Genomic DNA, 56272 nt, shown 5'->3' with positions numbered 1-56272 from the left:
CCGGCTGCCTCTCTTTCTTCAAGATCTACGATTTCGTATTCCATATGTTTCATTTGATTACCCCCTTTTCTTTTTAAGGCAATCATATCACATATAACATGACATCAGTTTGTCATCTTTCATACCTGTCCATCATAGATTTGATCACCTGCCTCAGTTCTTCCCTGAGGTCTTCCGGTTCCATCAGTTCGGCACGGCCGCCAAAACCCAGAATCCATCCGAAAAGGCTCTCTTTATCCGTAAATCCTCCGTTTAGAAGCAGCCTCCCGTCTTCCAGTTCCGTAAAGCTTCCGTTTCCGCATCCATCAATCAGGCACCATTTTAAATCGCTGTCCAGTATAACAGAAACCTGAATATTCGGCGGATAGATCTCCCCGCCATCAATCTGAAAGGGCGGAATCTCCCTTGGGCAGAAGCTCTCGCCTGTTCCGCTTAAGTCCACCATTCGGTTCAGCTTGAACATACGATAATCGGTCCGTTCGGTGCAATAGCCCCATACATACCAGGAGGACCATTTAAAAATCAGGAAATAAGGTTCGATTTCCCTTTTGCTCTCACCCTTTGGAGAATAGTAGAGAAAACGGATCTTTTCCTTATTTTTAATGGCTGCCTGTATTTGTTCAATTGCCGCAGAAAGCTTGTTTTTGTGCCAGGACGACAGATCGATCAGAATATGGCCGCCGGCCGCCAGCATAGACGAACTGCCTGCAGATAGCTTGTCCATCAGCTGCTGGTATCTTCGCGTCCCGGACACGCTGTCCAGACTTTTTAAGCCAGCCAGGATATCCTTCATATCGGCAGATGTCAGCAGGGTCCGGTCCATCCGGTATCCATCCATAATGGATATGCCGCCGTTTCTTCCCTGTTCTGTGACAAGAGGGATTCCAGCCTTGCAGATATCCTCTATATCTCTGTTGATCGTCCGTCTGGACACTTCGAATTTTTCTGCCAGAACAGGGGCCGTAACCTTGTCATTCTGCAGGAGAATGGAAAGAATTCCAATCAATCGGTCTATTTTCATCTCAGCACCTCATCGAGTACCCGCCGCAGGCGGAGAATCTCGCCAACGAGATTCTTTTTAATAGTTTTCTTTTCTCACTTCAAAATAGCTCTGCGCATATTTGCATACCGGGCAAACTTCCGGAGCCTTCTTTCCCATAACGAGATGGCCGCAGATTCTGCATTCCCACATGGCTTCTTCGCTCTTTTCAAAGACCTTCTGCACTTTCACATTCTTTAAAAGTGCGCGGTAACGCTCTTCATGGGCTTTTTCAATCTCTCCCACTTTACGGAACAGCTCCGCCAGATCCGAATACCCTTCTTCGTCGGCATCCTTTGCAAAACGGTCATACATATCGGTCCATTCGTAATTCTCTCCTTCAGCAGCTGCCAGAAGGTTCTGTGCCGTGCTTCCCAGGTGGCCGAGCGCATCATACCACAGCCTTGCATGTTCCTGTTCATTCCTGGCTGTCTTCAAGAAGAGCTCCGCAATCTGATCATATCCCTCTCTCTGGGCAATTGCAGAAAAATATGTATATTTATTTCTTGCCTGACTCTCTCCTGCAAACGCTTCCATCAGGTTCTTTTCTGTCTTCGTTCCCACAAAACGGCTGTTCCCGTTCTCTGACTTCTCTTCGATCCTTTCAAACACACTGGCCGGCTGACGGCACACCGGACATTTAAATCCTTCCGGAAGTTCTCCTTCATGAATGTATCCACACACGGTACAACGGTATTTTACTGTATTTGCCATTTCTTTTCCTCCTAAATCTTCGCTTCTGTCTGTATATGATGTATGCAGCATTTTTTCTGCCAGTTCGCTTAACGGTTTCTTATAAAACTCCTGGTACAGCGTCTTAATCTCCTCATTGTCATGGCTTGTACGAAGGCTCATGGACTGATCCCTGTCATAGAGGCCTGCGATTCTCTTTTTTCTGAGTTCATCGCCCTTTTCCAAGGTTCCCTTCGGCTGTCCGCCGCCTCCGATGCAGCCTCCCGGACATGTCATTACTTCGATAAAATGATATCCGCCTTCCTTGGCTTTTACCTTTTTCACCATTTCTCCCGCTGCTTTTGTACCGTAAATAACGGCTGCCTTCACTTCCAGATCACCAATTTTGACCACGGCCTCTTTCACCGCTTCCATTCCGCGGACCGGTTCCAGTTTAAAGAAGTCGGCCGGCGCTTTCTCCCCTGTCACGTATTCATACGCCGTACGAAGGGCTGCTTCCATCACGCCGCCTGTATTGCCGAATATGACGCCTGCACCGGATGCTTCTCCCATCAGCCTGTCAAAAGGAGAATCTTCAAGCACAGCAAAATCCGCTTCTTCTTCCTTCGCCCATGCAGCCAGCTCTCTCGTGGTGATCACGTAATCCATATCACGCATTCCCTCGATTCCGAGGTACTCTCCGGCCGCCTTCATCTCCTCCCTGCGGATCTCGAATTTCTTGGCCGTACATGGCGTGACCGCTACATTCACGATCTTTGTCGGATCGATCCCCATCTTCTTTGCAAAATACGTCTTGATCGTAGGGCCCTGCATTCCGATCGGACTCTTGGCTGTGGAAATATGCTCCGTAATCTCCGGATAATACGTTTCCACATACTTTACCCAGGACGGACAGCAGCTGGTAAATTGTGGAAGTGGCCTCGTCCCCTTCGTCACCCGTTCCAAAAGCTCACTCGCTTCCTCAACGATCGTCAGATCAGCCGCAAAATTTGTATCCAGCACGTAATCGGCTCCTAGCATTCTCAGCAAAGCAACCATTTTCCCTTCCACGAAACTCCCGTCTTCCATGCCGAATTCTTCTCCCAAAGCGATTCTGACGGATGGTGACGTACTGAAAATCACGATCTTATCCGGGTCGTCCACTGCCTTTTTCACGTCCGGATACTCATACTTCTCCGTAATGCTGGAAACGGGACAGACGTTAGCACACTGGCCGCAGTTGATACAGACAGCCCGTCCTCCCGTTGCCTCCAGCGTATACGTTCCGTGAACGCCAATATAGTTTGTGCAGATTTCCTTACACTGGCCGCATTTGATACATAGATCCTCATGTCTCATAATAGACGGATTATCACCGTCAATCGGTACACGGACACCCATAGGTAAATGGTTCATGAATTCCCCTCCTGTATTATATTAATAATAATTACTGTTATTGATATAATACCATATTATGTCAATATCTGTCAAGCTGAAACAGAAATCTGCAAACAGATAAAAAAACTGCCTTTCCAGCCAGCGAGCCGCAAAGAAAACTGCTGCAATAGAAAAGCATGCCGTCGACACCAGCTGCAGCGGCTTAGCCGCCTTGGAACGGAATCTGGTATCGAGGGCATGCCTGCTTTTATAACTGCAATCCTCTCTTTTTATTCATTTCTGATCGCCGCCAGGGGACTTAGTTTCATGGCTCTCATAGCCGGGAAGAATCCTGCAATCATGCCGACGCCCACTGCAAAACCAACGGCTGACATGGAAAGCCACAGCGGAATCCTGGATATGTCTCCTTCAATACCCGTCATCATCTCGCTGATTCCTGCAAAACGGTTTACGAGAAAGGAAATCAGGTAGCTGAGCACCAGGCCCGCAGCTCCTCCCATAAAACCGATGAAGCCGGATTCCAGCAGGAACATGTTGCGGATATCTCCCATATCACAGCCAAGCACCTTCATAACGCCGATCTCTCTGGTCCTCTCATAAATGGACATCATCATCGTATTGGCAATACCGATTGCCGCGACAAAAAGGGATACCGCTCCGATGCCTCCTAAGACCATCTGGATCATGTTGGACTGCTGTTTTGTCTGTTCCATCCAGTCTGTGTTGCTCGTGGCCTGAAAGCCATATCCGTGATTGCCTGCTGGACTTCTTTTACATTATCTGATTCATCTACAAACACCTTTGCATTTTCATAGATAAAATAGCTGTAAGGCTTCCCCTTTTTTGTCGTAGGCTGTCCCGGAATCGGCTTTTTCTTAAATGTCCTCTTTAAAAATGCCTTCAGCTGGTCCACATCGGTATACACATTGTAGCAGTACTCATTCCAGGAATTATCCTCGCCGCCGTCCACAATCCCTGATACAGGTATCAGATATTTTTTCGGAGGCTTTACCTGGTTATCTTCTGACGGATTCTGAGACTGATAATAGGAATCCGTATCGAATATAACGAAAACTGGTTTTCCTACCAGATCCACATCCGGAGAGTTCTCCTCCATGCCTCTGTAAAATCCCCGGTCTCTGCCGTCCGTAAAATTCTGCGGAATCCAGTTGCCCGCCACCAGTTCCATCTCGCGGCTGTTTTCATCAGGAAGCTTTCCTTCTCCAATGGGAATGTCCTCCAGGTATTCACGGCTGACGCCGGTCAGGCTGACGCTGGCCGTATATTTTCCCTGTATCATCAGGATGTACGTATTCAGCATCGGCGTCACTGATTTCACATGAGGCAGCCGTTTTATGAGCTCTATTGTATCATCCTTCATATAATTCGGCTCCTTGGAACTGTTCTCCTGAGAATAGATATCGCAGAAAACATCGATTGCCGTCATATTGCCGTATGAGGAAACAAGCTCCATCTGCAGTTCCTTCAAACCAATTCCAAGAGATACCATAACAACGATGGACGCCGTACCGATGATAACTCCCAGAACGGTAAGAGCTGTTCTCAGCTTCCGCCGCCTCAGACTGTTTATGCTCATAGCCAGAAGGTCAAGAATTCTCATCCTCTGTCTCCCCTTCCTCTTCTTCCAGCAGCCTCTTTTTCTTTTTCTTTCTCATATGGATGACCAGCGCCGCCACTCCGGCAACGGCTACCGCTGCCGTTGCAAGAATAACCATCTTATTCTTCTGGAAAAATGTCGGTTCTCCCTCCATTCCATCCATATCACCCATGTCAAAATCCCCCATATCCATCGGTTCTTCCTCCATCACGGTCAAGAGCAGCGTCTTCTCCACAACGGTGGGCACACCGTTTACATCTTCATATGTGATTTCAATATGGACCGTTCCGTCGTCTGAAGTCGGAGCAACAGCGGTCAGCATGGCATCGACATTTCCTGTCTCACCGGACTTGATATTACCCACATAGCTTTCTGCCGGGTTAATGGAATCTGCTTCAAAGCGGACCATCACATTATAAAGCGTCACCTTGCCTGTATTGTTGATTGGAAACATTACATTACTTTCGCTTCCCACCGTAATGCTGTCCGGCATGATTTCAAAAGTGCCTACGTTCATCCTCGGCTCCTGTTTTACAGGAATATCCACAGAAACCTTCTCTTCCGCATTTTTAAATTCCGGACTGTCGTATGTTTCGTTAATCGCCAGGGAATAGGATCTCTGATCCACGCCTGCTCCCGGAATCATCTTCATCCTCAGCTCTTTGATCTCTCCCGGATTCATCCGGCTCACCGTCATGGATGATGAACCGGATTCCATGGTAAATACTGCGCTCTCCGATACCTTCTCTGATTCCATGGTAAAGAGAATATTAGTCGCCGGAATTTCTGAAGACGCATTCTTCATTCTCAAAATCAGCTCAAATTCCTGGCCCGCATATACTTCAGACGGAATTGTCTCGTAGCTGTCCACGACGAGCCTGGCCATCTTTCTGTCGTTCTTGTCGAATTCCCCCAGGTCATCCTCCTTTTCCTTATTATGAACTCTTACAAAAAAGCTCCTTTCCAGTTTTTCCAGATCTCCCATTCCGTTGGAACTGTCCCGATAGTAAATCGTCGTCTTTATGGGATAGTATCCCGTATAGACGTCGTCCCGGATCGCCATGCTGTAAGTCAGCTGAACCGTTTCCCCTGCTGCCAGCTTGTCAAAACGCCTGTCGTAATTGGCATCATTGATCTCAAATGGATACTTTTCCTTATCTTCACTTAGCTCCAGAATCGCGGTCACGTCGTAGAGATCCGTCTTGCAGGCATTTCTCATATTGATGGAAAAGTTCATAACGTTTGGATAGGTGCCGTCCGGAGTACTCTGGTTTTCGCCCAGTACAATATCGATCGTTCCGTTTTCATCCTCATCGTCGTCCGACGTGTCGGAGCTCTTTTTAATCCAGATGTTAACCTGCTCTTCCCGGAACCCGCTCACTTCCCCTTCCACGCGGATGGTAACTGCATAATAACCATCGGACAAATCGCGGCGCACTCTGGCTGAAAGGGAAACGGTTTTAGACCTGTTTTCTTTCAGCTTTCCTACCTTCTTCTTTGTATTGAACATGTTCTGATCCATTTCGAACGGAAATTCTTTGGACCTGTCGTCATTCATGATCTCGTCCGGATCGTCATGAAAGTAATTGTTCGGTGAAAAGGATACATAGATATTCTCATCCTCATCGAACTCGCCCCCATCATTTGTAATCGTCAGAGGAATATTGATCGTCTTCCCCGTTTTTCCGGAAGGTGCCTTATCCGTATGTACAAACCGGTTATCCGACATATCGACATATTCCGCCTGCGACGGAAAAGCCGTTCCCGCCAGAAGACCTGACACCGTCAGGCAGGCCGCCAGACAGAAGGCCAATATTTTCTTTCCACTCTTCATTCTGTCCATCTCTCCTTATTCCTCCTCGTGCTGCTGCTCTTCGATTCCTGTAATCTTCCCGTCTACAATATGAATCTGCTTATCCGCAAAGGAAGCCAGATGATTGTCATGGGTGACCATGATCAACGTCTGCTGCTGCTCCCTCACAATCCGCCTCATCAGCTTCAACACTTCCATCGTCGTTTTGGAATCCAGATTGCCAGTCGGCTCGTCGGCAAAAATAATCTGCGGATTTACCACGAGTGCCCGCGCGATCCCCACTCGCTGCTGCTGCCCTCCCGACATCTCATTTGCCATATGGTTCATCTGTTTTTCCAGTCCTACAAGCTTCAGAAATTTCTTCGCCTTTCCTTCTCTCTCCTTTTTCGGCACGCCGCGGAAGGAGAGGGGCAGTGCCACGTTTTCCACCGCATTCATGGTCTGAAGGAGATTATAGGACTGAAAAATAAAGCCCACATGCTCCCTTCGAAATGTAACCAGCTGCCGCTCCGTCATCTTTTCAATATGCGTCCCTGCGATAATGATCTCTCCCTTGCTGGGCTTTTCCAGACCGGCCAGCATGTTGAGAAGCGTGGACTTACCAGAGCCTGAAGGCCCGACAATCGCACAGAATTCCCCCTTATTCAGCGTAAAATCCACTCCATTTAAAGCGTAGACCTTCGTCGTACCGACTCTGTATATTTTGTAAAGGTTATTCACCTGTATCATCTTCTTTATTTCTGCCAACTCATATTCCTCCATAGCAAAGAGTCCGGCGGACCTGACTCGCACGCCGGAATGCGGCCCATACAGCGGACATACTTCCTCAGCGCGAAGTGTGCCTCTACAGCTGAAGGCTTTTCACGTCTCTTCTGATGGCTTTATCATAACACAGTTCCCTTTTTCTTTGTTTTATAAAATACTTAAACTTCCTTACATCTTCCTTACAGAGAATAACTGGAAGTTGATGTTCGCTAAAACGAACCTTCGCGCCGAGCACGGTATCCGATAAAGCGGGGCACGCAGTCCACAGCGGAGCTCTTTTTACTTTCCAGGAGTCAAACATTTTAACACTTTATAAGAACAAGGTCTATCCTGGAAAGTAAATAAGCAGCCGTTTTCAGGCTGCCAGAACCGCTTTTCTGCTCGAGGCTGTTTTCTGCGTATTTTTCCCTCTATTCTAACAGGGCAGGCCCGTTCCCTTTTTCATCCCGTCATGCCCCTCTTTACGTCCAGTATTCTCTGTACCGACCGGTTCAGCCGCTCTTCCTTAATTGTCCCATCCTTTACAGCCTGAATTACAGCCCCATACGCTTCTTCAAAGTCATCGGGCATAAGCAGAATATCCGCTCCGGCCTGCACTGCTTTGACAGCCGCTTCTCCGGACGAACAGGAATTTTTGATCGCACCCATGTTCAGCGCATCCGTAATGACAAGCCCCTTAAATTCCAGCTCGTCCCTCAGAACCCCTGTAATCATTTTTTCTGAAAGCGAGGACGGTGTTTCATCCCCTGTGACGGATGGAGCCGCAATATGGGCTGCCATTATACATTCCGCATTCTGAGATGCTGCGTCCTGAAAAGGAACCAGTTCCGCCGATTTCAGTTCGTCAAGAGTTTTGTCCGTATATGCAAATCCATCATGAGTATCTCCCTGTGTGGCCCCGTGGCCCGGAAAATGTTTATAGACGGGAATCACTCCCTGTTCTCTCAGTCCCTGAGCCACCTTTTTAGCCATGGCTGTAACGACAGCAGGATCCGCCCCGAAGGAACGGCTTCCGATCACCTGGTTGTTCGGATTTGTCAAAACATCCGCATTCGGTGCGAAGTCCATGTTAAATCCGTAATCCGACAGGTAGCCCCCTATCGTCCTTCCAACCTCCAGAGCGGCATTTTCATCGCCTGATTCCCCGATCCTGGCCATGCTGTCAAATACCCTGACCGAAAATCCTTCATGATTGGCAATCCTGGCCACCTTTCCGCCCTCTTCATCGATTGCGAGAAAAAGCGGCAGTCCTGTGATTTCCCTTGAATACTCCTGTATTTTTCCCGTCATCTCCTTCAGCTGTTCAGGACTTTCCAGGTTGCTGGAAAAGTAGATCAGGCCGCCCACCGGATATTTTTCCAGGGCCGTTCTCGAAGCTTCTCCTGCCTGGGTAACCTGTGTATACCCTGTGAGCGCTTCCGGAGTAATCATAAAAATCTGGGCCGCTTTTTCTTCCAGGCTCATCGAATCCAGATCTGCATTTTTTCCATCGTTCGCACTGCCTGCGGCTGCTTCTCCCGAAAGCCCGGATTCCGCCGCTTTCTCCTGTTCCCCTTCATCCTGCTGTTTCGCGTCGCCCGGAAACGTCTCCTTTACAACTTCCGAGGGCAGAGGATAGCTTTCTGCACTGTCCGCCCTGTTTTCCCCCAAAGCCCATACTGCCGCTCCCGTCAGAAGGATCAGCGCCGCAGCTGCAGCGACAGCCGCCCATCCCTTTTTCTGCCTCTTCTTCCTCTTTCTCCGTGAACGCCCTCTTGCTTCCTGCATAATCTCTTTTTCCTGTTTCAATTTTCCCTCCAAACCAATGATGTTATAATCAACGCTAACTTAAATTATATAGGAAATCGACGCCCACTGCAAACAAAAAATAGTGACGCGCAGGAAAAGCGCGGCACTATTTGCTGCGGCTTGACCACAAGGTCAAGCCGATTCCCGTACATTTTATGGAGCGAGCGTAATAAATATTAGTGACGCGCAGGAAAAGCGCTCTTGATTTCTTTCTTCGTTTATGGTAATAGTTGTATCATCATATTTCACCATGAAAGGAAGGTATACTATGAGCTTTAAAGAAGTCCAAGCAGAAGAACTACAGTTTAATCCATTCACCAGGATCGGTTCCGACTGGATGTTAATCACCGCCGGAGATAAGGAAAATTTCAATACGATGACTGCCAGCTGGGGCGGTGCCGGCGTGCTCTGGGGCAAGAATACCGCCACATGCTACATACGCCCTCAGCGGTATACAAAGGAATTTATAGATTCCAACGACACCTTTACTCTCTCATTTTTCGGCCCTGATTACAGGAATGCTCTTAATATCTGCGGCACATGTTCCGGAAGAGACTGCAGCAAAGTGGAAAAAGCCGGGCTTACTCCCTGTTATCTGGAAGGCACAGTCGCTTTCGAGGAAGCCAATCTGATATTCGTATGCAGAAAGCTCTATAAGGATGACATGCCTCCGGAGAATTTCATCGCCATGGAAAATGACGCAAAATGGTACCCGAACAAAGATTATCACGTCATGTATATTGCAGAAATCCTGAAGGTATTCGCTGCCGATTAATTCCGCCGCTTTCTCTCTCGGGCATAAAAAGAACCTTTTCCGTCTCATTTCATGCGGATAAAGGTTCTTTTTTATTGATATACAGGAAACCGCTTTTCCAGCTTCCTGATCAGGCTTTTGCGATGTCCTTTTTTGTTCCGGTCATTTCCAGAAAATCTTTTGCCGGCATAGGACGCGCAAAATAATATCCCTGGCCGTACTCACAGGATATGTTCTTCAGGAATCCTGCCTGTTCTCCTGTCTCGATTCCCTCAGCAACCGTCTCCAGGCCGATGTCCTTCGCCATATGAATGATGGATTCCAGAATCCGTTTTTCCCTTCCGTAGCAGTCTCCGCCTCTTAAAAAAGTCATATCCAGTTTCATAATATCAACCGGCGCTTCTTTGAGCATATTCAGCGACGAATAACCGCTTCCAAAGTCATCCATCAGAATCTTGAATCCATATTTTCTCAGGACTTCAATTTCTTCAAGAAGCTGCTGCGGGTTGTCCGTATAGGCGCTTTCCGTTATTTCCAGCCTTAAAAGACCGGGATCCACCTGGTATTTCTCCACCAGCGCGATTAAATTGGACACAAAGTCAGGGTCGTAGAACTCCAGTCTGGAAATATTGACAGAAATGGGGATCCGGTCCAGTATTTTGACAACCGCTTCTCTTATGTACGCATCCAGCTTTACAATAAATCCGTTCTTTTCAAAAAACGGAATAAAATCACCGGGCGATATCATTCCCTTGTGCGGATGAATCCAGCGGACCAGAGCCTCCCCGCTTACAATCTGTCCCGTCTCAATACTGAATATCGGCTGAATATACACATTAAACTGTCCCGTCTTCAGCGCCCAATCCATTTCGTTCGTCAGCTCCTGTTCCAGAAGGACCTTTTCGTGAAGTTTTTCATCAAAAACAGCATAATTCTGATTGTATTTTCCCTTCACGCTCTCCAGAGACAGATTTGCCCTGTCACACATCAGATCTACGGACATGGACGCGTCGGTAATCGGATAAATCCCGAAATAAAGGCTGATCTGATGACGGATACTTAACTTTTCCATCTTTTTCTGCAGAAAACTGCGGACATATGCCAGATATTCCTGGTCATTCTTAAGGCAGATCACAAAGTGGTCCGCCTCCAGGCGTCCGTAAACTGCCTGGTCTTCCAGACACTCTTTCAGGCTTTCCGCAAGGAGGCACAGAATCCTGTCCCCCATCTTTGTTCCGTACAGTTCATTGATGATTTTAAACCGTTCGATATCCACCTGCATCAGCACATAGGAGCCTCCCTGATGTTCGTTCAGGAACTGGGCCGTGCGGCTGCAGAATCCATACCGGTTATAAATATCCGTAAGCGAATCGTGTTCCAGCGTATGGCGCAGTTCAATATTCTTCTGTTCCACCAGAAGCTCATTCTCCCTACTTTCCGTAACATCGATATCCACAGCGCGGTAAATCGGCGCTTCCTCTTCCATCTTGTACAGAACTGCCGTCAGCTTTACCCACCTGATATCACCGTTTTGGCAGACAATCCGATGCATCATGTTCACTCTGTGCCCCAGTTCCGCCTTTCCCTGAAGAGCCTCCATGACCATCTCATAATCGTCATGGTACACGATCCGGGACAGGTCTTCGGCATACAGACGTGTGAACTCATCTCTCGTACAGCCGATGAGTTCACATAATCCGTCGTTGAAATAATGGACCATTACCTTATCCGTGACTTTCCATACGCTGATTCCTCCGGGAACGGAATCAGCCAGCGACTGGAAGTCTTCCTTAGACTCGATCAGGGCGTCGCGCAGCTTCTGCTGCTCCAGTACATGCTTTACAATAATATTTTCCACCCTTTTGTATACGACTACAGGGTTGTATGGCTTCATAATAAAATCGTCCGCTCCGAGAGAAAGGGCCCTTGCTTCATTCTCTCCGGCTTCCGAAGTGGACATCACAACAGGGATATCAGATAGAGCCTCATCTTCCTTAATCCGCTCCAGCGTTTCAAATCCGTCCATGACGGGCATGATTACATCCAGAACGACGATGTCAATTGCATTCTCCTTCAGGAGCTTAAGCGCTTCTTTTCCATTCCGCGCCTTCAGAATCTTAAAATTCTCCTCAAAGATGCCTTCCAGTATGGCAAGATTCAGTTCTGTATCATCGACCAGAAGCATTGTCTGCTGTGTCATATCTCTTTCTCCCCGTTTCCCATACCGCAGTTCTGCTGTATGAGTAGTTATTCTATCACAATATCATGTGAAATGATTCTAATTGTTTCGTTGTATGTTACTGTCTACGACATTAAGTATATCGTATTCGTCACAATAAAACAATCTTAACTTTTTCAACACGCCTCTCTTTCATTTTTAATACCTCTGCTTCCAGGTCCTGATATCGGAAACTGTCTCCCTCCTTCGGAATTCTTCCTGCCAGCTCCATTATCCATCCGCTGACCGTCGTTGAATCAAATTCTTCTTCCTTGTTCAGTATTCCAAATAGTTTTTCAATGTTCGTACTGCCAAGAACGATAAATTCTTTCTCTGACACCTGTTCGATCTCATGAATCACCTCATCGTGTTCATCCCATATTTCGCCCACCAGCTCTTCCAGTATATCCTCCAGAGTGACAATTCCGGCCATGCCGCCGAATTCGTCGATAATGACGGCAATATGCATCTTATTCAGCTGCAGCTCTTTTAAAAGCGGCCCAATTTTTTTATTTTTCGTTACAAATAATGCCGGCCTGATAATTGATTCGATTTCCTCGTTTCTGTGGTAGATTTTATTATAAAAATCCTTCTGATAGATAATGCCTGCAATATCGTCCAGGCTTTCTCTGTAGACCGGAAGCCTGGAGTATCCGGTATCTGAAAAAACGGCTGCTATCTCTGTTTTTGGCATATCGATGGGAACCCCAGTCACATCGATACGCGGGGTGGCAATGTCCATCGCTTCCATCTCCGTAAACTCGATGGCATTCTTAATCAGCGCGCCTTCCTGTTCATCGATTTCTCCGTCCTGTTTGGCTTCTTCGATGATGGTAAGCAGTTCTTCCTCTGTAATCCCTGATTTTTCGGATGTTTTAATGACCGTAGACAGAAGTTTTTTCCACTGCCGGAAAAGAAAGTTGGCCGGGGTGAGAAGAAAAATCAGCACATTGAGAATCGGAGCCGAAAACATGGCAAACCGTTCCGGCATCTCTTTCGCTATACTCTTCGGTGATACCTCTCCGAAAATCAGGACGACGATAGTGGTGACAACGGTGGAAACGCTGGCCCCGGCCTCGTCTCCCAGAAGCCTTACAAAGATCAGGGTAGCCAGGGATGCGCTGGCAATGTTTACAATATTATTTCCTATGAGGATAGTGGACAGCAGCCCGTCGTAATTCTCAGACAGGGAGAGGACGAGGGCCGCCCTCCTGTCTCCTTTTTCCGCCATATTCTTGATCCTGATCCGGTTCAAAGAAGAAAATGCCGTCTCTGTTGCAGAGAAATAGGCGGACATGATGATACATACTACAATAATAATCAGTGAAATACTTTCGCTCTCCATATAGTTCCTTTCTAAAATGAAATATAATATATTCTAAGCCGCTGAATGTTCCTCCCGGAACGTTTTTCATTTCATCTGGCGCGCGTTCCAAAGAAATGAAAAAGACATAACCCGCCTTCTGTAAAAGAACGCAGGTCATGCCTATGTATTGCGGAGCTTATTCAAATCAGATAAACGAATCTGTTTTGTCTGTAATGGTGTTGTCTGTGATGTTTGGTCAGCGTCACTTTCGGCGTCGTCCACGTGTTATCTTTCCCTTTCCCGGCTGTCTGATGTGGCTGCTGCAGGCAGCCGCTGCCTTATGGTACATAATATATGCGAAGGCTGCCGTTCTGTCAACTATGCTGCTGAAAGCTTAACGTATTTTTAAGACGTCCTCCGTCTAAACACTTAAGATCTTCCGTATCAGGGAGAGTACAGCGCCGGACAGGCTGCAGGTGAGGAGCAGATTTCTGCAGGAATTTACCGCTTCCAGGGCCGCTCTTCCCCCTGCCTCGATCCCGTTCAGCCCCTCCAGTCCTTCCGGAATGAAATGCAGCGCAGGTCCTGCCAGGAATACTGCCGCTCCCCAGATCAGGAATGGAATCAATCCCCGGCCCGTGTCATATCGCTTCAATCGGACGTCTCCTCCGGCAGCCTTCCTCGTGAGCGTCCACAAAAACCAGACAGCCCCCATAAAAAGCGAGACGCCGGCTATGGCCAGATAGAGGGCCAGCGCATAATTATGTTCTTCTGCAATTGTGGTAATGCTTCCAAGCCCTTTCCTGTTACTCCAGTATGCATCTGCCAGAGCGCATACCATAAAAGCCATCAACAGTCCGGAAATCAGCTGCATCGTACGGGAACTTACGACCGCCAGCCGCGCGGCTCCTCGATATACCGCATCGGCGGCCGTACGGCGCCCTGCGGCGTATTCAGCTCCATTCTCTCTGTCCATGCTCCGGCGGCGGCCGACTGCCCTGCGGCTTGTTGCTTCAGCTTCTCCCTTTTCCCTTCTCCTATCTTTTTTCCTCTCCGCAGGCTTTTTCTCCCTTTTATCCGCTTTCTTTTTCACGGTCTTTTTCTTAACCGTCTTTTTCGCCCTGGACCTTTTTACGGGACGTTCTTTTGCGTCGTCCCTTCTTTGACGCAGGCGGGAATAGGGCTCATCCATCCGCTCACTGATCTCATATTCCATCCGGCCGTTTTCTTCCGGCACGGCGGCATCGCAAATGATTTCTTCCTCCGGCTGATCCTCTCTCTCATCCGTGACTTGCCGTATCTTCTCTGTCGTAACACTTCTGTTCTGCTGTAAACGGAATCCACAGTTGCTACAGAAATTGCCTGACGTCTCATAACCACACTTCGGACAGATCATGACTTCATCCCTTTCTCTTTTCCATATTGGTTCCTCTTTCAGAATATCGGTGCCGTCCACCGATTATTTTGTCCCATCATAGCATATCCTGTCAAAAAAGTCACGCCCGGCGGTTCTGCCAGATTCAGGAACTGTCTGGGCGCCGCCTGTGCAGTTGTTATTTTTCCTGTTTATTTCCGAATCCATTTCTGCTGCCGTTGACATTATAGCAAAAGAAACATATACTTGCCTTATGCACATTGATACACATATGGAAAAAGGGGGATTATTATGATTCATAAAATAACAGCCATCTATTTCAGCCCGACCGGCACCAGCAGAAGAGAAGCCGTTACACTGGCTGCCGCTTTAGGAGAAGAGATCGCAGAAATCGATCTATCGTGCCCATGCAGACAGGAAATTTCATTTACAGAAGGGGACCTTGTCGTCGTTTCAGGCCCCGTCTATGGAGGGCGCCTGCCTTCTTATATGACCGATAAATTAAAAGATATCCACGGGAACGGCGCCGCTGCAGTCACTTTAGCCGTATATGGCAACAGAGCGTATGAAGATGCACTTCTGGAACTGAATGACTGCATGGCCGAACAGGGATTCTCTGTAATCGCTTCTGCCGCCCTGATCGCACAGCATTCCATTATCAACGAGGTGGCTGCAGGCAGACCAGATGCAGCTGATGAAAAGGAAGTCACCGATTTTGCCGCAAAGGTGCTGAATAAATATGCTTCTTCTTCATCTTCCAGGCTGAAGGTCCCTGGGGACAGGCCCTATAAGACATGGACTCCTATGCCTGTAACGCCGGTCGTTTCCGATCATTGTCTGAAATGCGGCCTTTGCGCGCAGAAATGCCCTACAGGCGCAATCGATATGGATCATCCGCAGCAAACGGATGCTTTAAAATGTATTCTCTGCATGCGCTGTATATCGGTCTGTCCTGAACATGCCCGGGCGATTCCCTCGTCGGTCAGAGAGAACCTGGCCCAAAAGCTGGGACCGCTGAAGGAGATCCGCAGGCCGAATGAATTTTACATATAAACGCCAAAACTCATCCTTCCACGATGCAGAAGAGGGGCAGAGAGGGGGTTGCAAAAGGGAATAAAGCATTGCCACTGATACCAGATGTAGTGACTTGACCACTGCCTGGAACGGAATCTGGTATCAGTGGCACAGCTAATTCAACGTTTTGCAGCATCCTCTCTCTGCCCCTCTTTTTTTGTCTCATAATCACTTTTCAGCCGGCCGCATTATGGCTTTTGCGGATACTCCATTCCCTTTTGATACAGAATATACCGCTCTCTTCCCTCCGCCTTCGCATGATACAGCGCAATATCCGCTTTCCGGTAGAGACTGGAAAAGGTATCCCTCTTCTTTTTGGCAGTAACAATCCCCGCGCTGAAAGTCAGCGGAACGGAAATTCTTTTCTCTGCCCCGTATTTTTTCATTTCACATAAGAGCCAGTCCAGCTTTTCCTTTACAATATCGAGATCAAAGATATCCTTCATAAAAATAACAAATTCATCCCCGCCGATTCTGGATATGATATCCGTACAGCGGCACGTCGCATACATCATGCCCACCAGATCCATAAGCACCTGGTCTCCTGTCAGATGGCCATGATAATCATTGATTATTTTAAAATAATCGATATCCACCAGAATACAGACGCCGACTACGCCGTCCATTTTCCTCTTCAGGTATTCCCGGATTGACAGCTCCAGATACATCCTGTTGTATGCTCCGGTCAGTACGTCTCTCTGAGACTGAAACAGAATTCTCTTTTCCTCATTGATATCCTTGACCTTTCCGACGATTTTTGCGATCTTTCCTTCCGTATCGTGAACGCCTCTGAATACTGCCCGCTTCCAGATGAACCCTCCCTGTTCCAGCAGAATCCTGTATTCCACCGTATCGAATTTCTCTGCGCCTGACTGCTGCAGTGCTGCCATTCCTCTGTTTCGGACCTCTTCCGCATCGTCCGGGTGAATCCTGAATAGGATTTCCCAGGTTTTCCCAAATTGGTCAAACCGGTCGGTATGGCGTTTTCCCGGCGTACTGGATGGGTAAAACATCTGAAGGGAATCTTCACGGATATCATATTCAAAGATCGTTTCATCCGACAGCTCGGCTACGATCTCATACCGCTCCTGCTCGATTTTCAGCTGGTTATACGCTTCTTTCATATCGGAAATATCCGTAATAATACTGTTGATGATCGTCTGTCCCCTGGCGTTCGTCACCTTCCGCCCCGTATCCAGCACCCATAAAAGGCTGCCGTCCTTTTTTCTGATCCTGTACTCCGCTCTGTATTCCGGCCCCTTTTCAAAGCAGATTCTGCACTCATTCAGCGCTTTCGGCAGATCCGGAGGATAAACGGCGCCTACTGCAGTTCCTCCGCTCATCTCCATAAATTCTTCGTAGGTGTATCCCAGCATCTGGCACAGCTCATGATTCACGTAGAAATACGTATAATATGGATCGTCCAGGCTGCCTTTCAATCCTCCGGCTGCCGTTCTGGCGATCATCTCGATCTGCGCCGTCTTTTCCTCCAAGTCATCCTTCATCTGCTCATATTCGATCCGGCCCTTCCTCTCCTCTTCCCCGAGAGGATCGCTTGGTACGGATACATGCTGGTGGAAAATTTTTAAATTCCCCTCCGAGTCCAGAACAAAGAATAGTGTTATGCGGAGAATGCACTGGAAAAACCGGGTTCCCGGTTCATCCATTACCACGCAGCAGCTGCCCGTTACAAGGCAGCTGTCCTCCCATTCGCGGGTAAGACGGAGATCCATATCAGTAATGGAACAGGGAGGCATATCCTCTATTCCGATACGAAAGATCTCTTTCATGCTTTTTTGATCATAAAAAGATACATTTCCGCTCATCCTGATCATATCTGTGCGGCTGCAGAAATAACCTGCAGCTCCTTCCCAGTCACGTGTACAGAAATAAGCTCTCAGCATATCTTCTGCTATGTCTGGTGCTTTATCAAAACGCCCCATGATGCTACTCCTTTGCCGGACAAACCGCTTTTATAATAGGTTCATTATATCAATTCTGTACGGCTTTGTACACCAATAACTGAGGCAAATATACACCTTTTACTGGAAATGATACACCCCCCTGTACTTTCTTATATAATGCAGACACATGATCATTCCAAAGAGCTCTGCCGCCGGCACAGCCATCCAGACGCCATTGATTCCAAAGAGCGACGGCAGGATCAGAAGGCTGGTAACGATCATTCCAAAGGTTCTCATAAAAGAGATAATCGCTGAAATCTTCCCATCGGACAGGGCCGTAAAGAGGGCTGATGAAAACGTATTAATTCCGGAGAAGAGAAAGCAGACGGAAAAAATGGCGAGTCCTCGGCTGGCCAGCTCATAGACGGACGTCTCCGGCCGTGCAAAAACCGTAACCACCAGGTCGCCTGCCAGCTGGGCAAAGGCGAAAATGCATACCGACGTGATGCATGTAAAAATGACAGATGTCTTAAATATCTGTTTCAGCTGCCCATGGTTTCCGCTTCCGTGATTATAGCTGATCACAGGGGATACCCCCTGGGAAAATCCCATAAAAAGAGCATTCAGAAGGAACTGGGCGTACTGGATAATCGTAATCGCCGCCACGCCGTCCTCTCCTGCATATCGGATCAGAAGCTGGTTAAATAAAAACGTGATGATGCCCGATGAAAGATTCGTAACCATTTCTGACGAACCGTTGATACAGGAATCAGCCAGTTCTGCCGCCGGCAGCTTGGGCTTGACAAACCACAGGCTTTTCCTGGACACCGCAAAATAAATCAGACCGGCAGTAGCCGGTATCATATAGCCTACGACCGTCGCAATCGCAGCCCCAGCAATTCCCATCTGCAGCGGAATGATAAAAACATAATCCAGTACGGCATTGGCGACGCCTGCCAGGATCGTAAGAAACAGCCCTGTACCCGGCCGGCCTTCCGTAATAAAATATGACTGAAACAACAGCTGAAGCATAAGAGCCGGCGAAAAGCCGATCTGCCATCTCAGATATGTTACGCAGTCTGCCAGGATGAGATCACTGGCTCCAAGCATGCGGGCCAGAGGAACTGCAAAAATATTACCCACGATCCCAATGGCCGCTCCGATTAAAAGATTTAGCAGCACAATGGCCGTAAACGTTTTTCTGGCACTCTCGGGCCGGCCTTCTCCCATCTTTCTTGCTACGATGGCGTTGCTTCCCGTAGCCAGCATAACGGAAATCCCCAGCACGATATTTATGGCCGGATAGACGATATTTATGGCAGAAAGTGCATTTGTACTGACAAAGCGCGATACGAACACGCCGTCTATAATCGTATAGAGGGACATGACCATCATCATGATGGTCGTTGGAAGTGCAAACACCAGCAGAGAGCCGAATGTAAATTTTTTTGATAGTGAATAACTCATACTAATTCTCCTGTTTTTCTTGCAAATTTCAGCCGCAGGCACTATTATATGGTATAGGGTAACACGATAGTCAAGAGGAGATTTTATAAATGGAAAAGCAGTCGGAACTATACTTTACAACAGGAGAATTCGCCAAGATACTGGGTGTCAGTAAGCACACGCTTTTTCACTATGACGACATCAAACTCTTTTGTCCCGCGCACACGGAAGACAACGGATATCGCTACTATTTCTTATGGCAGATGGATACGTTCGAGGTGATCCGGGCTCTTCAGAAGCTCTCCATGCCTTTAAGCGAAATCAGAAATTATATGGCCTCCCGCTCCCCAGATAAGTTTCTGGCTCTGACAAGAGATAAGGAAGGCGAGATCGACCGGGAAATCGAGCGGCTGAAAAGTCTGAAAAAATTTATCCAGATGGAACAGAAAAATATCGAAGAAGCCATGAATGCCACATTGGATTCCCCTTTTATCGTCCGCATTCCCGATGAATACCTGATGATTTCCAATGTCAGGGATACGGCAGAAAAGACAATTGCAGAAGAAATAGCGGCTCATGTAAAGCTGATGGAACGCCATCATGTCACTCTGAATACGGTCGGAGCCTGCTGCCATCTTTCCGATCTGGAAGAAGGCAGATACGATCATTATTTTCAAATCTACAGCAGGATGGACAGAAAGGTGTCTGCCTTAAAGCCGTCTAAAAAAGCAGGCGGATCTTACGTCCAGGTGTATTATCAGGGATATGACGGCAGCCTAAAGAGGCCTTATGAAATGATTAGCCGGTTCGCCCGTGAAAACAGTCTTGTGCTGGATGATATCTGGTATGAAGATCTCCTCCAGGACGAACTGACCGCCAAGTGTTATGACGACTATATCGTCAAAGCATCCGTAAGAATAAAATAGGAACAGCCTCTGATACCAGAATTGGTCCCACGGCAGCAGCCGGAGAACTGCATCTGATATCAGAGGCTGTTCGTTTTCTTTTTGTGTCCTATTTACAAATTCATCAAATGGATCAATGATATTTCTTTTATTTATACTGTGACTCCAAATACTTTACCCTGTCGTAAAGCTCCCGGTTTACAGGCGCTTCCAGTCCGTATTGCTCCGCTTTTTTCAGCACCGTGCCTGCAAACAGCTCCACTTCGGTCAACCGGCCGGCCATTCCGTCCTGGCGCATGGAAGGCATTCCATCAGGGGAAAGGCTGTCTACAAGAGCCGTGTATTCATCCAGATCTTTTTCCGTCACGGATACGCCCTCTTTCTCTGCAATCATAATCACTTCCCGCATAGCCGCCTTCATCAGATCTCTGGCTTTCCCAGGCTCCTGAACCGTTCTGTAAGTTCCTTCCTCTACCATTACCGTCTGGTTCACTCCCACGTTCAGCATCCACTTGCTCCACATCCGGTGTATGATATCTTCTTCCAGCGTATAGGGAAGCTCAATCCGGTCAAACAGTTCTCTGACCCGTTCAAGCTGCGGCCTCTTTTCCTCCTCTGATTTCGAAATGCCGATACACAGTTTTCCCATGTGGGAATAGGTCAGCCTTCCTCCGTTCTTCACCGCATCCATTCCCTGTGCGACACAGGAAAGAACCGTACCCTTTCCCAGTTCTTTTTCTATGTATTCTTCACTGGAAATCCCGTTCAGAAGAGACAGGATTACGGTATCCCCGCCAACACATTTCTCAGCCATATGCACTGCAGCTGGCAGCGCGGTCGCCTTCACAGCAAAAACCAGGAGCTCCGCCTGTGCCGCCGCATCCGGAGTCTTCAGCTGGAACCGGCATTCCTTTCCGTTACAGCTTATCATTTCCTTTCCGTACCTGGCAATCCGCTCCTCATCTGCCAGAAATGTAACTGCTTCGCTGCCCATGGTTCTTGCAAAATATTCTCCGAACAAAATCCCCAGCGCTCCCATTCCGACTATTGTAACATGATTCAGTTTCTTCACTGCACAATCCCTCCTGTTTTATCCTGCAGCAGGCTCATCCGCCTATTCTGGCTTACTCACTTGCTGCCGTCTCTGCCATTCTCTTTTTATCCTACTCCCCCGTCTTCCTTCCGTCAACAATATTTCGTCCTCCTGTGATAAACAAATCGATTGCCGCCGTTCCCAATTTCCTGTTTTGTGGTATAATGACCGCAGGGCGATCATATCTGCAGCGCAGATATGGTATAACAAGACCACTTGGTAAGGTAACTACGAACATGATGTAAGTCATATAACCCGGTGCGGTTTTGCCTAATTTATGCTATATGTGAGGAAATACAGATGAAAATAGGAATTTTTGATTCAGGAATCGGCGGGCTGTCCGTTCTTCATCATGCACAGAAGGTCATTCCTGATGGTCAGTTCATATATTATTCGGATGAAATGCACGTCCCCTACGGGGAAAAAAGTGCGGATCAGATCAGAGGATACGTAAAGGAAATCATTCATTTTCTGATCCGCAAGGATGTGGATGCCATTGTCATCGCTTGCAACACGGCCACCAGCGTTTCGACCAGGGAATTTCGCAGTTCGTTCCCGGTTCCCATCATAGGTATGGAACCGGCCGTAAAAAAGGCCGTGGAAACCTGCAGCATTCCAGAGAAACGGATTATAGCGGCCGCAACTCCTGTCACGATTGCCGGAAATAAATTGCACACCCTTTTAGATCAGGTGGACCAGGAGCACCATGTGGATCTGATTCCCCTTCCGGGACTCGTCCGTTTTGCCGAGCGCGGAGACTTTACTTCATCTGCAGTTGATGATTATCTGAAAGAAGCATTTCGTGGATACCGCCTGGAAGAGTACTCTTCCTTTGTATTAGGCTGCACCCATTTTAATTATTTTAAAGAACGGCTCCTCCGCCTTTTCCCCAATCCCGTTCATTTTATCGACGGAAATGAAGGAACTGTCCGCCAGCTGGTCCGGAGTCTGCCCTCAGCCTCCGGACCAGCTCTTAGTCTGCCGGCTCCGCCATCGGCAGAGTATTATTTTTCCGGCGTCCCTGCCGGAGAAAACCAGCTGGAAAGAATCCGTTTTTATATGGAACAGCTGGAGAAGGTATATCGGCTTTAAGAACAAACGAGGGTGTTGCAAAAGTCGAATCCGCATTGCTGCCGATACCAGATTTCGTTCCAGGCAGTGGCCAAGTCACTGCATCTGATATCAGCGGCAATGCTCTATTCCTTTTTGCAACATCCTCGCCTTCCATTCTTTTCTTTATCTGATAGTTTCTTTATCTAATGGTTATCGTACCGGACACACCCCGCCTGTACATTCAGAATCCCCGATATCCAGTTCTGTTTCTTCATGCTCGTATTTGGACAGAAGAGACGGGTTAAACGGCCTCATCCAGGACTTGCGCTGTTCATATTCTTCCTCTGTTATGGCTTCATAAGGCAGCAGTTCGTAAAAACTGTCATCATAGCTCAGGAAAGAAAGCGCAACCACGTCATCCCAGTTATCCCATACCCATTGTTCTACTTCCTCCCACTCATGATCGCGGACATGGACGGTTATGGAGCAGTTGTGGTCTACATAATGCTGCATAAACATCTTGTAATTCTCCAACTGTTCAATCGCGGAAACGTCCGCTTTCACACGGCCGGCCGGAGCCTTCACAGGAAACTCAACTACTTTTGTAGTCGGGTCATCCGGATTCTGTCCCACCTCCGGAAGCACCGGATATCCCAGGTCTTCACATACCCTGCAGAGTGGATCTGTCGCCGTAATGCGCACGCGTCTGATATAGAACGGCGCATGGGAATAATGCACACCGCTGGATACAGTCGGAAGCAGGGAAAGACTTCCCTCCGGTTTAACCGTTGTTATGAGAAGCGGTTTCTTTCCACCCAAACGGTCCGCTGTGGATTCAGCCGCTTCATGAGCAGCCGCACGCAGTTTTTCCAGAAGGTCTGCCTGCTCGCCGCGGCTCATCCCCGTAGCGTTTACCATATCCTGCCATCCGGTAAGTGAACATCCCAGCAGTCTGTCCCTCTTCTGCACTTCATTCCATCTGTGCATTTCCAGTTCCTGACATGTCATCCTGTAGCCTGCCTTGGCTGACAGTTTCTGAGCCTTCAGAAGTTCCTTTACATCCAGCTTTCCATCCTGAACAAATCCCATCACATTTACCGTGGTCAGATTGCACAGGCCATGGCTGTCCAGCAGAATCTCTCCGCACGGATTGCAGCCGTTAAAATTCGGCCGTCTTTTCCTCCCTGCCTCTTCATTGACCCAGCCTGGTTCTCCTGAATAGCGCATCTGCTGAAGGTGCCAGTGAAGCTTCTCGCGTGTAGGTCTGCTTCTGTAATATATGGAATTATTGCTCATCTGGCGATGGGATATCGATTGATCCAGTTCCCACCGTCCGTTTATCTGACGGTACAGGCTGCTCTTTGCCCCGACGCACAGTTCGTCATCTGCATCGATCAGACCGATTTCCGAAGTCCGGCGCACTCCCCCTGATACGACATTTTCGCCGATAATATTGGCGATATCCAAAAGGTCAATCGGTTTCAGCTGTGTGCGGACTGCTTTGTCACGCGCCCCTGCAGCCCTGACGACTTTATGAATTTTAGCCAGCATTGCCATCATGGATTCATAGCCGCTGGCTGTTCCTCCGAAGTTCTTCAGACGCTCTCCCCTTGGCCGGATAGAATCATAAATGACAATAATCTTCTGAATCTTGGAATACTCTCTGTTTGTAAGAATATCAAAGTAATGGTCCAGTGCCTGAGCCCATCCTTCTTTCGAATCCCCGATGGATACCGTAGCCGTATCGTGGGTAAATGTAATGTCGGTATACTCCAGGCGCTCTGACATCGGCCGCGCCTCATACGCTTTATGAAGTATTTCCATATCCGTTCGGATCTGGGGCAGACGTGCCGCGTCCTCTCCCAGCACGCGCACTCCCACTCCGCTTCCCACCATCAGCAGATAGAACAGATCATGAAATGCCTTAAAGTCATCAATGACTTCAAACGCACAGTTGTAATTGGCAATCGGATAAGCTGTCGCTACAGGCGTATTGCCTACCCACAGCGTACGGCCTGATAAAAACTGCCTCAGATGATAGATATTGTCATACAGTTTTTCTGCCTCCTCCCGGCTCGTAGGCGCCAGCGAACAGTTGTATTCTACCGCACGCCGTACCGTTTCCCACCAGAATTCCCGCCGTCCGAATTTGCGCAGGTATCGGGAATATGTTCTCGTATAGACAAAGGACCCCAGCTGTTCCATAGGATTCGGCGAGTGTTTGTAAGGGCTTAAAAACTCTCTGGACAAAAGCCCTTCCTCCCATGTGCCGTTCGTTCTCTCCTTTTCCTTCTCAATACGGTACATAATATAGGACCTGGCCGTCTGATACAGCTTCTGGTCAAACAGCGTCTCTTCTACCGTATCCTGGATCTTTTCGATATCCACAATATCTTTTCCTGCTGCTTCCAGCTTTGCGGTTACGATATCAGCTGTCTTCTGTACAATCTCGGAATCCGGCTGCCCGGCTGCGGCTGAAGCCAGCATGATGGCACGGAAAATAAATTTCGCCTCAAAGGGCACGATCTTTCCACTGCGTTTACGTACATTCATAAAGTATTCCTCCTGAAATCATAGTTTCCCGCCCGGCCTGCAGGCCGGGACTATGCCTGCCTGACTTTTCCGACCGCCTGCGGGGCCAGCCCCCGCAGTCTTATGCCGGGAACTCGGCTTATGTATATTTAGCATATTTTGTTATATCAGTAATGCCAGAACACAATATATAGTACAACAAACGAAAGTTTAAATCAATAGTCTCTTATGCTGTTCTCAACATTTTTTTCTTTCCGCACCGTATCGTCTTGCAGGCAGAACATAGCGTATTCCGATCCGTCTGGCTCTCTCGATCATATCAGTATGCCCATCGGCCGGCGGCCCAAACGCAGCCCCGGCATCCCATACGGCTTCAAAAGTTTTTTTATACCGGTCAACAGGGCGTCTTCCAGATATTTTATACAAATGCAGAGGGTGCTGCATGAATCAGTCCATAACCTGCAGAACTAACTTTTTAAATTCATCTTTGTAATCATCCATGCCCTTTTGAGATACTCCTGATACAAGATCAATTACATTCTCATATGAAGAATTTCCTTTATAAGAACTGTCTTTCAACAGCATGCCGAATTCCGCCACTGCTCCGGCGAACTTCAGATTATCCGTCATCTCCTTTTGATAGGTCTCGTCTTTTACCGGTACGGATATCAGCCTGCTTTCCTTTCCATTGGGCGCTTTGTACCTGATGTTCACCGTCATCAGTTCATTTTCAAAAGCGCCGCCTGTCTGTTCTTCTGTTTCTTTCTGCTCCTTTTCCCCGCTCTGGTATTTCAGAACTTCTCCAGGCACTTTTGTTCCGGCTCTTATGATCTCATACAGCGCCGTTACGCGGTGACCTGCGCCGATTTCTCCGGCATCTACCGAATCATCGTCAAAATCCTCATCCGCAAGGGCTCTGTTTTCATATCCGATCAGCCGGTATCCTGCAATCTGGGACGGATTGAATTCCGTCTGAATCTTCACATCCTTAGCTACGGTGAGCAGCGTGCCTCCCATCTCCTCTACGAGTACCTTTTTTGCTTCCATAAGATTGTCTATATATGCATAATTGCCGTCGCCGTTGTCAGCCAGCGCTTCCATCTTGTTATCTTTTATGTTTCCCGTACCGAATCCGAGTACGGACAGGTGGACTCCGCCTTTCCTTTTTTCCTCGATCAGCTTCGTAAGTCCCTCTTCACTGCTGACGCCTACGTTCAGATCGCCGTCCGTAGCCAGAATCATACGGTTGTTTCCCCCTGGGATAAAATATTTTTCCGCCATCTCATACGCCATGTTAATACCGGCTTCTCCTGCCGTGGAACCGCCTGCATTCAGCCCCTCAAGAGCTTCTCTGATCTTAACCTTTTCGTCTCCTCTTGCGCCTTCCAGAACCACCTGTTCATAGCCTGCATATGTAACGATCGACACCCTGTCGTTTTCCGTCAGTTCATCGGTCAACATGGAAAATGACTTCTGTACCAGAGGAAGTTTGTCTTCATCGTACATGGAACCGGACACGTCGAGCAGAAATACGAGATTGGACATCGGCCTGTTGTCAAAATCAATTTCTTTCGCCTGCATTCCGATCAGCATTAGCTGATGTTCCGGATTCCATGGACAGTCCGACAGCTCGGACGTCACCGCAAATGGTATATCTCCTTCCGGCTTTTTGTAGTCGTATTTAAAATAGTTAATCATTTCTTCTATACGAACCGCATCCTGAGGAATTTCTTCCCCCCTGGTAATCATTCTCCTGATATTGCTGTAGGAAGCCGTATCCACATCTACAGAAAAAGTGGAAAGGGGATGTTCCTCCACCTTCTTGAATCCGCTTTCTGCCACGCCGTGATACTCTTCCGAATTCATGTATTCCCCGCCGTAGGCATTCTGGTACCTGTCTGCCATGCGGTCATAAGCCATACCGCCGTCAGCTTCCATACCGGTATAGGCAGACTCTCCGTTTACCGCACCCGCTTCCGTCATATAAGTTTCCTGCGGACTGTACGCTTGTGTTGCCGCCGCCTGTGGTCTGTCCGCCGCCCCGGCGGTAGCAGATGATTTTGATCCTGAACCGCACCCCGTCATGGATGAAGCCGCTATTATTCCTGATAATCCAATTGCTATAACCTGTTTCTTTTTCATAATCTCTTTTCTCCTTCCTTCCGCTTCGCCTCCGTAAGCTCAGCCAGATTGGAAAGAAATTCAGAATCGTCTCTCAGTACCATGCGGTCATAATAACAGTCTCCCTGTTTTTTTGCCGTCATCACGACGACAGAAGTCCTGTCATCAACCAGGCTCTTCCAGCCATTGTGGAACAGGTATCTGGTGTCCTCCGTCACCTCGATCTGAGGTGCGTACGGGAACGCCAGCCACCACTCTGTGCCTTCTGCTTTCAGCGGAAGTATATATGTTCCGCCCTCCTTCAGTTCATAAAGCATACTGTTCTCCGCTGTGCTTCCTACCAAAGGGCTTTTCACCCGGATGCTCTGTCCCTCGCTCACATAGTCTTCTGAATACAATACCCTGTCAACGTTCATTTCATAAACCACGTTTTGAATCCGTCCTGCCGAATCCTTCTCATAGGAAATCTCAGTCACCTCCGCCTGGCTCAGCAGGCTGGCTTCTCTGAGGCTGTCTTCCGTAAAGTAATAGCTGTCAGCCGGTTCGTATACTGCTTCAGAATCCGGAACAGGAACAACCGTCCCTGCCAGCGCCAGACTCTCATACCGGATAATCCCCGGAAGTCCCGTCAAATCACTGATTTCTGCGTGATCCTCATATTCCGGCATTGCAGCTGTTTCATATGGCACGCCGGCTTCTTTCGGCATTTTCTCTGCTGTATCGGCCGGAACAGCTTCTTTATGTGCCTCTGCTGCTGTCTCCGCCGCAGCTTCCGTACCTGCTTCCGCTGCAGACCAGGCCGTCGTCCCGGCTGCGGCCATATCGGCTGCCCCTTCTCTTCCTGTAAAAAGACTGCCTGCTACAAACAAAAGACAGCATGCTGCGGCCAGACCAGCTCCAATCTGATACATCCGCTGCCGTTTCCTTCCATTGGCAAAAACGGCGGCCCGCTGATTCTCATGCCTGGTTTCTTCCGTCTTAAGGCCGCCCTCAATCCGTTCCCATAGATCAGGCGCTTCCTGCAGCTGTAAATCCCTGTATGCTTTTTTAAGTTTATCGTTCTTACTCATATCGGCACCTCTTTAACTTATTTAAAGCAACCCGGTATTTCCATGCGACGGTTCCAAGTGGTTTTTTCATGATCTGGGAGATTTCCTTTAAAGTCAGTTCTCCCATAATTTTCAAGTTGACGATCTGCCTCTCTTCCTCCTCCAGCGTCTCTAATGCCTGTTTTAAGGTCAATTCGCTGCAGACACGGTCTTCTTCCGATATGGCGGCAGTTCTGCTCTCAGGCAGGTCTGAAACCTGCTCCACCAGCTCTTCATGCCGGTATTTTCTGAGGTGGTCCACCGCCATATTATGAGCTACCGTCATCATCCAGGCTTTATGCTTTCCTCCCTGCCTGTACTGACCAGCTATTTCCCACAGCCTGATAAAGAAGTCCGCCGTCACGTCCTGAGCGCTCTGCTCATTGTGAAGCACGGCCAGAACGGAAGAATAGACCGCCGGCAGATATGCTTCATAAATAGCCTTCAGGCCTTCCTGGTTCCCCTGCCGGATCAGTCCGATATTCTTATCAAACTCATTGTCAGTCATACTCAACGGCTGCAACCTCCCTGCGTAGAATTTCCCTTCTGTTATATATACGTTTTGAAAGGAGTAAATTTATGGCAATATTACAAAGTTTTTATAAAAGAAAAAGGCACTGCGAAAGCGAATTTCTTCTTTTTCAGCACCCTTTCAACCTGTTTCTTTCGCATGCTTATTCGCACACCACTAAATTTTTCAGTGTCTCTTCTACGTTTACAATTTCTACGATACGTTCCGACGGCATGCGGTACTGTTCCTTCAGTACGAGTCCGCCTTCTGTGACCGAGGCCGCCGTGCATTCCAGTTTATCACATTCTGCTGCGCGAATGAGAAACGGAGATTCCCCCACCAGGATTCCACATTCATATTCTGAACTGTGAACAACCAGAATCGCCTGTTTCTCCGGCCTCTCCGCCTCCCTTTTCCCCTGCAGGCTGTCTAATGCTGCAACAGGAAGGACTGCTCCTGATAAGATGCATACCCCCTCATAATGTTCCGGAAGCCAGGGCAGCGGTGATATTGCAGGAGACCGCATCACTCTGGTAACCGCAGAAAGTTCAAAACCATAGCAGGAATCCCCTGTCTGCACACAAAGAACCGTCTTTTCCTGTGGGTTCTCTTTGATCATAACCTTCCCCCTCTCTCTGCACTCCTGATCAGGTCCTCGATATCCAGCATCATGCAGATACTTCCGTCACCCGGCGTACTGCAGCCGGAGATACCTGTATAATATTTAAAATGCGGGCCGAAGATTTTAGGAAGCGCTTTTTCCACCAGGCTCTTTTGTTCCAGGACCTGTTCCGCTACCAGACACGCTTCCTTCGTTGCGCTTCTGACATGAATCATGATCCCGCCTTCCTCCTTCTGCTGATTCGATGGCTGATAAAACCTGGTTAAGGACAGAACCTGTACGGCCCGCCCTTCATTAAGCCAGTATTCTCTGTCCCCCTGACGGTAAAACTTCTGTGTTATCCTGCTGTAAGGGGCGAACTGGAGAACCTGATAAGACGGCACTGCAAACCGGAAGCCTCCGGACTGCAGCAGAATACAGTTAATAATGGTAAGCGTAAGCGGCAGATGCAGATGCACCGCAGTGCCGTTTCCCTGTTCACTCTTTAAATCCACATGGCCGCCGAACCGTTCCACCATCTGACAGACTACATCCAGCCCTACGCCGCGCCCTGAGTATTCGCTGGCCGTATCCCTTGTAGAAAATCCCGGAAGCATGCAGAGCTCCAGGAGTTCTTCTCTCGTATACTCTTCTTCCGGCTTTATAAACAGATTCCTGCTCCTGGCCTTGTCGCGTATTTTATCGATATCCATACCGCTTCCGTCGTCAACGAGATGTATGAGAATTTCCCCTCCAGTATTTTCAATCTTCAGTTCGATCTTACCCGCCCTGGGCTTTCCGGCCCGCTCTCTTTCCTCGGGGAGTTCGATTCCGTGATCGACCGCATTCCGGATCAGATGGGACAGAGGTTCCAGAATTCCGTCCATAATCTTTTTATCCACTTCCACATCCTGGCCCATAACGGAAAACGTGACTTCCTTCTTTTCCTTTTTGCACATGTCCCGGACGAGCCTGTTGATCTGGGAAATGACTCCCTTTAGCGGCACCATACGCATGGAAATTGTCAGTTCGCCCAGTTCTTTCAGAATCCGGCCCGCCCGATGCGTTACATCGTCCTCCAGAGTATTTTTCTGCCTGCTCTCTCCGTCCATCAGGTCCGATACGGCAACCAGCAGCTCTCCTGTCAGGTTCTGGAGCTGATCCAGCTTTTCCACCCGCACATTGATGTATGATTCTTCCAGAAGCTGCACAGGCCGTTCTGTTTCTTCCGCTTTTTCCTGAGACGTCCCCAATTCCGGCAGACCATCCACCATGTCACACTGTTCCACAAAGATCGCTCCGCGAAGCCTCTCCAGAACGCGTTCCGGTTCGGCGGACACAAAACTGATGAAAAATCCGTTCTTCCTGATATATTCGATCGTATCTGAATTTTTCTCTACATCATCCGGATACATGGACAATTCAGAGCACATGTTTTTCACCTGTCTTGCAGCCATAAATGCCCTGATATTTTCCATTTTGCAGTTCTGTTCAAATTTCAGCCTGACCGTGCAGCTTTTCTGCCCTTTTATCATGGAAAGCAGGGCATCGATCTTATACCTCTGCCTTTCCGTCGTTCTGGGAATATAATGGTCTTCTCCCATCAGACGCAGCTCACTGCGGATCAAATCTGTCACCTCAAACAATAGTTCGAAGGCCTCCTGTACACAGCATTTGATTCTGCCCGGATCTTCCCTGAATTCGGAAAATAAATCTTCTACTTTGTGCGTCAGGCTGGACAGTTCTGACAGCCCCATCATGGCCGAGGAGCTTTTCGTCGTATGCATAATTCGGAAAATTTCATTAATATCTTCCGGGGAAAACTGGCCTGATTTTTCCGCATGGATCAGGATTCCTTCTGCCTGTTCCATCAGCTGGCCTGTTTCCAGAAGATAGATATCCAGCATATCCTCCATATCCTTATCAAAGTATCCCATCGCCTATTCACACTCCGATCCCGGTTCGTAACGTACAGTCCTGTTCTTGCCCGCGCTCTTTCCCATATACAGCGCTTTATCCGCATAACGGATATTACTTTTAAAATCTGCTTTCCGATCGTACTCTGCTATACCCAGCGTAATGGTACAGAAAAAAGACGTATCCCCGTGAACGAACTGGAAATCCTCCACTTCCCTGCGCATCTCCTCACAGAGATCCCATGCCGTGTTCACGTCTATGTCCGTGAGGATAATCAGGAACTCCTCCCCTCCCCATCTCGTCACCACGTGAGAATGGCAAATCTCGTTCATAAGACTGGCAATACAGATGAGCGCCGTATCCCCCGCATCATGGCCGTAGTTGTCATTTACTTTCTTGAAATCATCGATATCCACCATAACCAGAAAATTCTGACGGTCTGAGTTCTTCAGTTTCCCGGCCATCGTCTCGATTACATACCGCCGGTTGTACAATCCTGTCAGCTCTTCTCTGTAAACCATTGAACTCAGTTTCTCCATATCGGCACGAAACGTCTCGTTCAACCGTTCCAGTTCATCCCGCTTTTTTTTCGTTTCCAGGTGCGCCAGCACTCTGGACTTCATTTCCTCCGTCTGAAACGGCTTTTTAATATAATCGCATGCCCCGAGAGCGAAGCCGCGGACGACGTCTTCCTCCCTGTCTTTCGATGTAATAAAAACAACTGCCACATGATCCTTATCTTTCATTCGTTCCATCAGCTCATACCCTTCCATGTCAGGCAGAACCACATCCAGCAGAATCAGATCCGGCTTTATATTCTCTATCATTTTCAGGGCTTCTGCTCCTGTATGTGACTGATATAAACTGATATCCGCTGTCTTTAACGCTATTTCAATCTGACGGCATATCAGTAAACTGTCATCCACAACTAAAACCGTTTGTCCGTCTGCCATTTCAAACTCTCCCTCCATCCCTTAACCTGCCAGCAGATAAAGGGCATCCCTGTAATTATGTATATGCCTGCTGCCATTTCTCCTCATATTACATTCATTCCGTGCTTCACAGATTTTATTTCCAGTTCACCGGATACGGAATAAAACCGTATCGTTCGTCCGTAATCCTTACCGGTGTCCTCTGCCACAATCCGTATTCCCATCTCGTTCAGGACCTCTTTCACTGCCTTGATATTCCTTTCACCAATCGTTTCCGCATTTCCATTAGCCGGGAACATCTGGGCTCCCCCTGCGATCTTGGCGAAAAGATTCGGCCTGCAGGCTCCTGCTCTCAGCATATCTTTTGCAAGATATTGAATCCCGCTGTCGGCAAATTTATAAGGGTTTATCGGATCCATAGTAACCTTTCTGCTCGGAAGCATGATATGAGCCATACCGGCTACTCCATTCATTCTATCATACAGACAGATTCCAACACAGGAGCCAAGCGCGTAGGACACAAGACCCACAGGTCTCCTGACTACTTTCCCTTCTCCGATTCCAACCTGAACAAATTCAGTTTTCATATGGCTCACCAAACGCATCGAAAATTTTTTTCAGCGATTCGATCTCCGGCAAAAACAGAATATGGCTGACCAGCGACATATTGCCGAGGCCATATTGATTTTCAATAAACAGAATCTCATCGCTTAAATTGGCAAAATGGATCATCGGCACGCTGAGGATTGCCCCCACCATATCACAGCACATATCCGGCACCGATACGTTCATCGTCATTCCAGTCATCATTGATATGGCATTCATGTAGGAGCAGCACATGATATTGCCGATTTCGCATATTGCAGAACGGTCCAGTTCATCCAGTTCGGCCAGTTTATACAGTTCTTTGCCGAGAAGCAGTTTGATCATTTCCTTCGTGAAGCTTTCGTCCAGAAGGAACATGAACATGCCTTTCAAATCTCCGGATACGTCAAGGAGAATTCCCACCTGCACCGTTTCGATATCCCCAAGAAGACCGGGCACATCGTTATATCCCATGATCTGTATCTCAGGAAGTTCTATATCGATCTGCCTGCCGATCATGGAAGCCAGGGAAGTCACGGCGTTGCCCGTTCCGATATTGCTGATTTCCCTCAAAATATCATGAGCATTTTCACTCAGATCAGAATATCTATTCATTATTTTCCCTCCGGCATTACTGCCCTGATTTCTCAAGAGCCTTGATGATATGCTGCGGCAGAAACGGCTTCACGATAAACTCTGCCGCTCCATGATTCATCGCCTCCATAATCATGGATTCCTGTCCGATCGCCGAACACATGACCACATATGCCTCTTCATTGATTTCTTTCAGTTCCTTCAGCACTTCGATGCCGTTCATTTCCGGCATGGAGATATCGAGAAAAACGATATCCTGCCTGTGTTCTGTATACAGCGCAACTGCCTCTCTGCCGCGGCTCGCTTCATATATCTCATAATCGCCCGCCCCTGAAATGATCCGATCCAGCATTTTCCGCATAAATAATGCATCGTCTACGATTAAAACACTATGTTTTCTACTCATTAAAGTTCAAACTCCTCTACCAGTTTTTTCAAAAGCTGTGCCTGTGCTGCAAGTTCTTCACTTGCCGCGGCGCTCTCTTCTGACGTTGCGGAATTCCCCTGAACAATATCGGATATCATCTCAATCGACTGCCTGATCTGGATGATAAAATCGGCCTGGCTTACGGAAGCGTCCGAGATTCTGTCTACCATCTCGGTCACCTCTTCGGCGCCTGTCCGTATTTCTCTCAGCGATACCGTCGCCTTTTCCACCGCCTGTGTGCCTCCTTCTACCTTTTCAGTCGTCTGCTCGGCCAGATTCGCCATCATTTTAGCCGCCTCCGATACCTTAATCGCCAGATGCCGCACTTCATCGGCAACGACAGAGAAGCCTCTTCCTGCGTCTCCCGCTCTTGCCGCTTCTACGGAGGCATTCAGCGCCAGGATATTCGTCTGGAATGCAATGTCTTCAATTTCCTTGACAATTCCTGTAATTTCTCTGGAATTATCTCTGATCTCCATGATCGCCCTGGTCATATTGTCCATCTGGCTGCTTCCTTCTGTCACAAGGGTACTGACTTCTCCTGCCCGCCTGCTTGCATTGACAGCGTCCTCCGCATTGTTTCTCACGCTGTCGGAAATTTCATTGATATTGGCTGCCAGTTCCTGCATGGAGCTTGCCTGTTCCACCGCTCCCTGAGAAAGTATCTGAGCTCCGTTTGCCACCTGTTCCGCTCCTCCTGCCACCTGCTCCGCGCTGTTGCTGATCTGAGTAATGGCAAAGTTGAGCATTTCCGTAATCTGGTTTACCGCATTGCCGATCGCGATGAAATCTCCCTTGTAGTCCGTCTTTGTTTTATAATTGAGCTGCCCTTTTCCAATTGCCTGGAGCGCGTTTTCAATCTCGGTAATATACATCTTCATATTCCGGATCGTTTCCCTGACGCTCTCTGCCAGGCTGCCCAACTCATCCTTTGATTCATAATTGATGTGGAGATCCAGACTACCTTCTGCCATGCCCTTTGCAACCTTTTGTATTTCTTCCACAGGCTTAGTGATCCCCTTCGTAATCACTGCCCACATAAATGTAGAAATTGCCATGATAATCGCTGCCAGAAACATAATCACGATGATCATATTTTGCTTTGTCTTATGGCCGTTTTTCAGATGTTTATCTGCCTGTACCTGAGCCACCTCTCCCATTTTTTTCAGGCACTCTCCTGCTTTTTTCGCATTTACCTCATATTCCGTCTGAAACAATTCCATTACCCGTTCGTCTTGGCCCTGCATCAGCGTTATAGTTATCTCGTCCCAGACCGGCTCCATTTGTCCCACGTACTGTTCCAGCTCTCCCACCAGTTCTCTGCTAGGATGCTTTTCTTTTAATATAACCATGGAATCATCTACCATCGAATGGTATTCCTCAATGGCCGACAGATACGTTTCTTTATCTTCCGTATTGCTCATAGCCATATAAAGGGCATTTCTTCCGACTCCCTGAATTCCCGTACGTGCCCGAAGCACAGCGCTCAAATTCACAAACGGCATATTATAAAAATTATCCAGCGTATAGGAAACCTTGTTGATACTGAGCACGGCCGTCAGTATGGTAAAGGCATATAACAGGATAATAATTCCGTAAGAAAGAAACAGCTTTCCTCCCACATTCATATTTTTCAATCTTTGACTTTTCATGTCTTTCTCCTTTTCCTCATATCACATATCTGAATTTTCCTGCTGTTTCTATCTCAAGCTTCCGTCGCGCACATGGAAATAAACGGTTCTTCCGTAATTTTCTCCCGTATCTTCTGCAAGTATGGGGATTCCCAGCATCTGAAGTTTTATTCTGGCCTGTTCCACGTTCATCTTCCCGATATCGGCTTCATGTTCTTCCGGTGCAAAACAGAATATCCTTGCTCCGCCGGCCAGCTTTCCCCACATATGACCTGCCTGTGCTCCATGCTCCAGCATTTTTTCATACAGCACTTCAACCGCCTCATTCACAAACCGCAGGCCGCCTCTTTTTTCTGCCCCGTCTTTCATTTCCGGGAGAATCGCATATGCCATACCGCCGATTCTGTTTTTATCATCGTAAATGCATACTGCTATACTGGATCCCAATGCCAGAGCTGTCAGCACTGCTTCTTCAGCAGATATCTCTATTTCATTTGGTTTGATCACAATCTGACACATTTTTTCTCCTCCAGCGCCTCCAGAAATCCTGGTATTGAATGTTCGTAAAGCATCATCATCATACAGTTTTCCTGACTGTCCGGCTCTGTCCCAAACCTGCTTCCAATGCAGAGCACATGATTGTCTGCCTTGACGGCCATACCGGCGATTTCCCCTATCATCGCTCCCACCATATCGGTAGATGCAGCGGAGCATCCGGCCTGAATATGCCACGATGTATACGCCGACAACGATGATAAATAGGACGACGCCATAATATTTGCAGTTTCCTGGATCATATCCAGCATCTCATTGTTCATGCTCCCCCATTTGGGAATGCTGCCGAATATCTCCGTCAGAATCGTATCTGCCATGGAAGGCTGATAAATCAGAAGAATCGAACCTGCGATATCTCCGTTAAACGGAACGCTCACCCCGGCCACATGTTCGTCTGCCCGTTTAAACCATTCCATCATATCCCCGTAATTTTCCAGTTCACTGACACAGGAAACAGAATAGTGGACTTCCTTGCCTATAATATGTGACAGCGATGTCATACAGCTTCCTATGCCGATATTCGATATCTCTCGCAGTATATCCTTCGTCTGTATTTCCACTTTGCCATCCCCGCTTTCTGTCATATAATTATTGTTTCAAATACGTTTCTACCATCTTTATCAGATCGGCAGCCCGGAAGGGCTTTGTAATAAAGTCCAGAGCGCCTTTTTGTACCGCCTGAAGTATAACGCTTTCCTGTCCCATGGCTGAGCACATGATAATCTTGGCATTTTCATCTTCAGCCAGCAGGTCCACCAGGATGTCCAGTCCGCCACGGCCGGGCATTGTAATATCTAAAAATACCAGATCCGGCCGGTGTTCTCTATAGCACTCCACCACTTCCAGTCCATTGGCTGCTTCGACGATACGGTTATACCCGCCCTCGGCCAGCGCTTTTTTAATAATATTTCTCATAAACAGGGCATCATCCGCCACCATTATCAAATATCCCACTTCAAGAACCTCCTCCATGTATCTTCATCCACCTGTCGAACCTTTGGATCTCATCGGCTATGGTCTTGACAGACAGCTGCTTCTGAATGCCTCCCATAATCAGTGCCTCATGAGCATACTGTAAATAGCGCTTGTCGCCTGGTCCTGACCTACCGTATAGGCTCCGGCCTCTTTCATTTTCAGAATCCCCATGGCTCCGTCCGCTCCCATGCCGGTCAATATAATTCCCATAGCACGGCTTCCTGCCGCTTCTGCCATGGATTCGAACAGGCAGTCCACTGACGGGCAGAAATCATACTTCCCGTCTCTCCGGCGTGTATGCAAAAGGAACTGATCTCCCTGTTTTTTCACTCTCATCTGACACCCTTCGGATGCCACATAGATATTGCCGTCCCGTATCACTTCCTCAGAAGCGGCCTGTCTGGCATGTATTCGGCAGTTCTGATCCATATAATGAGCAAAATTTGCCGCAAAACCTCTGCTTAAATGCTGTACAACCACAATCCCGCATGTATCGGGCGGCAGATCCTGAAGAACAGTGAGAAGTGCCTTCGGTCCTCCCGTTGAAGCTCCGATTCCCACCATGTGCCTGCTGGGCAGTCCTTCCAGTCCCCTTCTCCGTTCAGAACCGCTTCCATAGCAGCTCTTTACCTTTACCAGCAATTCTTTCTCAAACAGCGATTGATCGTGGCCACCATGTGAAGCTCTGCATTTTATGACGGTACATCCCTTCAGCCTTCTCAGTTTTTCCAGCCCATCTTCCGTTCTGGCGATACAGATAACCGGAAGTCCCTCTTTTATAAGAGAATGGATAAGCGGAAGCTTTTGTTCCAGATAAGCGGAAGTCCCAAAGGTCAGCACTGCCGTGTCCTGGTTCATCCACATCTTTTTTTCACTCTGGCTGTCCTGGTTAACGAATACGCTGATACCAGGTTCGATTCTTAATACATCCAGAATTTTCCGTCCTGCTGCAGGCGTATCTGCCATCAGCATCACTTTGATATTATTCATTATTATTTTCCTGTTTTTTGATAAACAGCAGGGCATACGTACTGAAACAGATCGTTGTCTCTGTACAGCAGCTCCGCATGGCCTAAAAATAAGTAACCTCCAGGCTTCAGACATCCGTAAAGACGTTTCAGCAGCTTCTTCCTGGATCCCTCGTCAAAATAAATCATAACATTTCGGCAGAAAATGATATCATACTGCCTCTGGCCTGCAAACGGCTTCATCAGATTCATCCTGCAGAAAGCAACTTCTTTCCTGATCGCAGACCGTACTTCAAACCATTCATTTTTATAATCCACATCCAAATATTCCCTCTGCCACTCATCCGGTATCCGTTTCAGTTCATTGATGGAGTACCTGGCTTCCCTGGCCTTTTTTAAGGAATTTTCCGATATATCCGTTCCCAGTATCTGAAACTCCGGCAGACTCCCTCCCTTTCTCACATAGCTGTGCAGGAGCATGGACAGCGTATAACATTCCTCTCCGCTGGAGCATCCTCCGCACCAGATTGAAAGCCGTTCCATCCGATCCGCCTGATATGACGGGAGAATTTCACGTTCCAGATATTCGAAATGCTTGCTTTCTCTTACAAAATACGTATAATTTGTCGTCAGTTTATTGAGCACTTCGTTTTCCAGACGGCCCGATCTGTCCCCTTTCATCATATAAAGAAATTCCCTTAAAGAAGTAATATTCTGTTTTCTTATATTGCCATTCAGACGGCATTCAACCAGTATTTTTTTTCTTCGACAGATCAATTCCGTATTTTTCGTTTATGTACTGTACAAACTCCGAAAATTCTTCTTCGTCAAATTTGATCACATTAAGTGCCTCCATCGATTTCATCAGCGAGCAAACCGACGAATCCGCCGCCCCTCTTTCTGATTATCACTGCACATGCACAGGAATTCGACAGTTCTCCAGGATAGAAAAGGCTGATCAGTTCTCCGTCCAGCTCCATCATTCCTGCTGCCTTTGCAGGAACGCCAGGTACTTTAATCACATTCGGCTTCATAATAAACCGGCACGAATTATCCCATTTGATTTCGAATGACTCTTCCCTGCTTTTTAAATGAAGTACGCGCCCATTTTCATCTGTCCCCAAATCCCCTCACCTCTTCCTTCCAATTCTTCTCCCGTCTCCTATAGCTTCGTTTCAAGTTCCTCGATCGGCTGCGGCCTGCCGTACAGATATCCCTGCGCCAGATTGCAGCCGATTTCCTTCAGAAACTGTTCATTCTCCTTTGTTTCAATTCCCTCTGAAATCACCTGTATATCCAGCTGCTTTGCCATTCGAATGACATTTGCGATTATAATTCGCTCCCTCTTATTTAGTTTTTTCTGAAAAAATTCCTTATCCAGTTTAATAATATCCACCGGAAGATCTTTCAGCAGGCTGAGTGATGAGTATCCCGTTCCGAAATCATCCATGGAAAGAAGAAAGCCTGCATCTTTAATCTGCCTGGCCACGGCCATTACAATCTCCTGATTATGCAGGAACGCGCTCTCTGTAATTTCCAGTTCCAGATTTTTCGCCGGAATTTCATATTTTCCGCAGATATCCGTCAGCTTTGTGAGAAAATCAGCTTCCTTGATATGGATTCTGGAAACATTGACGCTTACAGGCAGCACGGTCCGCCCCTCATCCATCCATCTTCTCTGGAGCCTGCATACACGTTCAAAAACATACCGGTCCAATTCCGTAATAAACCCGTTTTTTTCAAAGAGAGGAATAAATTCATCCGGTGGCACCAGGCTATTCACCCCTGTTTTCCATCGGACGAGAGCCTCCATTCCAATGATCTTCCTGGCCTTCAGGCTGAATTTCGGCTGGTAATAAACTACAAATTCCTCTTTTTCCACCGCTCCCTTCATACGGGCCGTCAGTTCTCTTTCCTTGATCAGCTTCTGCTCCGCCTCTTTGTTGTAAAAACTGTATACGCTTTTGTGATAGTCCTTCAATGATTTTCTTGCCATATTCGCATGGTCTACAAGGACTGATAAATCACTGTCCCCCTGTTCCACCAGGCATACGCCTACCATGCATGTAACGGATACCCCCAGCTTTTGTTCCGGAATCTGTTCCACACGGCGGATCAGCTGTTTTAAGCGCTGCTGAAGCCCGTCCAGCATCTGGTATTCCAACAGAAGAACGAATTTGTCCGCCTCGATTCTGGCGTAACATTCGCTGCCTGCCGTAAAGAAATTCAGGAGGTTGCTGATCTCTACAAGGACTTCATTCCCCTTTTCATAACCATACTGGGAATTAATCATCTTGAAATTTTTAATGTCTACCGTAACAACTGCCTTAGGTACGCCGTCGCTAACCAGCTTTTCACTCCCCAGAACCAAAAAACGATTATAATTCCATGCAGCCGTAAGCAGGTCGTAATCCGTTATAATCTCCAATGAACGCTTCGCCCGCAGCTGGAGCAGATAGGATGAAATAATCATGCTGACCATGGAAAATGTCATGATTTCTCCGTCCGTCCACAGCCGTTCCCTGCTTCCGTCCGCAATTCCGATATAACCGATATAGGTGCCTGATTCCAGAACTGCGTTCTGCATCATCGATCTCGTCCCTCTGAGCTTCTGCCGTTCTGCCATGACAGGATCCAGCTCCTCCAGAGCTTCCATACAAGTACATATAATCATGCCCCGGCTGTCAAACTGCCTGCCATATCTCTCCCCGATAATACCAGGAACTCTCTTTAGATTATTATTTTCAACACGGCCTTTGTTTTTCTTCCATTCGTAAGTAATCTCATATCCTCTTTCCCCAGCTGTTCTTTCTACGATATATGCCTCGTCGACACCGTAATAGGAACCAAGGCGTTCCAGATCCCTCTCTATCTCATTTTGGAAGGATTCAGCGTGCTGAAAGCCTTCCATTATCTCGCCAACAAAATCCATATCGGCGTCTTTTCTCGAAATCCTGTATTCGCCTGCAGGTTCCAACTCCCATCCAGTTTCATCCCTGTTAAACGTTGTATCCCAGGGAACTGCATAGAATCCGCCTTCTTCCCCTCGGGAGCGCTGCAGCGCTCCCTTTGCTTTATTAAGCAGTTCCTCATAAGAACACTTCGGATGGCATAAGCTGCTGCACAGAACAATCCCCGCCTGAAATATACAGCTGTTCCCGATTCCTTCCTCTTTCATGTTCTTCCTGAAAAACAGCAGCCTTTCAAGCGCATCCCTGCGCCCCTTGCAGCCCATGATGAAAATTATAAAATGATGTTCTCCGACCCTTGCTGCAAAATCTGATTTTCTCATCGTCTGCTGAAGTACAAACGCAAACTTCTTCAGCATGGAATTCCCATCTTTGATTTCGTATCCCTGATCCGGTAAGGGCGCCTCCATCAGACAGAATGCGGCGCTTCCGCTCTCTTCTTCCGAATTCAGATAATCTTCTATTTTTTTGCTGACCCACTCCTCCGACCACAGTCCGGTCATCGGATCTCTCTTCCTGCTGTAATCAATATTATACATATTTATATTCCCTCTGCTTCAAGCAGCTTATCTCCATCTATAATATAAGCCCACTGATCCTGACCTTCTAAATAGACTGCTTCTGATATAAAACTGTTTTTCCTGCTGATCACTTCTTCCGGCAGTTTCCGTTTCCTCCCGGCCCCAATCTTTATAACCTCCAATGCGGCTTTTGCCATCAAACCGAAATAACCTCCACTTCCGTCCCGGATGATAATAACATGGGATTTCTTTTCCGGCGGATTTTCCTTCAAAATAGTCTGAAAATCGAGAACGGTTATTACTCGATTTTCATAATCAATTCCTCCGTTCGTCACCTGAGCGGCTGGCATAATATACTCCACGTGATTTAGAGGTATTAAAAAAAGAAAGGCAAACGATTCAAAGCATAAATATTGATCTTCCATCCATTCCTCTCTCTCACAGCAATATGCTTATTTTATTAAACCTTGTTCCAATTATATAAATCATTTATTGTATTAATATTATCATTAATGCGGCGATAAATCAATTGCGTTTCACCGAAGAATACTCAAATCAGTCCTAATATCCCTAAAACAGGCTGAAACGATAGCCAACGCGCTCCGCGCGCAGGCCGCCGGCGAACCTGGCCCCCCGCTCTATGAGCTTGTAATGTTCGGTGCTGTCAGACATTTGTCCCTGTCTTGACAAGGATCCATATAAAACACAAAAGCCCTCGATATCAGATTCCATTCCAGGTCCGCAGCCTGGTTCCGTATCTGGTATCGAGGGCGATACTTCTTTTTTAACTACTTCTTTTTTAACTATTTCTTTTTCTTAAACTCCATCTTTTTCTTTTATATGTTCAGATTCCCGGACAATGATATTATAAGGAACTTTTTGGCCGCCCAGTTCAAATACAAGCCGGTACGTTCCCGGAACAGCAGATTCGGGGACGGATACTGAAATACGATGACTGCCGGTTCCGGCAGTTAACTTTCCATTTCCGCTCACCGGCCATGCTCCGTCTGGTTCCGGATTATCATATATGCCGGCGTCCTTTCTATAAACCTGTATCCCGATAACGTTATCGGCTCCTGTTCCATTTACAATGGAGTATTCCACGTCAAATACCATCCCTGCTCCCGGCGGCACTACGCGGCTTCCTCCTTCAGAAAGATGAACTTTAAGACTGTATGCCGGATTTGCCGTTACAGTATAAACGGTCTCCGCCGAATCAATTTCTGAGCCGCCTGCATTGATCCCCTTTGAAAACAGCCGTACGGACATCCTGTTCTCTCCTACCATTAGACCGGCAGTATTACCAGTGTCCATCGTTACGATCTGACCGCTATTGTAATTCTCAACAGGAATATAAACGCGTCCGTTGACAGGATAATACTTTATTCCTCCGTATGTAAACACAGTTCCTTCAGGGATATCACCTCCTGTTCCGGGAGACAGAACAATTGCTGCTCCGTCCGCCAGACGCGTATCCGACATGGCATTGATATTGAAATGGAACTGGTGTTTCCCACGCGAAAGGCCGTCTCCCCCACCCAGCGCCACGCTTGCTGCGGAACCGTTTACAGTAAAGTCGGCTCCCAGAGAATCGGCTCCCTTTTCATTCCGCAGGTGAAGGCTGTACATATCTGCCGTAAGTCCGTCTGAAGAATCAAAATCCACAATCGTTGTAAATGATCCGCTGACCTGGCCCGTAAGCCCGTTCTCTGTCCACATCTCCTTAAATTCGGACAGCAGAATTCTATAATTCGCCTCATTGCCTTTACCCGGTAAATATAGTACTTACTGCCGTAAATCATCGTTATTTTCGTTCCTTTTGGAATTGCCAGCGTCGTCTTATCGTCCTGTCTCTGCAGTTCCAGCCACAGTTCTCCGGCAGCGGCCTGGCCATCCAGCGAGTAAGCGGATGTAACAGAACTTCCCTGTGAAACTTCCGTTATGCCTCCTCCGGCGGGCGTATGATAGTATTTCCCTGCTCCTGTCTTTATCTCTGATACGATTGATTTTTTCCAATGAATTTCCAGCGTGATCGGTACCGACACTCCTGACTCATCCTGGAGATTCAAAATGATTTTATCATTTTGTTCCTGAGATGCAAAATTGGAAGTATTATACAGGGTGAAATCGATAGAAGCTTCAAATCTGCTGTCAGTCGATCCAATCAAAATCTTGCTCTCATCAGAAAATTCGCTTAAATCATAAACGCCTTCCATCAGCCCTTCGCTCTTCCACTGCTGTTTTTCCGATGGTTCCATGGTCACAGAAATCTGATGGCCGGTAAGGCTTTCAGAAGGATTGGAAGGGTGATACGGTACAAGAGACGTTCCCGTGTCAAATTCCTTCGTTACTCCGGTAAGGCTAATCGTCCTGCCGGAACCAGCCGGAATCTTCAGTCTTCCCGCATAACTACCGCTCTGGGTCGCATAGAGATCCACGCTTTGTGCTTCCAGGTCCGTCGCTTTTGTTACGATTTCTATATTTAATTGCATTGTTTCTTTTACTGTACTGCCTTCGTATCTTAATATCTCGGCATTCACTGTGCCTAAATCCCTGCTTTGGGTGATCCCATCGTTGGCGTATGTAAGATAAAACTTAATTTCCGGAACGATGCCTTTCTGACTGTCGGCCGATTTGCCGATGATCGTATTTTTATCATCCGGTTTTACCGTATTCATTGATATTACGTTCCCGGTGCCGGGAGAAAATCCTGTGCTCGTTTCAATATACAGGCCAAATGTATTTAGCGGGCTGTCACTGATTCTCGTTTTTTCCGTATCCTTTACCTGTCCCGTATCAGCCGAAGTCCATGTGCCGTCCCCTCTTTTTGCCCCTTCTATGAGGGTGATTCCATCTGGAATTGTAATATTATTGATCCTATACGTAGAATCCTTTTCTGCCGGGAGCAAAGTTATTGCGCCTTCCGCCAGTGAAAATCCGTCGGAAGGTGCGGTCGTAAGCTTCTGAGCAGTCAATACAGTATCTCGGACTGCAATTGCCTTGTCATCCCCGATCTTCCAATAGCGGAATCCCTGGCCTGTCACATTCGTATAGTCCAGTTCCTTCGACTCACCCTGTAGGAAAAAACCGCCGTCGCCAGCTCCCTCCCCTTCCTTTATGCGGGCATAGGCATAGGCGGTCGCCTTGTCATCTGCCATAATATAAGAATAGCCTGATACCGCGCCGTATGTTACTTTCGAGTTTTCTTTCAAAGAAATCTGTAATACCGTTCCTGTAGCAAGAATGATCGTGTTTGGGTATTTTGAAAGATCTTCAGGTGCCACCTCATCTTCATTTTTATCCACACTTTTGTAATTTGCCACTTCATTTACCGCAGAATCGAGCACCAGTGTACTGCCGTTTTCCAATGCCAGACCGTTCCCTACCTTGCCCAGTTCCTGCTTCGTCCCCTCATCTCCAATCCTGTTCAAGGAGTACAGCGCCGTCTGATTCGCATTTGCCAGGTCTGATTGTCCCGAAAGCCGTACATGAGAATTGATCAATCGCACCTGATCCGCCCGCTGAATCGATGTAAGAGTCGTTCCCGCCCCTATCGTTTTTCCCACATCATCTTCTTTTTTTACGCCGAAGTTATCCAGCGTAACCATACGTTTATCTCCTGCATCACAGGAAGCGCCGCTGCCAAAGACACCTCCTGCTATATCCATGCTCAAGCTGGAATTTTTTCCGAAATCATACCCGGTTCCATCAACGTAGACATGGGAAAAGCCTGTTATTGTAACGGTATCATAACTCGCGCCGTCGCCATAATCACCTCCGGCGTATACAGAATTTCCGATAGACAGTTTTGCTGCATTCAGACTGGGCATTTCACCTTTATGACCGCTGTAATATTTACACTTGCCGATCGCCCCAGTTCCTATATGTACATGGGTAGAACCGTTTACCTTTCCCTGATAGCCGCCTCCGAACACCCTGCCGCCGACCGTTCCTCCCGTTAAATTGACAAAAATCAAATCCTGAGGACTTCCTGAGGACGGTCCGTCATCACTCAGTTCGCTGCCTCCGTACAGGTTTCCTTTCACCCATCCGCCGCTCATATTAATTGTCGAACCGCCCAGAACAAAGCGGTCGCCTGCTTTGCCGTATGCCCCGCCATAGACAGAGCCGTTTACTGTACCTCCCGTAATGCTGACATTGGTCTTATTTTGCACTAATCCTTCTTTACCGCCTCCATAGACTTTGTGCTCTATCATGCCTCCTGTTATAACAACTGAGGCGGAGCCTTTTACTCCCGCGTTCTCGCCACCGCCGTAAACGCAGTCGTTCACAGAGCCTGCAGAGATCATGACGGAAGTAGAACCTTCCACCTCGGCGCGTTCTCCGCCGCCGTAGACGTTTCCCTTTACGGTTCCGCCGGAAAGGTCGATCAAGACCTTAGAACCTGATTCTACACGGGCACATTCCTCATATCCTTCCTTGGCAATTCCTTTTCCGCCTCCGTAGACATTCCCATCTATCGTTCCGCCCTCAACATTAATCGAAATATTTCCCTTTGAATACGCATTTTTCGTTGTATCATATGTGATCCCATCGGGAGAATACCCTTCTCCGCTCGCATAAATACTGCCTGTTACGTAGGCCGATCCGCCGATACTGATCTCTGCATTTCCGGTCAGACTCCCCATGTTTTCGGGCTTTCCTGCCGCAGGAGTCAGCGTGAAAGTCATGGCGCCGTCCCCGCCTTTTCCGGCTGCGAATATATTTCCGATTTTACCGCCTGAAGCCTTTATGTTTACCTGAGACGGCGTTCCGTCCGCACATTCCATTATATAGCCGCCGAACCGGAGCCATAAATATTATCTACATCTCCTCCGGCAACATTGATATTCAACGTGCCACAGAAGGTTGGAATACTGCTGACTCTGCCCGATCCGGCCCCGTATATCGAAGTGACCTTTCCGCCCGATATATTTATCGTTGTCGTTCCTGAATATGGAGCCGGCGTATTCTGATGACCCTGGCAGCCTCCGACCACATAACCTACCTGACCTCCTTTGACGTTAATGACCACATTACCGTTTGAAAGCTTTCCGTTGGCGCTCCCTGCGATAATCGTGTCCACAATTGCCGTACCACCTACCGTTATAGCAGCCAGTTTATTGTCCGCATCGACATCACTATTTGATCTTAGATACCCGTTAATTCTGACGATGCTTCCGCTTAATACCTCTATGCTTCCGACTTTATCCGACATGTTATTATTACCCGCCCCATACAAATACGGACGTATTGATGTCTTGACATTCGTTCCTAATTTAATATTATGCCCGTTTCCATATATGTGCTGCAAGCCAAGGGTCATATTCTCAAAGGTAACGTCTCCATATAATGTAAACGGCAGTAATTCACCATTACTTCCTTTTTCTATCGAAAACGTTTCCGAGCCGGTATTTCCTCTGACTGTAACATTTCTTGGAGTGTTTTTTAAAAACTCTCCCTCCGCTGCTGTCTTCATTGTATAACCGCTCAAAAGGATAATTTTATTATCTTCGACCGTACCGCTTTCGCTTAAAAGCTCCGCCGCTTTTTCCATCGTTTGAACCGGATTGCCAGGATCGGCGCCAGCTCCGTCTTTTGCATCATCTCCAATTTGCTGGTCAACATAAACCGTTTTTAGCTCCGACAGGGCGGTAACCTGTTCTGACAACATGGTAATCTGCCCTTCGGTTGAACGGGCGCGGGTTACCTTTACTGCTGTTATCACACACCGGACCTGTCTGGAAACGCCCTCCGGCTCTACATGGCGACGGTATACCGGAGCATCCGCTCCCTGGATGTCCTCCCATCCGTCATCCTCTCCAAAATTCCCGCTATAAACCTCGGACGGAGTCCTGACCGGACGGTCATTCAGCTCTCCGGCCGGTCTGTCATCATGAGGTTTTTCCTGTTCAGACAGCTGCCACTGATATAAAAACATGTAACCATCTGAATATTCCGGTACTTCCCCCGTAATGTTGTCAGTCAGGGTATAGACTGCGATATCCCCTTCCCGGTCCTTTTCAATACAGAATTCATAATTTCCAGCAGTTTCCCAAACGGAATACAGGTTCAGTTGGTCACCCTCCATTACATCCATGAATTCTCCTGCCTCCTGTACCGGAGCGGATCCATCCTGTTCTGACGACCATCCTGCAAACCGGCGGCTGAACATGCCTTCATCCTCCTCCGGATATACCAGCTCTTTTGGGCATTCCGGAAGACAGATCCGGCCGTCCCGTACAGGCAGCTCCATATCCACCATCTCATCCAGAGTCACCGTCATAAAGCCGTCCGCCAGCTCGTACCCTGCATATTCCCCAGCCTCAATAAAAGATCCGTTGTCTTCCGAGCAGATCATAAGGCCGGTCTGCCCTTCATAGAAAAGTGTCTCCGGATTCTCGATTTTCTGCTCGATAATGTATTCTACATCATATTCAATATCGTCCGGAATCTCCTCGTCTTCTTCTGATTTTGAAGCATCTGCTCCTCCACCGGAACCGCTGTCAAAAGCCCCGTCTGGGACTCCGCCTGCAGCAGACGGTTTCTCATCTTTTTCTATACCGTCTGCATTTTCCATAGACTCTGCAGACTCTGTATTTTCTTCTTTGTCTGAATGATCCGTATTATCCGAAATAACTGTGCTGTCCAAGCCGCCTGTGCCGTCCGATTCATTGTTTTCATCAGCCGGCGGCAAAGAGTCTTTATTCTCCTCTTCTCCGGAAACCTCATCCTTGCCTGCTGTTTCTCCTTTCTCAGCCCCGGCCTGGTCCTCTGTTTTTTCTGTTTCAGTCTTTTCTCCGGCCTTCTGCTCGGTATTCTGCCCGGTATTTTCCGAACTGCTTCCCGTCTGTCCTGCCGTATCATGTACGGAACCGCTGTTTGATGTTTCTTTTCCCGAACCGCTCTCCTCTTGCTCTACTCCTGGGGCTTCCCCTACGACAGGTACCATATGGCGTTCGATTTTTGCCTGCGGCTGTTGAATAGCCTCCTCTTCCGTCTCTTGCCCTGGTTCGGTTTCCGGATTTTCTTCTGCTGCCTCTTCCGTTCTTTTTTCTGTCTCCGGCTCCCGGGAAGAGCTGATATCCTCCGGCTTTCCTATGCCATCATACTCACCTTCGGAGTCAATCGTTTCTACCACAGCTTCGGACGGTGTGGAAACGGCGATATCTCCGGATTCCTTGGAGCCATCTTCCACGATTTCCCCTTCTATAAATTCATTGATAATCATGGAGAATCGGGGCGCACTGTACTTATCTCTACCGGAAAACGCATAATCGCCAAATCCGACGATACTTTCCGGAAGCCTCAGTTCTCCCCTCAGGTTTCCAAGTCCATAGAAAAGATAGGAACCGACATATGTAACTCCGTTTTCAATGACCAGAGAATCGATCTCATCGCCATACTCCAAGAACGGAGCCGTCTCTTCCGTAAAGTCATATGTATCGCCGCTGCCCTTAATTTTCAGGACTCCGTCCACAATTATAGCCTTTACATCATCTCCCACATAAAACGTCCGGACACTGTCTTCGGTCGCATAAGCGAGCATAAATTCGAAATTCAGACTGCTCATCATTAAGCAAAGAATCAGGAGAGCCGCCGCCCACCGCCGTCTGTCGTTCTTATGCCTGTTAGCCTTTTTTCGTTCACTTATATTCATAACAATTCCCCCGACTTCCTGTACGGCGGGTCCGCCGTTTTCATCGTTCTAATTCCTGCTGATTTCAAGACTGTCTGCAAATGAACCGCTTCCTGAAAGCGTGATCGAAGAGTCTGTTTTCAAAAGAACAAGGGAATATACGCCCTGTCCCTGAGAATGATAGGTACATATATTGCCTTTATATGCCTTAGCCTGGTCATTTGCCGCATCCGGAATCACTCCATCCGGCAATGTGATTTTTATATCTTTTTCCGAATCAGCACAGGTCAGAACCAGCACGGCCGCCAAACTGTCTTTCTCATCCTTAATCTCATACTGATTGCCCCGCCCCTTTATAAAAGTTGCAGTCAGCGTTTTGTTATAAGGTGCCTCCGATATTGCCGTAACCGTTACGGTATCCCCTGTAGACGAAACTGTAATCTTCGCTTTGCTCTGCACATTTCCTGCCAGCGTACCCGCGCCACTGTCTGTGGCCGCGGTTCCGCCGCTCACAGTGATTTGATACTTTATATTTTCCGGCGTTGTTCTGATTGAATCGGCATAATTATATAAATTAACCGTAAAAGTTCCTTTCTGTGGATCTATATAATACTCTGCTTTTTCATTTTCTTCCTTTAAAAGATCACTTGTAAAGTAAAATTCCTGTGCCGCCATAATTCCGCTTTGATATTTTTCCATCATATAGCGAGCCGCGGTCACACCTGCGAAAGAAAGCAGAATGATTATTGAAAGACTGACTGCAATAACAGTCTTTTTACGTCTGTTTCTATTTGCTCCCATGTTATCTGCCTCCATATTTTATCCGGCCGGCTTTGCCGGCTCTTCCGGCTCTGCCTGTTCCGCATTCACAGTCACAGTGACCAAATCGATCTCATCCGCATAATCTGAACTGTTATTATCATTTCCTTCCGGCCATGAGACTTTTAATACGTAATTGTGGACAGTTTCTGATGAATGGGGCAGAAATCCTCCCTCTGTCCGGGCCTTTCCTGCCGTAACCGCCAGCTCCCCCGTATTGACCAGGCTGCCCGACGGCAGTCCGGAACCTGCATCTATCTGGAATTTCAGGGGTAGGTTACCTGTCGTGTCTACCGTAATCGAATACTTCTGGCTAACCTCGCTGACCCTGTCTCCCTTTTTATTTGTTACGGCGAACTGATAGTCCTGTGTTTTACCGGGATATAGTCCGCTAACGTCAATCGTAAAATCGCTGCTGTCGGATCCCCATGCGGCTATACTTGCGGCAGCCTCTCCCTTAACCTGAGCTGCGTACCGGGCATATGTAACAGGAAGCAGCAGACAGAACGTGCCGAGCAGTAAAATATAACATGCCATTCTGGTTTTTGTCAGATGTTTTTTCATTTTGACCGTCTCCTCCTTCCAATAAAATAGCATATGACAACAAAATATTCCGCTTTCGAGCCGTTACCGCCCTTCCTGGTCTTTTAAATTACTGATCCAATCCGGTAAAAATAGTGCCATAGCCCCGGCTGCCATAACCAGCAGGAGGCCAAAAGGCGTTCGTATAAAAAGGATAAATTTCCCAAGTCCGGAAATAACCCATACCACGCGGCCGGCTATCTGAGTGATCCCCACCGGACTGTTATCCGGTACGTTATTAAAATCGCCTTTTGTGATGACTTCATCTCCGTCCGGCTTCTTTTCTATTATACGATGAGTGACCAGATTCCCGCTTTCCCAAAAGGTGATGACATCTCCTGTCCGGTATTCATTTTCACGGTGAATAATCAACAGGTCTCCTGTCGAAAAAGCCGGTTCCATACTTCCCGAAAGTACGGTAACATGGGAGTATCCAAAAAGGAACGGAAGCTCATTATTGAATAAAAACCGCGATACCATCCGCCATATATCAATAAATAAAACGGCTAAAACAACAGCATATAACACATATTTCAATAAACTTTTTAACATTTTCATAGTCAGGTCAGTTCTCCTCAGCATAAATCTGAACATGGACCGTATATGTGCCGCCCTTCTCTCCTGCTGCAGTAGACTGCGCATCCGTTCCCTCAAAAGGCCAGTTCCAGTCCAGCTGATAAAAGGCAGAACTGTTTGCGCCAATTTTACTTTGAACCGTAAGCTTTCCTTCCGACATCGTACTTGTTACTGCCTTTTTCGTAATTTTCTTACCGCCGGAGGATATCGGCGTCAGCGTAACAACAAGCGGTATGTGAATATCTCCTTCCGAAAGAGTCACTGTGACATCCAAGTCCTTTTTACGGCTGTTTGTCAGTTCAAAACAGTAAAAACCACTGGCTCCAGGCAATATGTTATCTCCCAATCCGTCCGTACGATTGTAAAACAAATCAATATCGCTATGCTGCGTCCAGGACATAAATTCATCGCTGTCTCCGATCTGTCCGCTAACGTTTAGTTACCGTTATCTGTATCACTTTCCGTTTCTGTCTCTGTTTCTGTCTCCGACTCCGTTTCTGTTTCCGTCTCTGTTTCTGTCTCCGTTTCCGTTTCTGTCTCCGTTTCTGTCTCCGTTTCCGTTTCTGTCTCCGTTTCTGTTCCGGGCCTGTTATTGCCTCCGCTGCTGCCGCCTCCGTGAGCGCCGCCGCCATCATGGCTGCTTCCACTCTCGTTTTTTATACTGCCGTCCGGCTGCGACGGCCCATTTCCATAGCTTGGGGATTGTGTATCATCCGTAACTTCAGGCGGCACAGAACTATTATGGTCTTCAGAAGCGCTGTGGCCAGGCTGTGCCGCTGTACCGCCGGCTTCCCTATTACCCGCAGGGGTATCGCTTACAGAAGACTGTGATTCATCCTCTTCCGGCGAACCCGGCCTGTTACTTTCTTCTTTTGTCCCTCCTATTGGATAAATATCTTTTCCGTCAGCGACGATACCGCTCTCACCTGGTATATGCAGATTTCCGTCCGGGGCTGCAACAGCTCCGTCCGGCTGAATTTTTGTACCGTCTGGTAACGTTACCGTTCCGTCCGGCTGAATCGTATAATCTTTTGCAACCATTTCTTTTTCCGGATAAATGACTGTATCATCTGGCAATATTACTGCTGCGGTTCCGTCTTTTCCGCTTCCTGGAATTACGATGGTGCCATCCTGCAGATGGATATTACCTTCAGGCGTTACTACCACTCCTTCTGATACAGAAACGCGGCCAAAAGGAGTCGAAATCCACCCTTCTTCACTTGCGTATGTTTGATTTCCCTCTACAATTGTCAGCTGATTGTCGCTTAATTCAACCACGATTTCCAGCACCCTGATATCAACTGCAACCGTAATATCGTAATCTCCCGTATCCTGATGGGAAATTGTAATACCATCCTCCACATCTTTTTGCGATATTGCAATTTTACGCTGCGCGGCTGTCGAACCATCCTCTTCAAGAATCAAAATTTCATGTTCTCCAATGGGGACGTTCGGAAACAGGAAACGGCCGTCTGAGTCTGTGACCGTGATCATCGGATTGCTGTGCAGTTCTATCATCCTCCCTGCCGCAGGCAAACCATTGGAATAAATGACACGGCCGGTAAAATGCACTCTGGTTCTGGCAGCCTTCTCTGCTTTTTCAGGCGTTAGCAAAATAGAATCGACGATCTGCTCTGGAACCTGCCGCTCTGCATGTTTGTTCAGAACAAGCCCTGCCACGCAGGATGTAATAAATACAAGCACAAACAGCAGCAAGAGGAAAAGGCGGAATCTCCTCCGTCTTTCTTCTCTGTCTTCTTTTGATCTATGGAAAGGTATGTATCTGCGTTTCTGTGGCATGGATGATATCCTCCTTTTGCTTTATAACGCACAGAATTTTCAGCCTGCAGGAAAAAGAACCTTTTCTTCTTGCGGTTCCCTTTCCTGTAGGCTGAAAACCTACAGGCCGCTCTGGCACAGGGAGCGGAAAGTTATAATGTTACGTTGCCGGTCTTGCCGGTTCCTTCTGTGTACCTGTTACTGTAATCGTGAATGTCATTTTTTCCTTGCCTGATTCAGGTCCGACGTCTTTAACAGCAGTTCCATAATCCCATTTCCAGTAAATCATCTTTTTAACTGGTGTTGCAAGATCATCTACGGCAATTTCGCCCTTCAGGTCTTGATATGCTGTCAAATCTGCTATTTCAGTACTGTATCCAGAATCTGAATAGAACTTTAAATTCGCCGGTTTGTTAGATAATTCAGAAAAAGCGATTGTATAATCAATAGCCACTTCGCTTCCTGAGCCATCAATCTCAATATAAAAACTTCCATCTGTACCGGGAGCTATTTTATTACCTCCAGCCTTATCTATATTCGTATACGCCGTACTGGCAAGATCAATATCCGTAAAAGTCGCTGTCTGTTCGTTCGCTTTAAAGCTCCATTTCGCCACCGTAGCAGATCCTGTTCCCGTAACCTCCGTGGTGTATCTGGCCAGCGTTCCGCCCATCAGACAGGTCGTTATGAATGTCAGCGCCAGCGCCAGGCCCCCAAGACGGGCTGCATAAGATTTTCCTTTCATATGTAATTTCCCTCACTTTCTTAATAATCTCAAATTCTTTACCCAGGTTTACTCCCTGTTTATTGCGTCAGCTTCTTCCGCTCTGTGCCCCCCGGAAACAAGCTGTAGCTTCATATGTTGTTCGCTTCCTGCGAGTATTCGGCCTTTTCATCATGGCCGGCCGCTTTCAGTTCCGCAAGTTCCGCCTCCAGCTCCGCCACCCTGGAGTTTTCTGCCCGATCCAGCTTCCATCGCCTTACGATATCCCCCAAAATAAAGAGCAGCAGCGGACATATAATGAAAATAATCATCCCTTTTGAGGACTGCATAAACAAAATGATATTGCCGAGTCCAGCGATTCTTCCTTCTTTCCAGATTCCTTCAATCTGACCTGCAGTAACAGGCAGGCGGTCTTCCGTATTATTCGCGTCGCCCTTTGTAATAAACCGCGGCGTCCCATCTTCGCCTGCCGTAATACCGGATATGCGGTGAGTAACCGCCTTTCCTGACGTGAGATAGCAAATCACGTCACCCTCCTTCAGATTCTCCGTATCTGTTTTATGAATAAAGATCAAATCCCCTGTCTTAATTACAGGTTCCATAGATCCTGAAAGCACGATGGCAGGTTTTATTCCAAATACTCCGGGCATTTCATCCGGCCTTGTATATGTACTGACAATCAATATGGTATTTACTACGATAATAGGAATAAAGAGGATGCACATCACAATACCGGCAACAGACGGATACGTTCGTTTTCTTTTATGATTCATCGTTCCTGTCCTCCTGATACTGCAAAATAGCATGCGTTTCGAAATCTTGTAATTTCGTCGCATCCTCTGCCGAAAACATTGCCTCTTCAAGCTGCTGCTCGGCTTAAACTGAATATAATAGTGGGGCTTCTTCATACTCCGGGGAGAATTTTCATTTCGTCCTGTATTATCCCTAAGCTTAGGATAAAGCGGCCCCATTCAGGCATACACACAACCTTTTCTCCTTTTCCCATGGCATCACTCATAACTGATATCAACGCACAATATACCCTTTCCACAATATCGATCTCATATCCAGACTGTTTTGCAATCTGTTTCAGCAATGCACTCTGTTCCATATTCGTACCACGCTTTCTCATAATAGTAAGGAGAAGCACATCACCAGCTTCATATCTCAGTGTCTTTCACTGATTACGGAATTTTTCCTCAGCCGTCTCCCATGTCGCGTACAGGGCAAACAAAACTGGCATCTGCGTTCACAACCTCAATGCCAGCAAAAAAATGCGGCTGGCTGGCATTCCTCCATTTGGAGGAGAAGCCCCTGTAGCTTTGCGTCTCTATCTTTTAATAGATTTGCCAAATTTATTCCGTTGTTTACAACATAATCTGTATTATGTCGTAATAATGATTTAAGTGGGAATTTCAACAATAACTCGTATGATTTGATCCGTAAATATACGAAAAGATATGGTATTTAAAGAGCGGACTATTAAAAAATATGATAATCAAGGTAATTAAAAAAAATTTTAAATACTGATCTATGATAAACAGTAACTATAAAATGCTGTATCTTTATGATCAGCACATCACATAATACAGATTATGTTGTGTCAGATCAAAAGCAGATTTAGGCGTGAGAGTGTGTGAATACAGTCCTCAGCGTGGTTAACGTATATATTCTTGTTGTTTCAATACTGGCATGTCCCAGAATATCTGCCAGTCGTACAATATCTTTTTCAACCCGGTAATAGGTCAACGCAAATAAATGGCGCAGATTATGTGGAAATACCTTATTCGGTTCCACGCCTGCAGCTTCGCAGAGCGACTTCATTTCTGCCCATATATTGGAGCGGTTGACCGGGCTTCCATTTCTGGTTATAAATATCGGACCGGAAGTAATGCCCATGCTTTTACAATAGAGCTTCAATCCTTTTATCAAATCTTTCGTCAGAAGCACCACCCTCTCTTTTCCTTTATTTATAATTCGAATTTTTCCGGTTCTGATTGAATCCACCGTAACATACTTATGTTCACTCACTCGGATTCCCGTGCTGCAAATCGTCTGAATCAATAGCTCAGGCGCTTATTTTTGCGTTTTTCTGCCGTCTGTACTAATTTTTTATATTCCTTTACCGTCAACTCTTTATTTCTTTCACGAAATAAGTTTGACTGGACTTTAAAGAGCTTAACCTTTAAATCAGCACGATTTAAAAAGGCAAAGTATTGATTTAATGCTACAAGCATACTGTTGGCACTTGTTGCTTTATACTTTTCGTATAAACTCTTTTTATAAGCAACCACCTTCTCTTTTGTCACTTCTGTATTGCAGGACAAATGCATATGGAACTCCCGGATATCCCGTAAGTACTTTTCAACCGTTAATTCCGCCCTCTCCTCATTAATTAAATACTGTCTGAAATCTTCTACCTGTTCATTTGTAAATAATGTAAGTGCCATGTCTTTTCTCTCCTGTTTCTCCCAAATCATGTCCATCCAAAGGCGTTTTACGTCGTTTCAGGATCATTTCAGGTCTGCTTTCTGCTCAACTGCCACAGTCATATACTGGCAATAACATTCTATACCAATTTTTTCCAAGTTGTCATTATCAGCATGTGGATATGATCCGCATCTGTATTCTGTATAATCCCATTTCTTCAGGATTCTAAAAGCTTCTCCGTGTTCAGCAGGCTGTCACCCACAAAAAAGAGAGTGCTGCATAATGCAGCACTCAGACTGTAGACAAAGCGGTGTCAGGACATTCGTCCTGGCACTGTTTTCTACATAATTCATATCATTTTTTGCACACAAACAAGCGTTACCGGGTTCTTATGCCTCACACAGCTTATATCTTTGCTGCATTCTGGCCAGCTTCTTCAGATTCATGCACGCAAAAGTCAACCCGGCCTCATTTCCATCCGTGCTTTCCCATACATCTGTGTATATCGAAAACCATGATTCTCCTTAGCTGTTCCAAAGAGTCTTTCGATGGTCTCTTTTCTCTGCGCATACAAT

General features: G+C 47.4%; 49 protein-coding genes, 1 pseudogene and 1 riboswitch. Of the genes and pseudogenes, 4 read left to right on the top strand and 46 right to left on the bottom strand.

Annotation, left to right across the window (positions count from 1 at the left end; all coding sequences use genetic code 11):
* Positions 1 to 112: 112 nt before the first annotated feature.
* From DXA13_RS16325 to DXA13_RS16295, 7 genes are all read right to left on the bottom strand, one after another.
* Positions 113 to 1021 carry a YafY family protein gene (locus tag DXA13_RS16325; protein WP_118246040.1) on the bottom strand — a complete coding sequence of 303 codons (909 nt, stop codon included), beginning with the start codon at positions 1019 to 1021 and terminating at the stop codon, positions 113 to 115.
* A 57-nt stretch (positions 1022 to 1078) separates the two neighbouring features.
* Complete coding sequence (gene rbr / locus DXA13_RS16320) at positions 1079 to 3127, bottom strand: rubrerythrin (RefSeq protein WP_118246038.1); 2049 nt, start codon at positions 3125 to 3127, stop codon at positions 1079 to 1081.
* 251 nt (positions 3128 to 3378) lie between these two features.
* Positions 3379 to 3822 carry an FtsX-like permease family protein gene (locus tag DXA13_RS23250; protein ID WP_347559892.1) on the bottom strand — a complete coding sequence of 148 codons (444 nt, stop codon included), beginning with the start codon at positions 3820 to 3822 and terminating at the stop codon, positions 3379 to 3381.
* A complete protein-coding gene (locus DXA13_RS16315; protein WP_347559891.1) occupies positions 3792 to 4730 on the bottom strand; it encodes an ABC transporter permease in 939 nt (312 codons plus the stop codon). Before DXA13_RS16315 ends, DXA13_RS23250 begins: the two co-directional genes overlap by 31 nt.
* Entirely contained in the window at positions 4717 to 6570 is a 1854-nt protein-coding gene (locus DXA13_RS16310) for a CARDB domain-containing protein (RefSeq protein WP_243009186.1), read from the bottom strand. Before DXA13_RS16310 ends, DXA13_RS16315 begins: the two co-directional genes overlap by 14 nt.
* Before the next feature lie 6 nt (positions 6571 to 6576).
* Complete coding sequence (locus tag DXA13_RS16305; protein ID WP_118246036.1) at positions 6577 to 7302, bottom strand: ABC transporter ATP-binding protein; 726 nt, start codon at positions 7300 to 7302, stop codon at positions 6577 to 6579.
* Positions 7303 to 7746: 444 nt separating this feature from the next.
* Positions 7747 to 9093 (bottom strand): glycoside hydrolase family 3 protein, encoded by a 1347-nt coding sequence (locus DXA13_RS16295; RefSeq protein ID WP_243009185.1) that lies wholly within the window; start codon positions 9091 to 9093, stop codon positions 7747 to 7749.
* Between the two features lie 268 nt (positions 9094 to 9361).
* Here DXA13_RS16295 and DXA13_RS16290 point away from each other — a divergent pair, with 268 nt between their 5' ends.
* Positions 9362 to 9868 carry a flavin reductase gene (locus DXA13_RS16290; RefSeq protein ID WP_118246032.1) on the top strand — a complete coding sequence of 169 codons (507 nt, stop codon included), beginning with the start codon at positions 9362 to 9364 and terminating at the stop codon, positions 9866 to 9868.
* Between the two features lie 109 nt (positions 9869 to 9977).
* Here the strand turns inward: DXA13_RS16290 and DXA13_RS16285 are convergent, their stop codons facing one another.
* The 3 genes from DXA13_RS16285 to DXA13_RS16270 form a co-directional block, all read right to left on the bottom strand.
* Entirely contained in the window at positions 9978 to 12047 is a 2070-nt protein-coding gene (locus DXA13_RS16285) for an EAL domain-containing protein (protein ID WP_118246030.1), read from the bottom strand.
* A 130-nt stretch (positions 12048 to 12177) separates the two neighbouring features.
* Complete coding sequence (locus DXA13_RS16280) at positions 12178 to 13410, bottom strand: hemolysin family protein (protein ID WP_118246029.1); 1233 nt, start codon at positions 13408 to 13410, stop codon at positions 12178 to 12180.
* Between the two features lie 382 nt (positions 13411 to 13792).
* On the bottom strand, positions 13793 to 14827 hold the full coding sequence (locus DXA13_RS16270; RefSeq protein ID WP_118246025.1) for a zinc ribbon domain-containing protein: 1035 nt from the start codon (positions 14825 to 14827) through the stop codon (positions 13793 to 13795).
* Between the two features lie 210 nt (positions 14828 to 15037).
* Between DXA13_RS16270 and DXA13_RS16265 the strand changes: the two genes are divergently transcribed.
* A complete protein-coding gene (locus DXA13_RS16265; RefSeq protein ID WP_118246023.1) occupies positions 15038 to 15799 on the top strand; it encodes an EFR1 family ferrodoxin in 762 nt (253 codons plus the stop codon).
* Positions 15800 to 16008: 209 nt separating this feature from the next.
* Here the strand turns inward: DXA13_RS16265 and DXA13_RS16260 are convergent, their stop codons facing one another.
* Both DXA13_RS16260 and DXA13_RS16255 read right to left on the bottom strand, forming a co-directional pair.
* Entirely contained in the window at positions 16009 to 17763 is a 1755-nt protein-coding gene (locus tag DXA13_RS16260) for a sensor domain-containing diguanylate cyclase (protein WP_118246020.1), read from the bottom strand.
* A gap of 99 nt (positions 17764 to 17862) precedes the next feature.
* Positions 17863 to 19191, bottom strand: coding sequence for an MATE family efflux transporter (locus tag DXA13_RS16255; protein WP_118246017.1), 1329 nt, complete (start codon positions 19189 to 19191; stop codon positions 17863 to 17865).
* Between the two features lie 89 nt (positions 19192 to 19280).
* On the opposite strand from DXA13_RS16255, the gene DXA13_RS16250 reads away from it, so the two are divergent.
* Entirely contained in the window at positions 19281 to 20096 is an 816-nt protein-coding gene (locus tag DXA13_RS16250; protein WP_118246015.1) for a MerR family transcriptional regulator, read from the top strand.
* Between the two features lie 127 nt (positions 20097 to 20223).
* Here DXA13_RS16250 and DXA13_RS16245 read toward each other — a convergent pair whose 3' ends face one another.
* Positions 20224 to 21147, bottom strand: coding sequence for a ketopantoate reductase family protein (locus DXA13_RS16245; RefSeq protein ID WP_118246013.1), 924 nt, complete (start codon positions 21145 to 21147; stop codon positions 20224 to 20226).
* Positions 21148 to 21468: 321 nt separating this feature from the next.
* Between DXA13_RS16245 and murI the strand changes: the two genes are divergently transcribed.
* Positions 21469 to 22260 carry a glutamate racemase gene (gene murI, locus DXA13_RS16240; RefSeq protein ID WP_118246011.1) on the top strand — a complete coding sequence of 264 codons (792 nt, stop codon included), beginning with the start codon at positions 21469 to 21471 and terminating at the stop codon, positions 22258 to 22260.
* A 171-nt stretch (positions 22261 to 22431) separates the two neighbouring features.
* Here murI and nrdJ read toward each other — a convergent pair whose 3' ends face one another.
* The 33 genes and pseudogenes from nrdJ to DXA13_RS16080 form a co-directional block, all read right to left on the bottom strand.
* Positions 22432 to 24774 (bottom strand): ribonucleoside-triphosphate reductase, adenosylcobalamin-dependent, encoded by a 2343-nt coding sequence (nrdJ, locus tag DXA13_RS16235; RefSeq protein ID WP_118246009.1) that lies wholly within the window; start codon positions 24772 to 24774, stop codon positions 22432 to 22434.
* A gap of 426 nt (positions 24775 to 25200) precedes the next feature.
* On the bottom strand, positions 25201 to 26895 hold the full coding sequence (locus DXA13_RS16225) for a VWA domain-containing protein (protein WP_243009184.1): 1695 nt from the start codon (positions 26893 to 26895) through the stop codon (positions 25201 to 25203).
* Positions 26892 to 27944, bottom strand: coding sequence for a hypothetical protein (locus tag DXA13_RS16220; protein WP_118246005.1), 1053 nt, complete (start codon positions 27942 to 27944; stop codon positions 26892 to 26894). Before DXA13_RS16220 ends, DXA13_RS16225 begins: the two co-directional genes overlap by 4 nt.
* A complete protein-coding gene (locus tag DXA13_RS16215) occupies positions 27937 to 28470 on the bottom strand; it encodes an RNA polymerase sigma factor (RefSeq protein WP_118246002.1) in 534 nt (177 codons plus the stop codon). Before DXA13_RS16215 ends, DXA13_RS16220 begins: the two co-directional genes overlap by 8 nt.
* A 166-nt stretch (positions 28471 to 28636) precedes the next feature.
* Positions 28637 to 29092, bottom strand: coding sequence for a chemotaxis protein CheW (locus DXA13_RS16210; RefSeq protein ID WP_118246000.1), 456 nt, complete (start codon positions 29090 to 29092; stop codon positions 28637 to 28639).
* Positions 29089 to 31011, bottom strand: a complete 1923-nt coding sequence (locus tag DXA13_RS16205; protein ID WP_118245998.1) for a chemotaxis protein CheA — start codon at positions 31009 to 31011, stop codon at positions 29089 to 29091. The genes DXA13_RS16210 and DXA13_RS16205 overlap by 4 nt, the downstream gene beginning before the upstream one ends.
* A gap of 3 nt (positions 31012 to 31014) precedes the next feature.
* Positions 31015 to 31944, bottom strand: a complete 930-nt coding sequence (locus DXA13_RS16200; RefSeq protein ID WP_118246044.1) for a diguanylate cyclase — start codon at positions 31942 to 31944, stop codon at positions 31015 to 31017.
* A gap of 83 nt (positions 31945 to 32027) precedes the next feature.
* Positions 32028 to 32510 (bottom strand): chemotaxis protein CheD, encoded by a 483-nt coding sequence (locus DXA13_RS16195; protein WP_118245996.1) that lies wholly within the window; start codon positions 32508 to 32510, stop codon positions 32028 to 32030.
* Positions 32500 to 33123 (bottom strand): chemotaxis protein CheC, encoded by a 624-nt coding sequence (locus DXA13_RS16190; RefSeq protein WP_181995713.1) that lies wholly within the window; start codon positions 33121 to 33123, stop codon positions 32500 to 32502. Before DXA13_RS16190 ends, DXA13_RS16195 begins: the two co-directional genes overlap by 11 nt.
* Positions 33124 to 33139: 16 nt before the next feature.
* A complete protein-coding gene (locus DXA13_RS16185) occupies positions 33140 to 33508 on the bottom strand; it encodes a response regulator (protein ID WP_118245993.1) in 369 nt (122 codons plus the stop codon).
* Positions 33508 to 35181: a methyl-accepting chemotaxis protein gene (locus DXA13_RS16180; protein ID WP_118245991.1), complete on the bottom strand. Its 1674-nt coding sequence runs from the start codon at positions 35179 to 35181 to the stop codon at positions 33508 to 33510. Before DXA13_RS16180 ends, DXA13_RS16185 begins: the two co-directional genes overlap by 1 nt.
* Before the next feature lie 48 nt (positions 35182 to 35229).
* Complete coding sequence (locus tag DXA13_RS16175) at positions 35230 to 35679, bottom strand: chemotaxis protein CheD (protein WP_181995712.1); 450 nt, start codon at positions 35677 to 35679, stop codon at positions 35230 to 35232.
* A complete protein-coding gene (locus DXA13_RS16170; protein ID WP_181995711.1) occupies positions 35664 to 36275 on the bottom strand; it encodes a chemotaxis protein CheC in 612 nt (203 codons plus the stop codon). The genes DXA13_RS16175 and DXA13_RS16170 overlap by 16 nt, the downstream gene beginning before the upstream one ends.
* Positions 36276 to 36303: 28 nt before the next feature.
* Complete coding sequence (locus DXA13_RS16165) at positions 36304 to 36669, bottom strand: response regulator (protein ID WP_118245985.1); 366 nt, start codon at positions 36667 to 36669, stop codon at positions 36304 to 36306.
* A gap of 99 nt (positions 36670 to 36768) precedes the next feature.
* Positions 36769 to 37680, bottom strand: a complete 912-nt coding sequence (locus tag DXA13_RS16160; protein ID WP_181995710.1) for a CheB methylesterase domain-containing protein — start codon at positions 37678 to 37680, stop codon at positions 36769 to 36771.
* 2 nt (positions 37681 to 37682) lie between these two features.
* Positions 37683 to 38342, bottom strand: a complete 660-nt coding sequence (locus DXA13_RS16155; protein WP_243009183.1) for a CheR family methyltransferase — start codon at positions 38340 to 38342, stop codon at positions 37683 to 37685.
* A gap of 158 nt (positions 38343 to 38500) precedes the next feature.
* Positions 38501 to 38782: a hypothetical protein gene (locus DXA13_RS16150; protein WP_118245981.1), complete on the bottom strand. Its 282-nt coding sequence runs from the start codon at positions 38780 to 38782 to the stop codon at positions 38501 to 38503.
* A 38-nt stretch (positions 38783 to 38820) separates the two neighbouring features.
* Positions 38821 to 41166: a bifunctional diguanylate cyclase/phosphodiesterase gene (locus DXA13_RS16145; RefSeq protein ID WP_118245979.1), complete on the bottom strand. Its 2346-nt coding sequence runs from the start codon at positions 41164 to 41166 to the stop codon at positions 38821 to 38823.
* Between the two features lie 2 nt (positions 41167 to 41168).
* Positions 41169 to 41573, bottom strand: coding sequence for a chemotaxis protein CheW (locus DXA13_RS16140; protein WP_118245977.1), 405 nt, complete (start codon positions 41571 to 41573; stop codon positions 41169 to 41171).
* A 391-nt stretch (positions 41574 to 41964) separates the two neighbouring features.
* Positions 41965 to 42813, bottom strand: a complete 849-nt coding sequence (locus tag DXA13_RS20770) for a hypothetical protein (protein WP_147348043.1) — start codon at positions 42811 to 42813, stop codon at positions 41965 to 41967.
* Positions 42714 to 45938 carry a hypothetical protein gene (locus DXA13_RS16135; protein WP_118245975.1) on the bottom strand — a complete coding sequence of 1075 codons (3225 nt, stop codon included), beginning with the start codon at positions 45936 to 45938 and terminating at the stop codon, positions 42714 to 42716. The genes DXA13_RS20770 and DXA13_RS16135 overlap by 100 nt, the downstream gene beginning before the upstream one ends.
* Positions 45938 to 48808 carry a hypothetical protein gene (locus DXA13_RS16130; RefSeq protein ID WP_118245973.1) on the bottom strand — a complete coding sequence of 957 codons (2871 nt, stop codon included), beginning with the start codon at positions 48806 to 48808 and terminating at the stop codon, positions 45938 to 45940. The genes DXA13_RS16135 and DXA13_RS16130 overlap by 1 nt, the downstream gene beginning before the upstream one ends.
* A 48-nt stretch (positions 48809 to 48856) precedes the next feature.
* Positions 48857 to 49588, bottom strand: a complete 732-nt coding sequence (locus tag DXA13_RS16125; RefSeq protein ID WP_118245971.1) for a hypothetical protein — start codon at positions 49586 to 49588, stop codon at positions 48857 to 48859.
* An 18-nt stretch (positions 49589 to 49606) separates the two neighbouring features.
* Positions 49607 to 50170: a hypothetical protein gene (locus DXA13_RS16120; protein WP_118245969.1), complete on the bottom strand. Its 564-nt coding sequence runs from the start codon at positions 50168 to 50170 to the stop codon at positions 49607 to 49609.
* A gap of 63 nt (positions 50171 to 50233) precedes the next feature.
* On the bottom strand, positions 50234 to 50746 hold the full coding sequence (locus tag DXA13_RS16115; protein ID WP_181995709.1) for a signal peptidase I: 513 nt from the start codon (positions 50744 to 50746) through the stop codon (positions 50234 to 50236).
* Positions 50747 to 50753: 7 nt separating this feature from the next.
* Positions 50754 to 51164: a hypothetical protein gene (locus tag DXA13_RS16110; RefSeq protein ID WP_118245965.1), complete on the bottom strand. Its 411-nt coding sequence runs from the start codon at positions 51162 to 51164 to the stop codon at positions 50754 to 50756.
* A 35-nt stretch (positions 51165 to 51199) separates the two neighbouring features.
* Positions 51200 to 52564: a carboxypeptidase-like regulatory domain-containing protein gene (locus DXA13_RS21090; protein ID WP_181995708.1), complete on the bottom strand. Its 1365-nt coding sequence runs from the start codon at positions 52562 to 52564 to the stop codon at positions 51200 to 51202.
* A gap of 139 nt (positions 52565 to 52703) precedes the next feature.
* On the bottom strand, positions 52704 to 53288 hold the full coding sequence (locus DXA13_RS16100; RefSeq protein WP_118245963.1) for a hypothetical protein: 585 nt from the start codon (positions 53286 to 53288) through the stop codon (positions 52704 to 52706).
* 110 nt (positions 53289 to 53398) lie between these two features.
* Positions 53399 to 54040: a signal peptidase I gene (locus DXA13_RS16095; RefSeq protein WP_118245961.1), complete on the bottom strand. Its 642-nt coding sequence runs from the start codon at positions 54038 to 54040 to the stop codon at positions 53399 to 53401.
* 131 nt (positions 54041 to 54171) lie between these two features.
* Complete coding sequence (locus DXA13_RS16090; protein ID WP_118245958.1) at positions 54172 to 54417, bottom strand: HU family DNA-binding protein; 246 nt, start codon at positions 54415 to 54417, stop codon at positions 54172 to 54174.
* A 122-nt stretch (positions 54418 to 54539) separates the two neighbouring features.
* Positions 54540 to 54628, bottom strand: a riboswitch (cyclic di-GMP riboswitch).
* A 259-nt stretch (positions 54629 to 54887) separates the two neighbouring features.
* Positions 54888 to 55298 (bottom strand): tyrosine-type recombinase/integrase, encoded by a 411-nt coding sequence (locus DXA13_RS23245; protein ID WP_347559890.1) that lies wholly within the window; start codon positions 55296 to 55298, stop codon positions 54888 to 54890.
* A gap of 29 nt (positions 55299 to 55327) precedes the next feature.
* Entirely contained in the window at positions 55328 to 55717 is a 390-nt protein-coding gene (locus DXA13_RS23240) for a site-specific integrase (RefSeq protein WP_347559889.1), read from the bottom strand.
* Between the two features lie 369 nt (positions 55718 to 56086).
* A pseudogene (locus tag DXA13_RS16080) lies at positions 56087 to 56272 on the bottom strand (transposase); the annotation flags it as partial.

It is taken from the genome of Clostridium sp. AM58-1XD, from assembly GCF_003464085.1.
Taxonomy (GTDB): domain Bacteria; phylum Bacillota; class Clostridia; order Lachnospirales; family Lachnospiraceae; genus Lachnoclostridium_A.
This window is presented reverse-complemented; position numbering and strand designations above follow the sequence as displayed.

Excerpts from the sequence above, each read along its gene's own strand:
- DXA13_RS16325 (WP_118246040.1), bottom strand. The coding sequence starts at position 1,021 with ATGAAAATAGACCGATTGATTGGAATTCTTTCCATTCTCCTGCAGAAT.
- rbr (WP_118246038.1), bottom strand. The coding sequence starts at position 3,127 with ATGAACCATTTACCTATGGGTGTCCGTGTACCGATTGACGGTGATAAT.
- DXA13_RS23250 (WP_347559892.1), bottom strand. The coding sequence starts at position 3,822 with ATGGAACAGACAAAACAGCAGTCCAACATGATCCAGATGGTCTTAGGA.
- DXA13_RS16315 (WP_347559891.1), bottom strand. The coding sequence starts at position 4,730 with ATGAGAATTCTTGACCTTCTGGCTATGAGCATAAACAGTCTGAGGCGG.
- DXA13_RS16310 (WP_243009186.1), bottom strand. The coding sequence starts at position 6,570 with ATGGACAGAATGAAGAGTGGAAAGAAAATATTGGCCTTCTGTCTGGCG.
- DXA13_RS16305 (WP_118246036.1), bottom strand. The coding sequence starts at position 7,302 with ATGGAGGAATATGAGTTGGCAGAAATAAAGAAGATGATACAGGTGAAT.
- DXA13_RS16290 (WP_118246032.1), top strand. The coding sequence starts at position 9,362 with ATGAGCTTTAAAGAAGTCCAAGCAGAAGAACTACAGTTTAATCCATTC.
- DXA13_RS16285 (WP_118246030.1), bottom strand. The coding sequence starts at position 12,047 with ATGACACAGCAGACAATGCTTCTGGTCGATGATACAGAACTGAATCTT.
- DXA13_RS16280 (WP_118246029.1), bottom strand. The coding sequence starts at position 13,410 with ATGGAGAGCGAAAGTATTTCACTGATTATTATTGTAGTATGTATCATC.
- DXA13_RS16265 (WP_118246023.1), top strand. The coding sequence starts at position 15,038 with ATGATTCATAAAATAACAGCCATCTATTTCAGCCCGACCGGCACCAGC.
- DXA13_RS16260 (WP_118246020.1), bottom strand. The coding sequence starts at position 17,763 with ATGGGGCGTTTTGATAAAGCACCAGACATAGCAGAAGATATGCTGAGA.
- DXA13_RS16255 (WP_118246017.1), bottom strand. The coding sequence starts at position 19,191 with ATGAGTTATTCACTATCAAAAAAATTTACATTCGGCTCTCTGCTGGTG.
- DXA13_RS16250 (WP_118246015.1), top strand. The coding sequence starts at position 19,281 with ATGGAAAAGCAGTCGGAACTATACTTTACAACAGGAGAATTCGCCAAG.
- murI (WP_118246011.1), top strand. The coding sequence starts at position 21,469 with ATGAAAATAGGAATTTTTGATTCAGGAATCGGCGGGCTGTCCGTTCTT.
- nrdJ (WP_118246009.1), bottom strand. The coding sequence starts at position 24,774 with ATGAATGTACGTAAACGCAGTGGAAAGATCGTGCCCTTTGAGGCGAAA.
- DXA13_RS16225 (WP_243009184.1), bottom strand. The coding sequence starts at position 26,895 with ATGAAAAAGAAACAGGTTATAGCAATTGGATTATCAGGAATAATAGCG.
- DXA13_RS16220 (WP_118246005.1), bottom strand. The coding sequence starts at position 27,944 with ATGAGTAAGAACGATAAACTTAAAAAAGCATACAGGGATTTACAGCTG.
- DXA13_RS16215 (WP_118246002.1), bottom strand. The coding sequence starts at position 28,470 with ATGACTGACAATGAGTTTGATAAGAATATCGGACTGATCCGGCAGGGG.
- DXA13_RS16210 (WP_118246000.1), bottom strand. The coding sequence starts at position 29,092 with ATGATCAAAGAGAACCCACAGGAAAAGACGGTTCTTTGTGTGCAGACA.
- DXA13_RS16205 (WP_118245998.1), bottom strand. The coding sequence starts at position 31,011 with ATGGGATACTTTGATAAGGATATGGAGGATATGCTGGATATCTATCTT.
- DXA13_RS16200 (WP_118246044.1), bottom strand. The coding sequence starts at position 31,944 with ATGGCAGACGGACAAACGGTTTTAGTTGTGGATGACAGTTTACTGATA.
- DXA13_RS16195 (WP_118245996.1), bottom strand. The coding sequence starts at position 32,510 with ATGAAAACTGAATTTGTTCAGGTTGGAATCGGAGAAGGGAAAGTAGTC.
- DXA13_RS16190 (WP_181995713.1), bottom strand. The coding sequence starts at position 33,123 with ATGAATAGATATTCTGATCTGAGTGAAAATGCTCATGATATTTTGAGG.
- DXA13_RS16185 (WP_118245993.1), bottom strand. The coding sequence starts at position 33,508 with ATGAGTAGAAAACATAGTGTTTTAATCGTAGACGATGCATTATTTATG.
- DXA13_RS16180 (WP_118245991.1), bottom strand. The coding sequence starts at position 35,181 with ATGAAAAGTCAAAGATTGAAAAATATGAATGTGGGAGGAAAGCTGTTT.
- DXA13_RS16175 (WP_181995712.1), bottom strand. The coding sequence starts at position 35,679 with ATGTGTCAGATTGTGATCAAACCAAATGAAATAGAGATATCTGCTGAA.
- DXA13_RS16160 (WP_181995710.1), bottom strand. The coding sequence starts at position 37,680 with ATGAATAATATCAAAGTGATGCTGATGGCAGATACGCCTGCAGCAGGA.
- DXA13_RS16155 (WP_243009183.1), bottom strand. The coding sequence starts at position 38,342 with ATGATGAAAGGGGACAGATCGGGCCGTCTGGAAAACGAAGTGCTCAAT.
- DXA13_RS16145 (WP_118245979.1), bottom strand. The coding sequence starts at position 41,166 with ATGTATAATATTGATTACAGCAGGAAGAGAGATCCGATGACCGGACTG.
- DXA13_RS16140 (WP_118245977.1), bottom strand. The coding sequence starts at position 41,573 with ATGGAAGATCAATATTTATGCTTTGAATCGTTTGCCTTTCTTTTTTTA.
- DXA13_RS16135 (WP_118245975.1), bottom strand. The coding sequence starts at position 45,938 with ATGGAATGTGCGGACGGAACGCCGTCTCAGGTAAACATAAAGGCTTCA.
- DXA13_RS16130 (WP_118245973.1), bottom strand. The coding sequence starts at position 48,808 with ATGAATATAAGTGAACGAAAAAAGGCTAACAGGCATAAGAACGACAGA.
- DXA13_RS16125 (WP_118245971.1), bottom strand. The coding sequence starts at position 49,588 with ATGGGAGCAAATAGAAACAGACGTAAAAAGACTGTTATTGCAGTCAGT.
- DXA13_RS16120 (WP_118245969.1), bottom strand. The coding sequence starts at position 50,170 with ATGAAAAAACATCTGACAAAAACCAGAATGGCATGTTATATTTTACTG.
- DXA13_RS16115 (WP_181995709.1), bottom strand. The coding sequence starts at position 50,746 with ATGAAAATGTTAAAAAGTTTATTGAAATATGTGTTATATGCTGTTGTT.
- DXA13_RS16110 (WP_118245965.1), bottom strand. The coding sequence starts at position 51,164 with ATGTCCTGGACGCAGCATAGCGATATTGATTTGTTTTACAATCGTACG.
- DXA13_RS21090 (WP_181995708.1), bottom strand. The coding sequence starts at position 52,564 with ATGCCACAGAAACGCAGATACATACCTTTCCATAGATCAAAAGAAGAC.
- DXA13_RS16100 (WP_118245963.1), bottom strand. The coding sequence starts at position 53,288 with ATGAAAGGAAAATCTTATGCAGCCCGTCTTGGGGGCCTGGCGCTGGCG.
- DXA13_RS16095 (WP_118245961.1), bottom strand. The coding sequence starts at position 54,040 with ATGAATCATAAAAGAAAACGAACGTATCCGTCTGTTGCCGGTATTGTG.
- DXA13_RS23240 (WP_347559889.1), bottom strand. The coding sequence starts at position 55,717 with ATGGCACTTACATTATTTACAAATGAACAGGTAGAAGATTTCAGACAG.